General features: G+C 74.1%; 52 protein-coding genes, 1 tRNA gene and 1 pseudogene (2 of these 54 cut by a window edge). 29 read left to right on the top strand and 25 right to left on the bottom strand.

Going from position 1 to position 56,078, the window contains the following annotated elements; all coding sequences use genetic code 11:
- A protein-coding gene (locus ACZ3J7_RS09365) for a DUF5926 family protein (RefSeq protein ID WP_465618477.1) crosses the window boundary here: on the top strand, positions 1-106 show its 3' end. The gene continues 872 nt to the left of window position 1, outside the view; only the last 106 of its 978 coding nucleotides appear in the window; its start codon lies off the left edge, out of view; it ends in the stop codon at positions 104-106.
- A gap of 197 nt (positions 107-303) precedes the next feature.
- Here ACZ3J7_RS09365 and ACZ3J7_RS09360 read toward each other — a convergent pair whose 3' ends face one another.
- The gene (locus ACZ3J7_RS09360) at positions 304-966 is read right to left on the bottom strand and encodes a bifunctional DNA primase/polymerase (RefSeq protein WP_465618475.1); all 663 of its coding nucleotides are present in this window, start codon (positions 964-966) and stop codon (positions 304-306) included.
- Between the two features lie 394 nt (positions 967-1,360).
- On the opposite strand from ACZ3J7_RS09360, the gene ACZ3J7_RS09355 reads away from it, so the two are divergent.
- The 3 genes from ACZ3J7_RS09355 to ACZ3J7_RS09345 all read left to right on the top strand — a co-directional run bounded on the left by ACZ3J7_RS09355 (position 1,361) and on the right by ACZ3J7_RS09345 (position 5,851).
- A complete protein-coding gene (locus ACZ3J7_RS09355; RefSeq protein WP_465618473.1) occupies positions 1,361-2,815 on the top strand; it encodes a PP2C family protein-serine/threonine phosphatase in 1,455 nt (484 codons plus the stop codon).
- Positions 2,816-2,970: 155 nt separating this feature from the next.
- Positions 2,971-4,440, top strand: coding sequence for an aminopeptidase P family protein (locus tag ACZ3J7_RS09350; protein WP_465618737.1), 1,470 nt, complete (start codon positions 2,971-2,973; stop codon positions 4,438-4,440).
- A 394-nt stretch (positions 4,441-4,834) separates the two neighbouring features.
- A complete protein-coding gene (locus ACZ3J7_RS09345; RefSeq protein WP_465618471.1) occupies positions 4,835-5,851 on the top strand; it encodes a helix-turn-helix domain-containing protein in 1,017 nt (338 codons plus the stop codon).
- 95 nt (positions 5,852-5,946) lie between these two features.
- Here the strand turns inward: ACZ3J7_RS09345 and ACZ3J7_RS09340 are convergent, their stop codons facing one another.
- From ACZ3J7_RS09340 to ACZ3J7_RS09315, 6 genes are all read right to left on the bottom strand, one after another.
- Complete coding sequence (locus ACZ3J7_RS09340) at positions 5,947-6,729, bottom strand: MerR family transcriptional regulator (RefSeq protein ID WP_465618469.1); 783 nt, start codon at positions 6,727-6,729, stop codon at positions 5,947-5,949.
- Positions 6,730-6,810: 81 nt separating this feature from the next.
- Positions 6,811-7,245, bottom strand: a complete 435-nt coding sequence (locus ACZ3J7_RS09335) for a PPOX class F420-dependent oxidoreductase (RefSeq protein ID WP_465618467.1) — start codon at positions 7,243-7,245, stop codon at positions 6,811-6,813.
- Between the two features lie 25 nt (positions 7,246-7,270).
- Positions 7,271-7,693, bottom strand: a complete 423-nt coding sequence (locus tag ACZ3J7_RS09330) for a MarR family winged helix-turn-helix transcriptional regulator (protein WP_465618465.1) — start codon at positions 7,691-7,693, stop codon at positions 7,271-7,273.
- Between the two features lie 54 nt (positions 7,694-7,747).
- Positions 7,748-8,785, bottom strand: coding sequence for a hypothetical protein (locus ACZ3J7_RS09325; protein ID WP_465618463.1), 1,038 nt, complete (start codon positions 8,783-8,785; stop codon positions 7,748-7,750).
- Between the two features lie 105 nt (positions 8,786-8,890).
- Positions 8,891-9,214, bottom strand: a complete 324-nt coding sequence (trxA, locus tag ACZ3J7_RS09320) for a thioredoxin (RefSeq protein WP_465618735.1) — start codon at positions 9,212-9,214, stop codon at positions 8,891-8,893.
- Between the two features lie 62 nt (positions 9,215-9,276).
- Positions 9,277-9,693: a MerR family transcriptional regulator gene (locus tag ACZ3J7_RS09315; protein ID WP_465618461.1), complete on the bottom strand. Its 417-nt coding sequence runs from the start codon at positions 9,691-9,693 to the stop codon at positions 9,277-9,279.
- Between the two features lie 119 nt (positions 9,694-9,812).
- On the opposite strand from ACZ3J7_RS09315, the gene ACZ3J7_RS09310 reads away from it, so the two are divergent.
- The 3 genes from ACZ3J7_RS09310 to ACZ3J7_RS09300 all read left to right on the top strand — a co-directional run bounded on the left by ACZ3J7_RS09310 (position 9,813) and on the right by ACZ3J7_RS09300 (position 12,436).
- Positions 9,813-10,613, top strand: a complete 801-nt coding sequence (locus ACZ3J7_RS09310) for a GNAT family N-acetyltransferase (RefSeq protein ID WP_465618459.1) — start codon at positions 9,813-9,815, stop codon at positions 10,611-10,613.
- Between the two features lie 207 nt (positions 10,614-10,820).
- A complete protein-coding gene (locus tag ACZ3J7_RS09305) occupies positions 10,821-11,174 on the top strand; it encodes a YciI family protein (RefSeq protein WP_465618457.1) in 354 nt (117 codons plus the stop codon).
- On the top strand, positions 11,171-12,436 hold the full coding sequence (locus ACZ3J7_RS09300) for an RNA polymerase sigma factor (RefSeq protein ID WP_465618455.1): 1,266 nt from the start codon (positions 11,171-11,173) through the stop codon (positions 12,434-12,436). Before ACZ3J7_RS09305 ends, ACZ3J7_RS09300 begins: the two co-directional genes overlap by 4 nt.
- 186 nt (positions 12,437-12,622) lie before the next feature.
- Here ACZ3J7_RS09300 and ACZ3J7_RS09295 read toward each other — a convergent pair whose 3' ends face one another.
- Positions 12,623-13,813, bottom strand: a complete 1,191-nt coding sequence (locus ACZ3J7_RS09295) for an ROK family transcriptional regulator (RefSeq protein ID WP_465618453.1) — start codon at positions 13,811-13,813, stop codon at positions 12,623-12,625.
- 163 nt (positions 13,814-13,976) lie between these two features.
- Here ACZ3J7_RS09295 and ACZ3J7_RS09290 point away from each other — a divergent pair, with 163 nt between their 5' ends.
- The 9 genes from ACZ3J7_RS09290 to ACZ3J7_RS09250 all read left to right on the top strand — a co-directional run bounded on the left by ACZ3J7_RS09290 (position 13,977) and on the right by ACZ3J7_RS09250 (position 23,597).
- Complete coding sequence (locus ACZ3J7_RS09290; RefSeq protein WP_014136881.1) at positions 13,977-14,204, top strand: hypothetical protein; 228 nt, start codon at positions 13,977-13,979, stop codon at positions 14,202-14,204.
- Positions 14,205-14,338: 134 nt separating this feature from the next.
- Entirely contained in the window at positions 14,339-15,835 is a 1,497-nt protein-coding gene (locus tag ACZ3J7_RS09285; protein WP_465618451.1) for an LCP family protein, read from the top strand.
- Between the two features lie 202 nt (positions 15,836-16,037).
- Positions 16,038-17,762, top strand: coding sequence for a proline--tRNA ligase (locus ACZ3J7_RS09280; RefSeq protein ID WP_465618449.1), 1,725 nt, complete (start codon positions 16,038-16,040; stop codon positions 17,760-17,762).
- A 530-nt stretch (positions 17,763-18,292) separates the two neighbouring features.
- The gene (locus ACZ3J7_RS09275) at positions 18,293-19,543 is read left to right on the top strand and encodes a sensor histidine kinase (protein ID WP_465618447.1); all 1,251 of its coding nucleotides are present in this window, start codon (positions 18,293-18,295) and stop codon (positions 19,541-19,543) included.
- Positions 19,540-19,941: a roadblock/LC7 domain-containing protein gene (locus ACZ3J7_RS09270; RefSeq protein ID WP_030457517.1), complete on the top strand. Its 402-nt coding sequence runs from the start codon at positions 19,540-19,542 to the stop codon at positions 19,939-19,941. The genes ACZ3J7_RS09275 and ACZ3J7_RS09270 overlap by 4 nt, the downstream gene beginning before the upstream one ends.
- Positions 19,938-20,318 (top strand): DUF742 domain-containing protein, encoded by a 381-nt coding sequence (locus ACZ3J7_RS09265; protein WP_465618445.1) that lies wholly within the window; start codon positions 19,938-19,940, stop codon positions 20,316-20,318. The genes ACZ3J7_RS09270 and ACZ3J7_RS09265 overlap by 4 nt, the downstream gene beginning before the upstream one ends.
- On the top strand, positions 20,293-20,904 hold the full coding sequence (locus ACZ3J7_RS09260) for a GTP-binding protein (protein ID WP_465618443.1): 612 nt from the start codon (positions 20,293-20,295) through the stop codon (positions 20,902-20,904). Before ACZ3J7_RS09265 ends, ACZ3J7_RS09260 begins: the two co-directional genes overlap by 26 nt.
- A 15-nt stretch (positions 20,905-20,919) precedes the next feature.
- On the top strand, positions 20,920-22,245 hold the full coding sequence (locus ACZ3J7_RS09255; protein WP_465618441.1) for a cytochrome P450: 1,326 nt from the start codon (positions 20,920-20,922) through the stop codon (positions 22,243-22,245).
- A 119-nt stretch (positions 22,246-22,364) separates the two neighbouring features.
- Positions 22,365-23,597 carry a tryptophan dimethylallyltransferase family protein gene (locus tag ACZ3J7_RS09250; RefSeq protein WP_465618439.1) on the top strand — a complete coding sequence of 411 codons (1,233 nt, stop codon included), beginning with the start codon at positions 22,365-22,367 and terminating at the stop codon, positions 23,595-23,597.
- Positions 23,598-23,825: 228 nt separating this feature from the next.
- Here ACZ3J7_RS09250 and ACZ3J7_RS09245 read toward each other — a convergent pair whose 3' ends face one another.
- The gene (locus ACZ3J7_RS09245; RefSeq protein ID WP_465618437.1) at positions 23,826-25,115 is read right to left on the bottom strand and encodes a flavin-containing monooxygenase; all 1,290 of its coding nucleotides are present in this window, start codon (positions 25,113-25,115) and stop codon (positions 23,826-23,828) included.
- Positions 25,116-25,475: 360 nt separating this feature from the next.
- On the opposite strand from ACZ3J7_RS09245, the gene ACZ3J7_RS09240 reads away from it, so the two are divergent.
- From ACZ3J7_RS09240 to ACZ3J7_RS09230, 3 genes are all read left to right on the top strand, one after another.
- Positions 25,476-28,688, top strand: a complete 3,213-nt coding sequence (locus ACZ3J7_RS09240) for a BTAD domain-containing putative transcriptional regulator (protein ID WP_465618435.1) — start codon at positions 25,476-25,478, stop codon at positions 28,686-28,688.
- Positions 28,689-28,842: 154 nt separating this feature from the next.
- On the top strand, positions 28,843-29,490 hold the full coding sequence (locus ACZ3J7_RS09235; protein ID WP_465618433.1) for a pyridoxamine 5'-phosphate oxidase family protein: 648 nt from the start codon (positions 28,843-28,845) through the stop codon (positions 29,488-29,490).
- Positions 29,491-29,497: 7 nt separating this feature from the next.
- Entirely contained in the window at positions 29,498-30,763 is a 1,266-nt protein-coding gene (locus ACZ3J7_RS09230; RefSeq protein WP_465618431.1) for an MFS transporter, read from the top strand.
- A gap of 304 nt (positions 30,764-31,067) precedes the next feature.
- On the opposite strand, the gene ACZ3J7_RS09225 is transcribed toward ACZ3J7_RS09230, so the two are convergent.
- A tRNA-Gly gene (locus tag ACZ3J7_RS09225) sits at positions 31,068-31,141 on the bottom strand.
- Positions 31,142-31,298: 157 nt separating this feature from the next.
- Between ACZ3J7_RS09225 and ACZ3J7_RS09220 the strand changes: the two genes are divergently transcribed.
- Entirely contained in the window at positions 31,299-31,520 is a 222-nt protein-coding gene (locus ACZ3J7_RS09220) for a hypothetical protein (protein WP_465618429.1), read from the top strand.
- Between the two features lie 71 nt (positions 31,521-31,591).
- On the top strand, positions 31,592-32,167 hold the full coding sequence (gene dcd / locus ACZ3J7_RS09215) for a dCTP deaminase (RefSeq protein ID WP_465618427.1): 576 nt from the start codon (positions 31,592-31,594) through the stop codon (positions 32,165-32,167).
- A 121-nt stretch (positions 32,168-32,288) separates the two neighbouring features.
- On the opposite strand, the gene ACZ3J7_RS09210 is transcribed toward dcd, so the two are convergent.
- The 5 genes and pseudogenes from ACZ3J7_RS09210 to ACZ3J7_RS09190 all read right to left on the bottom strand — a co-directional run bounded on the left by ACZ3J7_RS09210 (position 32,289) and on the right by ACZ3J7_RS09190 (position 39,221).
- Positions 32,289-33,182 (bottom strand): alanyl-tRNA editing protein, encoded by an 894-nt coding sequence (locus ACZ3J7_RS09210; RefSeq protein ID WP_465618425.1) that lies wholly within the window; start codon positions 33,180-33,182, stop codon positions 32,289-32,291.
- A gap of 111 nt (positions 33,183-33,293) precedes the next feature.
- Positions 33,294-34,235: a Yip1 family protein gene (locus ACZ3J7_RS09205; RefSeq protein WP_465618423.1), complete on the bottom strand. Its 942-nt coding sequence runs from the start codon at positions 34,233-34,235 to the stop codon at positions 33,294-33,296.
- Between the two features lie 183 nt (positions 34,236-34,418).
- Positions 34,419-35,492, bottom strand: a pseudogene (gene manB, locus ACZ3J7_RS09200) (mannose-1-phosphate guanylyltransferase); the annotation flags it as partial.
- 245 nt (positions 35,493-35,737) lie between these two features.
- The gene (locus ACZ3J7_RS09195; RefSeq protein ID WP_465618421.1) at positions 35,738-36,757 is read right to left on the bottom strand and encodes a LamG domain-containing protein; all 1,020 of its coding nucleotides are present in this window, start codon (positions 36,755-36,757) and stop codon (positions 35,738-35,740) included.
- 250 nt (positions 36,758-37,007) lie between these two features.
- Entirely contained in the window at positions 37,008-39,221 is a 2,214-nt protein-coding gene (locus ACZ3J7_RS09190) for a (Fe-S)-binding protein (protein WP_465618419.1), read from the bottom strand.
- A gap of 310 nt (positions 39,222-39,531) precedes the next feature.
- Between ACZ3J7_RS09190 and dnaK the strand changes: the two genes are divergently transcribed.
- From dnaK to ACZ3J7_RS09165, 5 genes are all read left to right on the top strand, one after another.
- A complete protein-coding gene (gene dnaK / locus ACZ3J7_RS09185; protein WP_465618417.1) occupies positions 39,532-41,379 on the top strand; it encodes a molecular chaperone DnaK in 1,848 nt (615 codons plus the stop codon).
- A complete protein-coding gene (gene grpE, locus ACZ3J7_RS09180; protein WP_465618415.1) occupies positions 41,376-41,966 on the top strand; it encodes a nucleotide exchange factor GrpE in 591 nt (196 codons plus the stop codon). The genes dnaK and grpE overlap by 4 nt, the downstream gene beginning before the upstream one ends.
- 136 nt (positions 41,967-42,102) lie before the next feature.
- On the top strand, positions 42,103-43,248 hold the full coding sequence (dnaJ, locus tag ACZ3J7_RS09175; RefSeq protein ID WP_465618413.1) for a molecular chaperone DnaJ: 1,146 nt from the start codon (positions 42,103-42,105) through the stop codon (positions 43,246-43,248).
- A gap of 7 nt (positions 43,249-43,255) precedes the next feature.
- The gene (locus tag ACZ3J7_RS09170; protein WP_465618411.1) at positions 43,256-43,780 is read left to right on the top strand and encodes a heat shock protein transcriptional repressor HspR; all 525 of its coding nucleotides are present in this window, start codon (positions 43,256-43,258) and stop codon (positions 43,778-43,780) included.
- 203 nt (positions 43,781-43,983) lie between these two features.
- A complete protein-coding gene (locus ACZ3J7_RS09165) occupies positions 43,984-44,973 on the top strand; it encodes a helix-turn-helix domain-containing protein (RefSeq protein WP_465618409.1) in 990 nt (329 codons plus the stop codon).
- Between the two features lie 18 nt (positions 44,974-44,991).
- Here the strand turns inward: ACZ3J7_RS09165 and ACZ3J7_RS09160 are convergent, their stop codons facing one another.
- Positions 44,992-45,144, bottom strand: a complete 153-nt coding sequence (locus ACZ3J7_RS09160) for a hypothetical protein (protein WP_465618407.1) — start codon at positions 45,142-45,144, stop codon at positions 44,992-44,994.
- A 377-nt stretch (positions 45,145-45,521) separates the two neighbouring features.
- Here ACZ3J7_RS09160 and ACZ3J7_RS09155 point away from each other — a divergent pair, with 377 nt between their 5' ends.
- Positions 45,522-46,142, top strand: a complete 621-nt coding sequence (locus tag ACZ3J7_RS09155) for a hypothetical protein (RefSeq protein ID WP_465618405.1) — start codon at positions 45,522-45,524, stop codon at positions 46,140-46,142.
- An 8-nt stretch (positions 46,143-46,150) separates the two neighbouring features.
- Here the strand turns inward: ACZ3J7_RS09155 and ACZ3J7_RS09150 are convergent, their stop codons facing one another.
- The 9 genes from ACZ3J7_RS09150 to ACZ3J7_RS09110 all read right to left on the bottom strand — a co-directional run bounded on the left by ACZ3J7_RS09150 (position 46,151) and on the right by ACZ3J7_RS09110 (position 54,928).
- Complete coding sequence (locus ACZ3J7_RS09150; protein ID WP_465618403.1) at positions 46,151-47,134, bottom strand: LuxR C-terminal-related transcriptional regulator; 984 nt, start codon at positions 47,132-47,134, stop codon at positions 46,151-46,153.
- Positions 47,131-48,144 (bottom strand): LuxR C-terminal-related transcriptional regulator, encoded by a 1,014-nt coding sequence (locus ACZ3J7_RS09145; RefSeq protein ID WP_465618402.1) that lies wholly within the window; start codon positions 48,142-48,144, stop codon positions 47,131-47,133. The genes ACZ3J7_RS09150 and ACZ3J7_RS09145 overlap by 4 nt, the downstream gene beginning before the upstream one ends.
- Entirely contained in the window at positions 48,141-48,551 is a 411-nt protein-coding gene (locus ACZ3J7_RS09140) for a hypothetical protein (protein WP_465618400.1), read from the bottom strand. Before ACZ3J7_RS09140 ends, ACZ3J7_RS09145 begins: the two co-directional genes overlap by 4 nt.
- Positions 48,548-49,561, bottom strand: a complete 1,014-nt coding sequence (locus tag ACZ3J7_RS09135) for a LuxR C-terminal-related transcriptional regulator (RefSeq protein WP_465618398.1) — start codon at positions 49,559-49,561, stop codon at positions 48,548-48,550. The genes ACZ3J7_RS09140 and ACZ3J7_RS09135 overlap by 4 nt, the downstream gene beginning before the upstream one ends.
- Positions 49,554-49,763: a hypothetical protein gene (locus ACZ3J7_RS09130; RefSeq protein WP_465618396.1), complete on the bottom strand. Its 210-nt coding sequence runs from the start codon at positions 49,761-49,763 to the stop codon at positions 49,554-49,556. Before ACZ3J7_RS09130 ends, ACZ3J7_RS09135 begins: the two co-directional genes overlap by 8 nt.
- Positions 49,756-50,832, bottom strand: a complete 1,077-nt coding sequence (locus ACZ3J7_RS09125) for a LuxR C-terminal-related transcriptional regulator (protein WP_465618394.1) — start codon at positions 50,830-50,832, stop codon at positions 49,756-49,758. Before ACZ3J7_RS09125 ends, ACZ3J7_RS09130 begins: the two co-directional genes overlap by 8 nt.
- Positions 50,825-51,844, bottom strand: a complete 1,020-nt coding sequence (locus ACZ3J7_RS09120) for a LuxR C-terminal-related transcriptional regulator (RefSeq protein ID WP_465618392.1) — start codon at positions 51,842-51,844, stop codon at positions 50,825-50,827. The genes ACZ3J7_RS09125 and ACZ3J7_RS09120 overlap by 8 nt, the downstream gene beginning before the upstream one ends.
- Entirely contained in the window at positions 51,837-53,105 is a 1,269-nt protein-coding gene (locus tag ACZ3J7_RS09115; protein ID WP_465618390.1) for a helix-turn-helix transcriptional regulator, read from the bottom strand. The genes ACZ3J7_RS09120 and ACZ3J7_RS09115 overlap by 8 nt, the downstream gene beginning before the upstream one ends.
- Positions 53,106-53,827: 722 nt before the next feature.
- On the bottom strand, positions 53,828-54,928 hold the full coding sequence (locus ACZ3J7_RS09110; RefSeq protein WP_465618388.1) for an SLAC1 family transporter: 1,101 nt from the start codon (positions 54,926-54,928) through the stop codon (positions 53,828-53,830).
- A 70-nt stretch (positions 54,929-54,998) separates the two neighbouring features.
- Between ACZ3J7_RS09110 and ACZ3J7_RS09105 the strand changes: the two genes are divergently transcribed.
- The gene (locus tag ACZ3J7_RS09105) at positions 54,999-55,937 is read left to right on the top strand and encodes a LysR family transcriptional regulator (RefSeq protein ID WP_465618386.1); all 939 of its coding nucleotides are present in this window, start codon (positions 54,999-55,001) and stop codon (positions 55,935-55,937) included.
- Between the two features lie 101 nt (positions 55,938-56,038).
- Positions 56,039-56,078: the beginning of an ATP-dependent chaperone ClpB gene (clpB, locus tag ACZ3J7_RS09100; protein WP_465618384.1), read on the top strand. The gene runs 2,564 nt beyond the window's last position; 40 of the gene's 2,604 nt are visible here — the first part of the coding sequence; it begins with the start codon at positions 56,039-56,041; the stop codon falls past the right edge of the window.

The following is a 56,078-nucleotide window of genomic DNA, read 5'->3' as shown; positions in this document are numbered from 1 at the left end:
GTTCGCCGCGAAGCTGGCCGAGGTGCTGGCCGCGCCCGCGCCGCTGACCGCGGAGGAGCGCCGGGCCCGAGCCAACCTGGTGAGCCGTCAGATCACCCTGAACTGACCGCGGCCGACCGCCGGGTGACCTGAGTCACACTTCCCACTCCGTCAAAGCCCTTTCCACGCGGACAAATTGGCGCGGAGCCGGATCTTTGTTACTGTTTGAAAGGTCCGACCGCTGGTGCATCCCCCGTCGCCAGCGGTCGGGCTTTTTCGTGCCCGGGCCGTGCCCGGGCCGTGCTCCGGGCCGGGCGCCGCCGCTCAGCGCTGCGGGAGCGCCACCGCGCTGGCCGTGATCAGCCCGCCCAGCAGCGTCCCGACCTCCGGCAGCCAGGGCCGCCCCGGCCCCGGCCGGCGCACCCAGTGCACCGGCCCCGCCGCCGTCCGGGACGGCGGCAGCACCAGGTAGCCGCCCGGCCCGTGGTAGCGCAGCACGCCCGGCACCCAGGGCCGTTCGGCCAGCAGCCCGCCCAGTTCCGGCAGCGTGTACGGCGCGGTCAGCAGCACGAACCGCCCCGGCGTGCCCAGCACCGGGCCGTACGGGACGCCGATCCCCTCCAGGTGCCGCAGCAGCCACGGCCCGGCCGGGCGCGGCAGGCTCACCGCGCCCAGCGCCCGTCCGGTGGCCGCCAGCACCGGGGCGCCCGGGGCGCGCCGCTCCCACCACCAGCGCACCATCCGCGGGTCGGTGGTGGCCGCCTCCAGCGGCGGGTCGTGCGGGTGCCCGCCGGGCAGCGCGCAGGCCCGGTCGGCGCACGAGCAGGGCCCGGCCGCGCCGCGCAGCGCCCGGGCGCCGGGCAGCACCGGCCAGCCGTACCCGACGGCGGCCTCCAGGGCGGCGGCGAGGGCCAGCGAACGGCCGCGGCGGCCCGGCCACCACCGGCCGACGCGCTCGGGCAGCAGCTCTCGGCGGGGTGGGCGCATGGCGGCTCGTTCCTTTCCGCGTTCGCATCGGGGCGCACGGCACGGTCGGTGCGATCGTCTGACCGGTCGGACGTCGTGGTCGGCGTGCTCGGGATGGCGGGCGGTGCGTGTGCGTCTCGGCTACCCGCCGCTGGAACGAGAATCCCGCATACGTCCGGATGGACGCGGCCGGGCGAGCCCCGGTTCCACCGTACGAGTGAGCCCGCGCCGCCCCGGCTGGCGCCCCGGCGGCCTGCGCATACGATCCCTGGCACGTTCGGCCCCCTACTCCTGGACATGCCCCGATCGGCCTGTGTACAAGTGGGGGAAACCTGCCGAGTAGTGAGTAAAGACATCGTTTCGGTCGGTCTCGGTGGTCTTGCGTGACACGTTCCGGATTGTGGGGAGTTGCGACATGACCGACGTCCACCCGTTGACGTCCACCGCGCCGGCGGCCGCGGCGCCCGCCCCGGCCCCGCCGGGGCCCGCCCCGGCCCCGCCGACGGCGCCGGACCCGCTGCCGGACCCGCTGGCCGCGCTGCTGCCGGAGCTCGGCGAGGGGCCCGGGGCCGACCTGCAGGACCGTTTGGCCGGATGGCTGTCCGATTTCACCAGCCTGCAGGAGCACCTGGAGCTGCTGGCCCGCGCCGACGACCTGCCCGGCACCCTGGACGCGCTGCTGGACTCCGGCGCGGCCCTGCTCGGCGCCCGCCGCGGCCTGGTGGTGACGCTCTCCCCGGCCCGCTCCCCCGGCCGGGACCGCTCGCCGGCCCGCCCGGTCGGACTCGGCCTGGACCGGGCGATGCTCGGCGCGCTGGAGACCGTCCCGGTCGAGCACGGCCCGTTCGCCGGACTGCTCGGCCGGCCCGGACCGGAGGGCCGGCTGCTGATCGCCGACCTGGCCGCCGACCCCGCCGTCGGCCCGCGCTTCCGCGAGGTCGCCGAACAGCTCGGCCTCGGCGCCTGCTACGCGCTGCCGCTGACCGGCGCCGACGGGCAGCCGCTCGGCGCCGCCGCCTGGTTCTACGACGAGCCTGGCAGCCCCGACGAGCGCCGCGAGCAACTCGTCCGCCGCTACTGCGAGTTCGCCGCCCCGCTGCTGGACCGCCAGCTGGCCGCCGACCGGGCGGTGCGGGCCGCCGAGACGCTGCGCCGCGCGCTGCTGCCCGACCACCTGCCCGCTCGCCCCGGCCTGAAGGTCGCCGCCCGCTGCGTCCCCGCCGTGCTGGAGCGGGCCGCCGGCAGCGACTGGTACGACGCGATCGCGCTGCCCGACGACACGATGGGCCTGACCGTGGGCAGCGTGCTCGGCGGCGGCCCGAGCGCCGGCCCCGGCGCGGGCGTCGGCGCGGCCGCCGCGATGGGCCGGGTGCGGGCCGCGCTGCGCGCCTACGCGGTGTTGGAGGGCGAGGACCCGGTCTCGGTGCTCGGCGACCTCGAACTGCTGCTGAAGACCACCGAGCCGACCCGTTCCGCCACCGCCGTCTACGCCTGCGTCGACCCGGCCGAGCGCCGGATCGCGCTGGCCGGCGCCGCGAACTGCCCGCCGGTGCTGCTCACCCGCTACGGGGCGAACTTCGTCGAGACCTCGCTCTCCGCCCCGCTGGGCATGCTCAGCTGCTGGGAGGCGCCCGGCGTGGAGCTGACCGCCGAGCGCGGCGACGTGCTGGTGCTGTACACCGAGGGCCTGGCCCGCCGCTTCGCCCCCGCCCTGCACGCCGGGCAGAGCGCGCTGCGCCGGGCCGCCGCCGACGCCCCGCGGGACGTCCGGCTCGACCCCGAGCGGCTCTGCGCCCACCTGCTGGAGCGGGCCGGCGGCGCCGAACCCGGCGTGGACGACCTGGTGCTGCTGGCGGCCCGCTTCGAGTAGGACGGCCGCGGCCGGATACCGGACGCCCTTCCTCCGCTCGAACGCCCCTACGTACCATGGGGGCGACATCCGCCCGCACGCCCCGCGACCCGGGGACGGGCGGGCGGTAGCGCGCGCGAGGAGGCGACGTAGTGACCGAGGACCGCAGCCCGGCGGTGTCCGAGAACCCCGAGGGTTCCGCCGAGGGCGAGAAGGACGAGCAGCCGGTCAAGAGCCGCAAGAACGGCCTGTACGACGGCGTCTCGGACGAGCTCGCCGCGTCCATGCGGACCGGCTGGGCCGACACCGAGCTGCACGGCCTGCAGCCGGACGTCCAGGCCCCGTACGCGGCCGAGCGCCGGGCCCGGCTGTCCGCCGCGTTCCCCGGCGAGCGCCTGGTGGTGCCGGCCGGCAACCTGCGCACCCGCGCCAACGACACCGAGTACGCGTTCCGCGCCGCCAGCGAGTACGTCCACCTGACCGGCAACCGGACCGAGGACGCCGTCCTGGTCGGCGAGCCGGTCGACGGCGGGCACGCGTTCGCGCTGTACCTGCTGCCGCGCTCCGACCGGGAGAACGGCGAGTTCTGGCTGAGCGGCCAGGGCGAGCTGTGGGTCGGCCGCCGGCACTCGCTGGCCGAGTCCGAGCAGCTGTACGGCCTGCCGGTGCGGGACGTCCGCAAGGTCGCCGAGGAGCTGGCCGCGGTCGAGGTCCCGACCCGGATCGTCCGCGGCTACGACGCCGCGCTGGAGGCCGCCCTCGCCGAGCAGCTCGACGCGGAGAGGGACGACGAGCTGACGGTGTTCCTGTCCGGGCTGCGCCGGGTCAAGGACGAGTGGGAGATCGGCGAGCTGCGCGCCGCCTGCGACGCCACCACCAAGGGCTTCACCGACGTGGTGCGCGAGCTGGACCGGGCCGTCGCCTCCTCGGAGCGCTGGATCGAGGGCACCTTCTGGCGCCGCGCCCGGGTCGAGGGCAACGACGTCGGCTACGGCACGATCGCCGCGGCCGGCCCGCACGCCACCACCCTGCACTGGGTCCGCAACGACGGCGACGTCCGCCCCGGCGAGCTGCTGCTGCTGGACGCGGGCGTGGAGACCCACACCCTCTACACCGCCGACGTGACCCGCACCCTGCCGGTCAACGGCACCTTCTCCCCGCTGCAGCGCAAGATCTACGACGCGGTGTACGACGCCCAGGAGGCGGGCATCGCCGCCGTGCGGCCGGGCGCGAGGTTCCGCGACTTCCACGACGCCGCGCAGCGGGTGCTGGCCGCGCGGCTGCTGGAGTGGGGCCTGATCGACGCCTCGGTGTACGACCTGGAGAAGGTCCTGGAGCTCGGCCTGCAGCGCCGCTGGACGCTGCACGGCACCGGCCACATGCTCGGCCTCGACGTGCACGACTGCGCGCACGCCCGCCGGGAGGACTACGTGGACGCGGTGCTGGAGCCGGGCGTGGTGCTGACCGTCGAACCCGGCCTGTACTTCCAGGCCGACGACCTGACCGTGCCCGAGGAGTACCGGGGCATCGGCGTCCGGATCGAGGACGACATCCTGGTCACCGCCGACGGCAACGAGAACCTGTCCGCGGCCCTGCCGCGCCGGGCCGACGAGGTCGAGGCCTGGATGGCCGGGCTCACCGCCTGACCCGCCGCGCTCGCCACGGAGCCCCCGTCCGGTCCGCCGGCGGGGGCTCCGGTGCGCTCAGTGGCGCCGTCCCCAGCCCGAACGGGCCGAGCGGACCGGGATCTTCGTCGCATAACGGGCACGGTTCGACATGGTCATCTGAAGCTCTCCGAACGTGGTGGCGGAAGAAGGGGATCGGGAACGGCCGCACCGGCCCCCTAGAGGTGACGCCCCATCCTCCCGGGTGGTTGTGCCCCGGTTCCAAGGGTTTTCCGCCGCCGTCCGCGCCCGTCCGACCGGCCCGCGCCGCGGTCCGTGCGCATCCGCCCCCCGACCGGCCGCCCCCGGCGCCCCCACCGGCCCGGCCACTACACTCGACGGCGAACCCGCCGACGGCCGCCCCCGGGAGCACCAGATGCCCGAGCCCGTACTCCTCACCATCGGCCGGCGCCCGCCGCCGGTGCACACCGTCGCGGTGTACGCCTTCGCGGGCATGGCCCCGTTCGAACTCGGCGTGGTGGTCGAGGTGTTCGCGCTGGCCCGGCCCGAGCTCGCCGGGCTGCTGGCCGCCCCCTGGTACGACGTCCGGGTGTGCGCCGAGCGGCCCGGGCACCCGCTGGAGGCGGTCGGCGGGTTCTCGCTGACGCCCCGGCACGGGCTGGAGGAACTGGCCGCCGCCGACACCGTCGTGGTGGTCGGGGTGCCGGACCCGTACGGCGACGTCCCGCCCGCCGTGACCGCCGCGCTGCGCACCGCGCACGGCCGCGGCGCCCGGGTGGTGTCGATCTGCTCCGGCGCCTTCGCGCTGGCCGCCGCCGGACTGCTGGACGGCCTGCCCGCGACCACGCACTGGCGGTACGCGGCGGAGCTGAGCCGCCGCCACCCGGAGGTCCGGGTCGACCCGGACGTGCTGTACGTCGACAACGGGCAGGTGCTGACCAGCGCGGGCAGCGCCGCCGGGATCGACCTGTGCCTGCACCTGGTCCGGCAGGACCACGGCGCCAAGGTCGCCAACACCGTCGCCCGCCGCTTCGTCGTCCCGCCGCACCGGGACGGCGGACAGGCCCAGTTCATCCAGGCCGCGGTCCGGCCGGTGGAGGAGCCGGAGGACGGGGTCGCCCGGTCGATGCGCTGGGCGCTGGACCGGCTCGCCCGGCCGCTGACCGTGCCGCTGCTGGCCCGGGCGGCCGGCATGTCCGACCGCTCGTACCTGCGGCACTTCACCGCCCGCAACGGGGTCAGCCCGATGCGCTGGGTGGCGATCCAGCGGATCGCGGCCAGCCTGCCGCTGCTGGAGTCGCCGGAGGGCAGCGTCGAGGAGATCGCCGCCGCGGTGGGCTTCGAGTCGGCCGCGACCTTCCGGCACCACTTCGGCCGCACCATGCGCACCTCCCCGACCGCCTACCGGCGCACCTTCGGCCGGGCGGCCTGAAGCACGCGCGCCGGACGGCCCGGCCCCTGTCAGGGGCCGGGCCGTCCGGCGGGCCGTCGGCCCCGCTCGCCGGTCCCGTTCACCGGCTCCGCCCGTCAGTCCTGCTCGCCGGTGCGCTCCAGCCGGTCCGCGTTGGCGTGGATCGCGTCGCGCAGCCACCCGGCCAGGCCGGGGGCGAGCTTCTCGTACGTCTCGGTGAACCGCGGGTCGGCGACGTACATGTCGCCGAGGCAGCGGTGCATCTCCGGGCCGCAGTCGTAGAAGTTCAGGCCGATGTGCGCGCGGTGCCGCTCGACCGCGGCCGCGGCCCGTTCGCCGTCCGGGGCCGCGCCGGCCGTGAACGCCGCCACCAGGGCGTCGTTGACGGCGTCGGCCTCGGCCTTGATCCGCTCCCAGTCCGCCTTGGTGTAGCGGGCGGTGCGCTGCCGGGACTGCTGCCAGGCGGCGGTCCCGCCCCAGCGCTGCCGGGCCTCGTCCTCCCACTCCTCCTGGTAGTCCGCGCCGAACACCTCGAACTTCTCCTCCGGGGTCAACTGGATCCCCAAGGTCCTCGCCTCCATCGCTCGTTCGACCGCCGCGGCGAGTTCCTCCAGCTTGCGGATCCGGTCGCCGATCAGCTCGCGCTGCCGGCGCAGGTGCTCGCTCGGGCCGACCGTCCGGTCGTCCAGGATCGCCGCGATCTCCTCCAGCGGGAAGCCGAGTTCGCGGTAGAACAGGATCTGCTGCAGCCGGTCCAGCTCGGCCTCGCCGTAGCGCCGGTAGCCGGCCGGGGTGCGGCCGCCGGGCGACAGCAGGCCGATCTCGTCGTAGTGGTGCAGGGTGCGCACCGTGACCCCGGCGAGCTCGGCGAGCCGGCCGACCGTGTAGCCCTCGTCCATCGCGCGTTCCCTCCTCCCCGTCTCGGCGACCAGCCTGGGGGCTCACGCGACGTGAGGGTCAAGCCGGAGCCGGGCGGGGGCTCAGTCGGCGACGCCGCCCTGGGCGACCACCTTGTCGATCCGCAGCCGGACCAGCAGCTCGCCGGGGACGCCGTTGCGGGCCGCGTACTCCTCGGCCCGCTCCTCGCCCATGTAGCGGGCGGCGATCCGGCCCGCCCAGTGCCGGACCTCCCCGAGCTCCTCGCTGGCCGTGGCCACGCCCTCGACCAGCACGAAGGCGAACGGCGGCCGGTCGTCGTCCACGCACAGCGCGGCCCGGCCGTCGCGGAGCAGGGTGCGGCCCTTGACGGTGTCCCGGCCGGTGTTGAAGACCAGGTCGTCGCCGTCCAGCAGGAACCAGACCGGGGCGACGTGCGGGCGGCCGTCGGCGCGGGTGGTGGCGAGTTTTCCGGTGCGGGTGCCGTGGGCGAGGAAGGCGCGCCACTCGGGCTCGGTCATCGTGGGCATGGCCGCCATCCTCGCAACTCCCGCGCCCCCGCGCCTACTCGGACTCGCCGTAGCGGACCAGGTAGGCGGCGAACCGGCCCAGGTCCTCGTCGCCCCACGAGGTGAAGCGGTCGGTGAAGGCCCGCCGCCGCTGCTCGTACGCCTCCGCGAGGAGCTGCTCCCCGGCGTCCGTCAGGTGCAGCAGCTGGCCGCGCTGGTCGTCCGGGTCGGCCTTGCGGCCCAGCAGCCCGAGCCGCTCCAGCGCGCCGACCTGCCGGCTCACGGTGGACTTGTCGAGCATGAAGTGCGCCGCCAGGTCGGCGGCCCGGCAGGAACCGCGCTCCTTGACCAGGTCGAGCATGCTGTACGTGACCAGCGAGAGCTCGGGGTGCAGCTGGGCTGCCTTGTGGCGGGCCCGGCGGGCGAACGCGGTGAGCTCGCGCTGGATGGTCTCCAGCGCGGCGTCGCGGTCGGGCATGGCGGTGGCTCCTTCGTCGTGCGGTGTTGCGGACCACGGTAGGGGCAGCCGGGGTCAGACGCCGACCGCCTCCTCCATCTCCTCCTCCGCGGCCCGCTCGGCGACCAGGGCCCGGGCCCGCTTCCGCTCGGTGCGGGCGGCCAGCACGAGCAGCGCGGCGCCGGCCGCGAACCAGCCGAACAGGGCCGCGACGTGGCCGCCGAGACCGGCCCGGCCGCCGAAGTAGACGTGGTCGCGGGCGCCCTCCAGGAAGCCCGCGCCGTTCCAGAACGCGTGCAGCGCGCCGTAGAAGCCGTTCTGCAGCTCGGGCAGGAAGATGCCGCCGGAGCTGGTGAAGTTGAGCATCACGAACAGCACCATCATGGTGAGCGTGGTCCACCGGCCGAGGAAGGTGTGCAGGGCGGTGCCGATCGCGATGATGCCCGCCGCGTACAGCCAGCTCATCGCCCAGACGCCGAACAGGCCATGGTCGACCAGGTGGAACACCGGACCGGCCAGCGCCGCGCCGAACAGGCTGACCACCAGCGCCACGCCCAGGCCCAGCAGCGCCCGGACCCGCATCGCCAGCGCCGCGCCGGCCGCGCCGAGCACCGCGACCGAACCGTACGAGCCGATGCTCAGCGCCACCAGCAGGAAGAACAGGCCCTGCCCGGTCGGGTCGCCGGACGCCATCGGGGTCAGCTCCTGGACGGCCAGCGGCCTGCCCTGCTGGGCGGCGACCTGGGTGAAGACCTTCTCGGCGGCGCTCACCGAGGTCTCCGAGTTGGCGGTGGCCACCAGCAGGGTCGGCGCGTCGGCGTCCGGCACGTAGGCGGCGGCCAGCTCGCGGTCGAGCAGCCGAGTGCGGGCGGCGTCGGCGTCGGCGGCGGTGGTGACCTCCAGCTTGTCGCCGGCCTTGCCCTGGAGGCCCTGGGCCAGCGCCTGGGCCTGCGGGCCCTGGCCGACCACGGCGACCGGCAGGTGGTGCGGGGCGGGGGCGTGGAAGGCCGAGAGGTAGGCGATCCCCATGCCGAGGCACATCAGCAGCGGGGTGACCAGGTGGGTGAGGACGTGCCGCAGGGCGGGGCGGGACACCGCTGGCAGCGAGGACATCGCAACTCCATGGTTGGCAAGTACAACTAATATTCGGTTGTACTTTACAACGCAGAGATGCTTCGCATCCATCCCCCGCCCCGCCCCGTGACACAGCTCACCCGCCTACAGCAGGTCGTCGATGTCCCGCAGCAGCCGACTCTTCGCCCGCGCCCCCACCATCGACCGCACCGGCTCGCCGCCCTTGAACACCATCAGCGTCGGCATCGACAGCACCCCGTACGCGATCCGGGTCTCCGGGTTCGCGTCCACGTCCAGCGCCACCACCGTCAGCCGCCCCGCCTGCTCCGCCGCCAGCTCCGCCAGCACCGGCGCCAACTGCTTGCACGGCGGGCACCACTCGGCGGTGAACTCCACCAGCACCGGGCCCTCGGCCGCCAGCACCTCGCTCGCGAAGTCCCGGTCCGTCACCGTCCGCACTCCACCCATCGGCTCCTCCTCGCTCTCGTCGACACCCGTCGACACCCGTCGACGCTCGTCACTGCTCGTCGTCACTCGTCGCTGCGGGCCAGCTCGCAGCGCGGCTCGCCGCCCCCGGCCCCCGCCAGCGCGTCGCGCGCCGCCTCGGCCCGGGCCAGCTGCCCCGCCACCACCTCCCGGACCTCGCTCAGCCGGGCCACCATCGCGTCCAGCTCGGCCAGCTTCGCCCGGTACACCTCCAGCGAGGCCGGGCACGAGTCACCCTCCGGATGACCCGCCCGCAGGCACTCCACGAACGGCCGGGTCTCCTCCAGCTCGAACCCGAAGTCCCGCAGCACCCGGATCTGCCGCAGCAGCCGCAGGTCCTCCTCGTCGTACGCCCGGTAGCCGTTGCCGCCGCGCCGCGCGGGCAGCAGCCCGCGCGACTCGTAGTACCGCAGCGCCCGGGTGGTGGTGCCCGCCCGCCGTGCCAGTTCGCCGATCCGCATGCCACGACGCTAGACCTTCACCCCCGCGTCAACGCCAGCCCCGGGTCCCCGCCGGCTCCGGATCCCCGCCGGTCCCGGATCCCCGCCGGCCCCCTTGCGATGATCGTTACGCTCGCCTGATGACCGAACTGACCACGGCCCTGCTCGCGGCCTACGACGAGCACATGCGCGGCCTCGGCGCCCGCGGCGAGGGCGAGACCCACGAGAGCGACGGACCGCTGCTGCGCAAGTACGGCGGCTTCCGCGGCTTCGTCACCTCCCCCCGCCCCGACCTCGGCCTGCGCGGCCGGGAACTCGACGAACTCATCGCCCGCCAGCGCGACTTCTTCGCCGCCCGGGGCGAGTCCGTCGAGTGGAAGACCCGCGGCCACGACCTCCCCGCCGACCTCCCGGACCGGCTCACCGCCGCCGGCTTCGTCGGCGAGGACCCGGAGACCGTCCTGATCGGCCTCGCCGCCGAACTCGCCACCCCCACCCCCGCCCCCGACGACGTCACCATCCGCCGGGTCACCGAGCCCGCCGACATGCGGCGGATCGCCGCGATGGAGACCGAGGTCTGGGACGAGGACTGGTCCTGGCTCGCCGACGACCTCGCCGCCCGCGCGGGCCGGACCGAGGACTTCCTCGTCCTGGCCGCCGAGACCGACGAACCGCACCCCCGGGTGGTCTCCGCCGCCTGGCTCACCCGCACTCCCGGCGGCGAGTTCGGCGGCCTCTGGGGCGGCTCCACCCTCGCCGCCTGGCGCGGCCGCGGCATCTACCGCGCCCTGGTCGCCCACCGCGCCCGCTGGGCCCTCGACCACGGCATCCGCTACCTCCAGGTCGACGCCTCCCCCGACAGCGCCCCCGTCCTCAGCCGCCTCGGCATGCACGCCGTGACCACCACCACCCCGTACGTCTGGACCCCGCCCGCCGCCTGACCCCCGCGCACCGTGCGCGGCAGCGGGGGCGCCGCGCGCGGCGGGCCGGTCCCACGGACGGCCGCCGAGCTGGGAAGACGCGTCGGTGACGAGCCGCCCGGAAAAAATCCCGAAAATCTTCCGGGGGCGTGTAGAGAACCGCTCCCCCGGCTCCGACCACCGGACGCAAGCACGACACCGCACGCACCAGACGAGGAAGTGGTCCACGTGAAGTACCTGCTGATGACCTACGGCAACCAGGAGAAGTGGGACTCGCTGTCGGCCGAGGAGTGGCCCGAGGCGATCGCCCAGCAGGACGCCTTCAACAAGCGCTACCAGGAGAGCGGCGAACTGATCGGCGCGTACGGCCTCGGCGACGCCGCGGCCTGCCGGATGGTGGGGCGCAAGGACGGGCTGCCCGTGGTGAGCGACGGGCCCTACCTGGAGACCAAGGAGTACATGGCCAGCTTCTACCTGCTTGACGTCGACAGCGAGCAGCGGGCCCTGGAGATCGCCGCCGACATGCCGTGGGCCGACCGCGAGCCGGTCGAGCTGTGGCCGATCCTGCACGAGGCGAAGTGACCCTCCCCGCACCCACCGACCAGGACCTGCTGCGCGAACTCGCGCCGCAGGTCCTGGCGGCGCTGCTGCGCCGGCACGCCGGGGCGTTCGACGCCTGCGAGGACGCGGTGCAGGAAGCACTGCTCGCGGCCGCCGAACAGTGGCCCCGGGACGGACGCCCCGACAACCCGCGCGGCTGGCTGGTGACCGTCGCCTCCCGCCGGCTGGTCGACCTGGTCCGGACCGACCGGGCCCGCCGCGAGCGCGAGGAACGGCTGTACCTCGCCACCCCGCAGTCCGAACTCCTCGGCCGCCCCGCCGACGCCGGACCGGACGCCGACCGGGACGACTCGCTCGCCCTGCTCTTCCTCTGCTGCCACCCCGCGCTGACCGCCCCCAGCCGGATCGCGCTGACCCTGCGCGCGGTCGGCGGCCTGAGCACCGCGCAGATCGCGGCGGCCTTCCTGGTGCCCGAAGCGACGATGGCGCAACGGATCAGCCGGGCCAAGCAGACCATCCGCTCCTCCGGCCTGCCGTTCGCCCTGCCCGGCCCGGACGAGGAGGACGGCCGGCTGCGGGAGGTCCTGCAGGTGCTCTACCTGGTCTTCAACGAGGGCTACACCACCACCGCCGGCGACGGCCTGACCGCGACCGACCTCACCGACGAGGCCATCCGGCTGACCCGGCTGCTGCACCGGCTGCTGCCCGCCGACGCCGAGGTGATGGGCCTGCTCGCCCTGATGCTGCTCACCGACGCCCGCCGCCCCGCCCGGACCGGCCCGAACGGCGAACTCGTCCCCCTCCCCGAACAGGACCGCCGCCGGTGGGACGCGACGGCGATCGCCGAGGGCACCGCCCTGGTCGAACGCGCCCTCCCGGCCGGCCGGATCGGGCCCTACCAACTCCAGGCCGCGATCGCCGCCCTGCACGACGAGGCCCCCGACGTCACGGCCACCGACTGGCCGCAGATCCTCGCGCTCTACGACCTGCTGCTCCGGGTCGCCCCCGGCCCGATGCCCGCCCTCAGCCGGATCGTCGCCCTCGCCGAAGTCCGCGGCCCCGAGCCCGCCCTACGCGAACTCGCCACCCTCGAAACCGAGTTGTCCCGCCACCACCGCTACCACGCCGTCCGCGCCGAACTCCTCGCCCGCGCCGGCCGCACCCCCGCCGCCACCCAAGCCTTCCGCCGCGCCGCCACCCTCGCCCCCAGCCTCCCCGAACGCCGCTACCTCACCGAACGCGCCAGGAGCCTCGACAACGCCGACAGCCCGGAACAGGGATAGCGCCCCCACCCGGACCGGCCGACCCGAACGCCAACCTGCACGCTCCCACCCCCGCGCAGCGGGAGACCGCACAGCGGAAAGCCCCGCGCAGCGGGAGACCGCGCAGCGCAAAGCCCCGCGCAGCGGGAGACCGCGTTGGCGGCGTGGCTGGTGGCGGTCTTCGTCCGTGGCTCCGCGCAGCGGGTTTCAGCGGGTGGTGGCGATGGCGGTGGCCGCGTCGATGGCGCCGTAGAGCTCGGAGCGGAGGCCGAGGCGGCTGGCCCGGATGTCGACGGTTTCGGCGACGGCGGGTTGGGCGTAGCGGTCGACGGATTCGCGGATGCCGTGGACGAGGGGTGCGCCGGCCTGGCCGAGTTCGCCGCCGATGATGATGGCGGCGGGGTTGAGGCAGTTGACGAGGTCGGCGAGGACGCGGCCGATGGTGCGGCCGGCTTCGCCGATGACGCGGGCGGCGGCGGGGACGTCGGCGAGCTGGTCGAGCGGCGGAAGGTCGACGGTTTCGCCGGGTCGGGCGCCGGGGGCGAGGACGTGGGCGAGGCGGCGGCGGACCTCGACGATGGAGGCGACGGACTCCAGGCAGCCCCGGTTGCCGCAGCGGCACCAGGTGCCGGTGTCGGGGAGCTGGATGTGGCCGATCTCGCCGGAGATGCCGCTGGCGCCGCGGTAGATGCGTCCGTCGAGCAGGAGTCCGGCGCCGATGCCGGTGGAGGCCTTGACGTAGACGAGGTCGTTGACGGTGTGGCCGGTGCCGTAGGCGCGTTCGCCGCGGGCGCCCATCTCGGCGTCGTTGCCGACGGTGACGGGCCGGTCGAAGAGGCGGCCGAGTTCGGCGGCGGGGTCCATGCCGATCCACTGGGAGAGGGTGGAGGGGGCGCGGACCACGTTGGTGCGGGTGTCGAGGGCGCCGGGGATGCCGGCGGCGATGGCGGTGATCTCGTCGAGGTGGTGGCCGGCGGCGTCGAGGGCCTGCCGGGCGAGGCTCGCGGCGGCGTCGAGGACTTCGCGCGGGTGGTTGTCGACGTCCAGGTGGGCGGTGGCCTCGCCGAGGATGGTGCCGGTGGTGTCGGCGACGGCGGCGGTGACGTGGGTGTGGCCGAAGTCGAAGGCGAGGACGAGGGCGTGGGCGCGGCGCAGGGTGACGGCGGCGGCGCGGCGGCCGCGGCCCGCCGCGGAGGGCGAGGGGGAGGTGGTCTCGCTGACGAGCCCTTCGTCGAGCAGGTCGGTGACGGCGCTGCTGACGGCGGAGCGGGAGAGCCCGGTGAGCCGGCTGATCTCGGCACGGCTGAGCGTGCCGTGTTCGCCGAGGACGGCGAGCAGGGTGGCCCGGGTGCGCAGGCGGCGGGCCGAGGGTGCCGGGGCGGCGACGGGGGCTGTCATGCACGGAACGGTAGCGGACCCGGACCCCATTTTCACCGTTGAACGGATTATTTGACGTCCTGCTCGTCCTCTTGACGGACGAATTGGCCTATACCTATGGTCTAGGGCAGCAGCAGTAGCACCTCATGTGCCGGTACGAGGACGCGCCGGGAGAGGAAGGCCGATGAACGCCACCCAGAGCCGTCATCGCTGGTGCGTCGAGATTCCGCACGCCAACGAGATCCGCTCCGGCCGCCACCTCTTCATCGTGGACGCCGCCGCCGAGGACGACGCCCGCCGCGAGGCGATCGAGCGCGCCGAGTCGGCCGAGGCGCGCCGTCACCGCCGCGATGCCGACCTCGACCTCGCCCAGGTCACCGTGGTCCACCTCGGCCTGCTGCGCTCCCACTGACCCCCCGCCGCACCCGCTCCCCCCGCCTCCCCCGCCGCCGACGGGTGTGACTTCACCGGACCTGGTTTGTATGCTTCGCTCGGTTTCTACACACCTGTAGAAGTCCGGTCGGCGGCAACGGACGAGGGGGCGCCATGTCGGCGCGCAGGGCGAGGAGCGACCGGGGCCACCGGGGCCGGCGGATCGCCCTGTGGACCACCGCGGGCGCGGTCACGCTGGCCGTGCTGGCCGGCGGCCTGGTCTACTACCGGCTGAACGGCAACCTGAGCACCTTCGGCAGCGACGGCGTCAGCAAGGACCGCCCGGCCGCGGCCGGCGCCGACGCCGAGGGTCGCACCCCCGTCAACCTGCTGCTGATCGGCTCCGACTCGCGCTCCGGCTCCAACCGGAGCCTCGGCGGCGGCGACGACGGCGGCGCCCGCTCGGACACCGCGATCCTGCTGCACGTCTACGCCGACCACAAGCACGCCGTCGGGGTGTCCATCCCGCGCGACTCGCTGGTCGAGGTCCCGCCCTGCATGCTGCCGGACAAGAGCTGGACCAAGGACCAGCCCAGCGCCATGTTCAACAGCGCCTTCTCGGTCGGCGACACCGAGCAGGGCAACCCGGCCTGCACCCAGAACACCGTCGAGAAGCTCACCGGCCTGCGGATCGACCACACCATGGTGGTCAACTTCCAGGGCTTCGCCGACATGACCAAGGCCGTCGGCGGCGTCGACGTCTGCCTGCCCGCGGCCGTCCACGAGGGCGACCTGGACCCCAACCTCGGCCGCCGGGGCAGGGAACTGTTCCGGGCCGGCCACCAGACCGTCTCCGGCCAGGCCGCGCTCGACTACGTCCGGATCCGGCACGGCCTCGGCGACGGCTCCGACATCGGCCGCACCAAGCGCCAGCAGGCCTTCCTCGCCTCACTGATCAAGCAGGTCAAGTCGGCCGGCCTGGACCCCACCACGCTGCTGCCGCTGGCCGACGCCGCCACCAAGGCGCTCACCGTGGACGAGGGCCTGGGCTCGGCGAACAAGCTGGTCGACTTCGCCATGACGCTCAAGGACGTCGACCTGCACGACATCAGGTTCCTCACCGTCCCCTGGCGCTACCAGGGCGAACGCGTCGCGATCGTGCACCCCGACGCCGACCAGCTGTGGGCCGCGCTCCGCTCCGACCACACCCTGGACGGCCAGGACGCCTCCGCGAGCCCCGGCGCCGGAGCGAGCCCGTCCGCGTCCGCCACCGCGCCCGCCGCGCCGATGGAGCCCGACGGCGCCGGCATCCGGGTCAGCGTCTACAACGGCACCGAGACCGCCGGACTGACCGGCCGGGCCGCCGAGGCGCTGGAGGGCGCCGGGTTCACCGTCACCGGCCGGGCCAACGCCGCCTCCCGCACCCACCGCACCACCCTGGTCGAGTACGGGACGGGCGAGCGGGCCGCCGCCGAGAAGGTCGCCGCGCTGTTCCCCGGCGCCGTCCTGCAACCCGGCTCCCGCACCGGCATCACGCTCACCCTGGGCGCCGACTACGCGGCCGGCGGCCCCGCCGCGGCTCCGCCGGTTCCCACCGGGCCGCTGCCCAGCAGCGTCAGCCAGGCCCGCGCCGCCGACCAGGACGCCTGCTCCGACCTCACCTACGGCTGAGCACCACCGACTCCCGCCGCCGGCCGGTCCCCCGGTGCGCGCCGGACGACGGCGCGGGCAGCGCCAGGCGTTCACGCCCTGCTCCGTCGCGGGGACGCGCCGACCGCCCCCGGCCTGCGGTTTTTTATTCGGAGCGCCGGAATCGCGGCGGTGGTTAGACTCCGAACTCCTTCACCCGCGGGCCGAGAGGACGGTGTCCCCCATGCGCTGGTCGCAGCTGTACGTACCCACCCTGCGGGAGGACCCGGCCGACGCCGACGCGGCCAGCCACCGGCTGCTGGTCCGGGCCGGCTACGTGCGGCAGTTGGCCGCGGGGCACTACTCGCTGCTGCCGCTGGCGGCCCGGGTGCGGGCCCGGATCGTCGCGGTGGTCCGCGAGGAGCTGGAGCGGATCGGCGCCCAGGAGTTCCTGCTGCCCGCGCTGCACCCCGCGGAGCTGTGGCGGCGCACCGGGCGCTGGGAGTCGATGGGCGAGGAGATGTTCCGCCTGACCGACCGCAAGGGCGCCGAGCAGGCCCTCGGGATGACGCACGAGGAGGTCTTCGCGCACCTCGCCGAGGAGCTCCGCTCGTACCGGCAACTGCCCCAGACCTGGTACCAGTTCCAGACCAAGTTCCGGGACGAGGCGCGCCCCCGCTCGGGTCTGCTGCGGGTGCGCGAGTTCACCATGAAGGACTCGTACAGCTTCGACCTCGACGAGGCCGGGATGGCCCGCTCCTTCGAGGCGCACCGGCTGGCGTACCTGCGGATCTTCGAGCGGCTCGGGCTGCCCGCGTTCGGGGTGCGGGCCTCCAGCGGGGCGATGGGCGGCAGCGGGTCGGTGGAGTTCATGAGCCCCTCCGCGGCCGGCGAGGACCTGGTGGTGCGCTGCCCGGGCTGCGACTACGCGGCGAACACCGAGAAGGCGCTCTCCGCGCTGCCCGCCGTCACCGACCCGGCCGACCCGGCCGACCCGGCCGACTCCGCCGCGCCCTCCGCTCCCGCGGAGTTCGCGACGCCCGGCGCGCGCACCATCGAGGAGCTGGCGGAGCGCCACGGCATCGCGCCGGAGCGGCAGGTGAAGACCCTGGTGCAGGTGGTCGACGGCACGCCGACGCTGGTACTGCTGCGCGGCGACCACGCCCTGGTCGAGCGGAAGCTGCTGGACGCGCTGGGCGCCTCGGCCGCCCGTCCCGCCACCGCCGAGGAGATCGCGGCGGCGCTCGGCACCTCGCCCGGCAGCCTCGGCCCGCTCGGCGCCCACGGCCTGCCCGTGGTCGCGGACGAGGCGCTGCGCGGGCGCACCGGCCTGACCTGCGGCGCCAACCGGGACGGCTTCCACCTGCGCGGCGTGTCGATCGGCCGGGACGTGCCGGTCACCCGCTGGGCGGACGTGCGCGAGGTCGCCGCCGGCGAGCCCTGCGTCGAGTGCGGCGCCGCGCTGGAGGTGCTGCGCACCATCGAGGTCGGCCACATCTTCCAGCTGGGGCGCCGCTACACCGAGGCGCTGGGCGTCGCGGTCGCCGGTCCGGACGGCGATCGGGTGGTGCCGCTGATGGGCAGTTACGGCATCGGCGTGGAGCGGCTGCTGGCCGCCCTGGTGGAGGCGCACCACGACGAGCGGGGCATCCGCTGGCCCGCCGCCGTCGCCCCGTTCGACCTGGTGCTGACGGTGCTGCCCGACCGGGGCGGCGCGGTCGCCGGGGCCGCCGAGCGGCTGTACGGGGAGCTGGGCGCGGCGGGCCTGCGGGTGCTGCTGGACGACCGGGACGAGCGTCCCGGGGTGAAGTTCGCCGACGCCGAACTGATCGGCGTGCCCTGGCGGCTGACCCTCGGTGCGCGCGGGCTGGCCGCCGGCACCGTCGAGCTGACCGCCCGGGCGGACGGCTCGGTCCGGGAGCTGGCGCCGGACGCGGCGGTGCGGGAGCTGCGCGGCTCGGCCGCCTGAACCGACCCGCCACCGGGCCGCTCTGCCGCCGCACCGCCGTGCCGCCGTGTGGATCGGCGGCGGATCCGGTGGAGGTTCCGTGTCGGACGGCGGGGCGGCGGGACCGCGCCCCCCGTCGGCCCTCCGGGGGTGTGTCCGTGCCTTAACAGCAGGTTGCGTGCCGTGACGTTCTCCCCCGCCGGGTGGCCCTAGCAGCCGGCCCGGCCCCGGCTCGACGCTTCGTCAGAAAAAGCCGGGAAGTCGAGCATTGCTCCCCCTTGCCCGACCGCTCCTGTGATAAACGGCCCGGTGGGAGGCGGTGCGCCGGCCGGAGCGGCCGCCCCGGCGGGTGCGCTGACGGATGATCAGCGCTCTGACCTGGGGTTCCAACTACCCCTGTCCACCCCGGAGGAGACGGATCTTCACGTCGATGTGGACGACCGTTCACCTGTTCGCCCGATGATACGATCATCCCGCTTGGGGGAGCGGCGGGTTCACCCTGCGATGACGGGGATTCAGCAGTCGGCCGCCAGTCGCCTGAAGAGAGTCTTATGACGAAATACACAGCGAACCCGTTGCTCTGGGTTCTCTTCCTCGTCCTGGCCGCCGCGGTCCTCGTCGTGGTCCGCCAGCGCAAGGCATCCGCGGCACTCCGCCAGGAGATCAGCGGGCTCCGGGAGCACTACACCGACCTGGAACACCACTATACGCAGTCGGTCGCCTCCGCTCAGGAACAAGCTGACGAAGCGACCAAAACGGTATTGAAGTCCGCCATGCGGACGCTCCAGGGCCTCGCGGCGGAACAGCAGTTGATCCTCTCCCGCCTGCAGGACAAGTACGGCGAGTCGGTGATCCTGCAGGACCTGCTGGAGGTCGACCACACGAACTCCCAGTTCGGCCGCCGCGCCCAGTCCATCGCCGTCCTGTGCGGCGGCTGGCTCGGCCGCCACCGGGACGTCGCCTCGGTGTACGACGTGGTGCGCTCCGCGCAGGGCCGCATCCGCCACTACCGCCGGGTGGAGATCCTCTCCCAGGTGGACTTCGGCGTCTCCAGCCGCGCGGTGGAGCCGGTCGCCCTGGCGCTGGCCGAGCTGCTCGACAACGCGACCTCGTACTCCAGCCCCGACACCGTGGTGGAGATCAACATCCGCACCGTGCCCAAGGGCGTGGTGATCGTGGTGGACGACGCCGGCGTCGGCATGAACGACGAGGAGCGGGCCCGCGCCGAGCGGCTGCTCACCACCGAGCGGGTCACCGGCGTCGGCGGCCTCGGCAACCCGCCGCAGTTCGGCCTCGCCGTGATCGGCGTGCTCGCCGAGCGCTTCGGCTTCGAGGTGTCGGTGGACTCCTCCTCCCCGTACGGCGGCGTGCGCTCCGTGCTGCTGCTGCCGCACGAGCTGCTGACCGGCATGCCCGAGCGGCGCTCCCAGCCGCCCGCGCAGCAGGTCGACCGGCCGCAGGCGCAGGCCCCCGCGGTGGCGCCCCGCCCGGCGGCGCAGCCGGTCCAGCCCGCCGCGGCGGTCCCCCCTCCCCAGCCGGTCGAGTCGTACGGCTCCACCGAGGACGGGCTGCCGATCCGGCGCCGCAAGCGACCGATGGCGATCGTCCCGGCGACCGAGACCGACCCCTACGGCGCGCCCGCGGCGCCCGTCGCCGGCGCGTCCCGCTCCGGGGCGCAGACCGCGGCGATGCTGGGGGCTTTCCAGCGCGGCACCAGGTCGGGTCGCGCGACCCAGCACGACGACGCGCACCAGACGACCAGCACCCGCGGTACAAGCAGTGAAGGGCATGAGTTCTCGTGAACGACGATCTGTCTTGGATGCTCGACAGCGCGCTGGAGATCCCGGGGGCCCTGCACGCGGTCCTGATCTCCGCCGACGGCCTGCTGATGGCCCGCACCAGGGACATCGACAAGGACAACGCGGACCGGGTGGCCGCCGCGATGAGCGGCGTCCAGTCGCTCAGCCGCTCGCTCGGCTTCTTCTGCGACAACCCGACGCAGCGCTGGCAGCAGACCCTGGTGGAGTTCGACGGCGGCTGGGTGTTCCTGATCTCCGCCGGTGACGGCGCCTACCTGGGCGTCTCCGCGCTGCCGGACGTCGACATGCAGGACATCACCTTCCGGATGCAGCAACTCGTGGGTCAGCTCGGCAAGTTCCTCGCCGCGCCACCGCGCGAGGACCTCGGGGTCCGCCGGTGAGGGCCGAGGGGGAGGACTTCGAGTTCGAACCCGTGGACTTAGTCCGCGCCTACATCATCACCAAGGGCCGCGAGCTGCCGGACGAACAGCAGCTGTCGCTGATCACCCTGGTCACCGCCACTCCCGAGGAGGGCCGCCGCCCCGGCCGGCTCACCCCGGAGGAGCAGCGCCTGCTGGACATCTGTTCGGCCGGCTACCTGTCGGTCGCCGAAGTGGCCGGCCACACCCGGCTCCCGCTGGGGGTGGTCCGCATCGTCCTGGCCGCGCTCACCGAGAGCGGCCACCTGATGACCCGTCCGCCGGTCCCGAGGGCCCGGACCGCCGACAAGGACCTTCTGGAGGAGGTGCTCAATGGGCTCCACCGCAAGTTCGGGTGAACGGCGCGGGCTGACCACCGACGACTACGTCGCCGGCGGCGCGACCCAGACCGCCGTGAAGATCCTCGTCGTCGGGCACTTCGCCGTCGGCAAGACCACCTTCATCGGCTCGATCTCCGAGATCGAACCGCTGTCGACCGAAGAGACCATGACCCAGGCGGCCGAGGCCGTCGACGACCTCAAGGGCGTCCGCGGCAAGACCACCACCACGGTCGCCCTGGACTTCGGCCGCCTCACCCTCAGCGAACGCGTGGTGCTGTACCTGTTCGGCACCCCCGGGCAGACCCGCTTCGTCCAGATGTGGGAGGACATGGCCCGCGGCGCCCTCGGCGCGCTGATCCTGGTCGACCCCGAACGGCTCGCCGACTCCTTCCCCGTCATCGACCTGATCGAGCAGTACGGGCTGGACTACGCCATCGCCGTCAACCACTTCGACGGCAACCCGGAGCGCGCCGAACGGGCGCTGCGGGAGGCCCTCGACCTGCTCGACGAAACCCCGGTCGTCACCTGCGACGCGCGCAACGAGAAGTCGTCGGCCGCCGCACTCACCACTCTCGTCCGCTATTTGCTGGACCGCGCCAGCTAGGAGCAACACGCAGCCATGGACACTCACTCCTCCGCCCCGGTGCCCCCGCCCGGGTGCCCGGCCCACGGCGGCCGAGTGCCGCTGTACGGGCCCGAGTTCGCCGCCGACCCGCAGTCGTACTACGACTACCTGCGGCACTACGGTCCGACCGCTCCGGTCGAGATCGCCCCCGGGGTGGAGGCCACCCTGGTGACCGAGTACTCGGCCGCCCTGCAGCTGCTGCAGGACCCGTCCTCCTACCGCCGGGACTCCCGGCGCTGGCGGGACCTCAACGAGGGCCGGGTCCCGATGGACAGCCCGGTCCTGCCGCTGCTGATCTACCGTCCGAACACCCTGTTCACCGACGGCGCCGAGCACCTGCGGCTGCGCCAGACCATCACCGACTGCCTGGCCCGGGTCGACCAGCGCCGGCTGGCCCGCAGCACCCGGCAGGCCTCCGACTTCCTGATCGCCCAGTTCGGCTACCGGGGCTCGGCCGACCTGCTGACCTCCTACGCCAAGCAGCTGCCGCTGTTCGTCTTCAACGAGCTCTTCGGCTGCCCCGCCGACATCGGCGACCGGGTGATGTTCGGCATCGCCGGCATGTTCGACGGCATCAACGCCGAGAAGGCCGCCCAGGTGATGTTCGGCGCGATCGGCGAGCTGATCGCGCTCAAGCGCAGCCGCCCGGGCGAGGACGTCACCTCCTGGCTGCTGCAGCACCACGCCAACCTCACCGACGAGGAGATGACGTACCAGCTGGCCGTGCTGCTGGGCGCCGGCGCCGAGCCGCTGGGCAACCTGATCGGCAACACCCTGCACCGGCTGCTCACCCACGACACCTACGCGCACCAGGGCGGCCTGATCGACGAGGCGATCGACGACACCCTGTGGGAGAACCCGCCGATCACCAACCTCGGCCCGCACTACCCCGCGACCGACGGGGAGCTCGCCGGCCAGAAGGTCCACGCCGGCGACCTCCTGATGGTCAGTTACGCGGCCGCCAACAGCAGCCCGATCCTGGCCGCCGAGCGGCGCGCCAGCAGCCGTGCCCACCTGGCCTGGAGCGCCGGACCGCACGCCTGCCCGGCCAAGGACCCGGCCCGGCAGATCGCCATGACCGCGCTGGAGAACCTGTTCAACCAGCTGCCGGACATCGAACTGGCCGTCCCCGAGGAGACGTTGAGCTGGCGACCCGGCCCGTTCAACCGCGCCCTGGTCTCGCTGCCCACCCGGTTCACCCCGGACGAGACGGTGCGGCGCCCGCAGGCCGCCGAGACCGCCGCCAAGCCGGCCCAGGCCGCCCAGAAGCCCGAGAAGATAGGGCGGTGGAGCCAGTTCCTCAACTGGCTCGCCAAGTGACTTAAGCAACATTTATGTGTTCATGATTACGGCTTGGACCCTCAAAAACCCGGGTAATCAGCGCAAATGCCGACGCCATATGCCATGGCGCCGATGATCCCGGAGAACAGGAGGGTGTCATGGACCACATATCCAAGGACGCCGCCGAGACTCGCAGCCCACTCATTCCCGGGCCGACCGTCCCCGGTCGGCGTCCAGACGACACCGACGTCCCCCGGCCCCTCGGCCGGGGGACGTCGGTGTTGCCACCCAGACCCGCCGGACGCACCGTCGGCGGCCACACGGCACGTCAACTGCTCGCCCTGTCCGAGCTGGTGGGTCTGGACGGGGGCGACTCGGCGAGTTACGCCCGCGCCCTGACCGACGCGCTCGGGCCGGTGGTGCACCGACCGCTCGACCTGCCGCCCGCCGTGCCGACCTTCCTCTCCGACGACCACAGCCCGGTCGAGTTCTCGCTCTCCATGTCCCCCGGCGCCGCCCCCGCGCTGCGGGTCCTGCTCGAACCGGCCAGCGGCTTCGGCACCCTCGCCGAGAGCGGCCGGCTCGGCCTGCGCGCCCTGCACGCGCTCGCCCGGCGCTGGGACGTCGCCACCGACCAACTCGACCTGGTCCGCGACCTCTTCCTCCCCGACGACCCGCACGGCAGCTTCGCCCTCTGGATCGCCCTGGAACTCACCCCCGGCGGCGCCCCCCGGATGAAGGTCTACCTCAACGCCGCCGCCGCCGGCCCCGACCGGGCCGAGGCCACCGTCCGCGAGGCACTGCGCCGGCTCGGCCACCACCGGGCGTACGACAGCCTCCCGCCCGCCGACCGGCTGGTCTTCCTCGCCCTCGACCTCGGCGCCTGGGACACCCCCCGGCTGAAGGTCTACACCGCCCACCACGGGCTGCGGGCCTCCACCGTCGGCACCCTCAACCGGATGGCCGACGGCCCCCCGCCCGCCGAGACCGAGGCCTTCCTGCACACCGCCGCCGGACTGCCCGCCGGCCAGGACGGCGTCTTCGACCGCCGCCCCGTCCTCAGCTGCCACTCCTTCACCGACCCGGCGGCCGAACGCCCCAGCGGCTTCACCCTGCACGTCCCGGTCCGCGACTACGCCCGCGACGACCGCGAAGTGCTCGGCCGCGCCGAGACCCTGCTGACCCGGTACGGGATCGCCCCCGATGTCCTCGGCGACGCCCTCGGCGCCCTCACCCCGCGCCGGCCCGAGGACGGCGTCGGCCTGATCGCCTACCTGGCCCTGGTCCACCAGGAGGAACGCCTCCCCCGGCTGACCGCCTACCTCTCCTCGGAGGCCTACCGCGTCCGCGTGCCCAACCAACGACCGACCGGACCGCGCCCCGTCCGCTGAACGGCGCCACCCGATCCGTACGTTCCGTGCGCCCGGTACGCCCTGCACGTTCCGTACGCCCCACGTGCCGCATCCCCGGTCGGCCGCAGCTGCCGGCGGACACCCGTGAACCCCTGACTCACGAGCGTCCCCGGAACCCTCCGCTGCGGCCCCCCGGTTCCGCGTCCCCCTGCTCGCCCGCTGTCGCCGTCGCTGCCCGCCGTCGCGCTGCCCGCTGCCCGCTGCCCGCTAGAGCTCCGCCAGTCGGCGCTGGTAGGGCGTCACGTCCACGTGCACCGAGGCGCCCGCCGACAGGCCGTAGCGGCGCTCGATCCCGGCCAGGAACTCGTCGACCTCCTTGTGCATCACGTCGACGGCCGGCAGCACCGACTCGCCCTTGGCCAGCCGCACCACCCAGCGCGCCTGCGCCTCCACCAGCCGGGTGATCGACCCCACCGGACGGATCAGGCCCAGGAAGAACAGGCCCGGCCGGTCCGGGTCCACCATCCGCTGGTACAGCCGCACCGGCCCCCGCCCGCCCGCCGGGTGGTCCTCCGCCAGGAACGGCATCCGCCAGCCGAACCCGGTGCAGAACACGATGGCGTCCGCCTCCTCCGCGCTCCCGTCGGTGAACCGGACGGTCGACCCGGACAGCGACTCGATGCCCGGCCGCGGCCGGACCGCCCCCTGCCGGATCCGCGGCAGGATCTCGTCCGAGACCGTCACCGGCGACTGGAAGATCCGGTACGGCGGCTCCGGCAGGCCGTAGTCGGTCAGCGGGCCGCGCGCCACCCGCAGCGCCTCCTCGATGAACTCCTGCTGCTCCGCCAGCGACTTCTCGGTGAACCACGGCGCCACCGCGATCGCGTCCACCGAGACGCCGAACAGCTGCTTGGGCACCACGTGCTGGCCGTTGCGCACCGAGAGCACCGTGCGCTCCGCGTGCCGCGACACGTCCGACGCGATGTCCACCGCCGACGCCCCCAGACCCACCACGACCACCCGGCGCCCGGCGAACTCCGCGCCGTCCACGTAGTCCATCGAGTGCAGCACCCGGCCCGTGAACGACTCCGCGCCCGCCGGCAGCGGATCCGGCAACAGCGCCACGTCGTGGTGCCCCGCCGCCACCACCACCTGGTCGAAGGTCCGGACCGACTCCACCCCGTCCGCGTCCCGGCTCACCACCGTCCATATGCCGTCGCCGCCCTGACGCACCGACACCACCTCGGTGCGGAACTCGATGTGCGGCAGCAGGCCGGCCCACTCCGCGAACTCCCCGAGGTACACAGCCATGTCACGGTGGCTCGGGTACATCCCGTGCTCCTCGTCCATCGGGAACGCCTCGAAGCAGGTCAGCTCCCGCGCACTGTTCAGGTGCAGCGCCCGGTACGCCGGCCCCGGCTCCCCCGCCGCCGACCGACGCCAAATCCCGCCCACCCCGGGGGACTTCTCCAGACAGACGAAGTCCAGCCCGCCCTCGCGCAGCGCGTACGCCGCCGCCAGGCCCGACAGGCCCGCACCGATCACACAGACAGCCACCGCTTACCTCCACGTCTCGTCCGGATCCAACCGGCCTTTTCTCCAACGATCTTGACTCCCCCACACAAGCCCTCCTCACACCGGCCCCCGCGAGCGCACACCGATCACCTGCACATCCGACTGTCCGCTCTTGTGGCCAACAGGTCTCCGTACTGCCCGATTCACCGACTGTCCTTTTGCCAGCTGATCCGCTCGTCCGCCTGTCCGCCTGGCCGTCTGTACGGTTGTCTGGTTGGCCGTTTGGCCGTTTGGCCGTTTGGCTGCTCATGCGGCTGTATGGCCATGTGTTCATGCGGTCGCGTGTTCATGTGTTCGTGTGGCTGTTCGTTCATCGGGTTGTCTGGCGATCGGGGAGGCGGCATGGCGGAGCACGGGACGGTCGAACCGCCCGCCTTCGGACCGCTGCTGCGCGCGCTGCGCACCCGCGCCGGGAGCAGCCAGCAGGCCGTCGCCGCCCGCGCCGGGCTCAGCGCCCGGGCGCTGCGCGACCTCGAACACGGGCGGGTCCGGCGGCCCCGCGAGCGCACCGTCCAGCGGCTCGCCGACGCCCTCGGCCTGGACGCCGACGAAGCCGGCGCGCTGCGCGCCGCCGCCACCCGCGCCGAAGCCGACGGGCCGCCCGAGAGCGGGACCACCACCCTGCTGGTGCTCGGTCCGCTCGCCCTGCGCCGCGGCCGCGACACCGTCCCGGTCGGCAGCCCCACCCTGCGCCGCCTGCTCGGCCTGCTCGCCCTCGCCCACCCCGCCGCCGCCACCCGGCAGGAGATCACCGACACCCTGTGGCCGTCCGGGCCGCCCGACTCGCAGCAGAGCCTGATCCACACCTACGTCAGCCAACTGCGCCGCCTCCTCGACCCCGACGGCCCGGCCCCCGCCGTCGTCCGCACCCCCACCGGCTACCGGCTCGACCTGCCCCGCCACCGGATCGACCTCGGCCGCTTCGACGAACTGCTCACCCGGACCACCTCCCTGCGGCACGCCCCCGACCCGGACACCGCGCACCAGGACCTCACCCGCGCCCTGCGCTGGTGGCGCGGACCCGTCCTCGCCGACGCCGACGCCGTCCTGCGCCGCCACCCCGCCGCGGTCGCCGCCAACGAGCGGCGGATCCGCGCCGCCCTGCTGCACGCCGACACCGCGCTGCTGCTGCGCCGCCCCGAGCACGCCGTCCCGCTGCTGCGCGAACTCGCCCACGCCGAGCCCCTGCACGAGGGTCTGCACGCCCGGCTGGTCCTCGTCCTCGCCGCGAGCGGCCGCCAGGACGCCGCCCTCGACACCTACACCCGCCTGCGCGTCCGCCTCGACGAGGAACTCGGCGTCACCCCGGGCCCCGAGCTCCAGGACGCCCACCTCCGCGTCCTGCGCGGCCACCCGCCCACCACCACCGCACCGCCCCCGCCGCCCGCACCCTCACCCGTCCCCGCCCAACTCCCGCCCTCCCCTAGGCAGTTCGTCGGGCGCCTGCGCCAACTGCGCGCACTGGACGCCCTGCTCCCGGCCGACCCCGCCGGAGGGTCCCCGCTGGTCGCGGTGGTCGGACCGCCCGGTGTCGGCAAGAGCGCCCTCGTCGCGCACTGGGCGCACGGGCAGCGCGACCGCTTCACCGACGGGCAGCTGCACGCCGACCTGCGCGGCCACTCCGACCGGCCCCCGGCCCGCCCCGACACCGTCCTGGCCCGCTTCCTGCGCGCCCTCGGCGCCCCGCCCGACCGGCTGCCCGCCGACCTCGACGAGGCCGCCGCGCTCTACCGCACCCTGCTCGCCGGCCGCCGCCTGCTGATCGTCCTCGACGACGCCCGCGACGCCGCCCAGGTCCGCCCGCTGCTCCCCGGCGCGCCCGGCTGCGCCGTCCTGGTCACCGGCCGCGGCCGACTCACCGGTCTGCTGGCCAGCGACGGCGCCCGTCGTCTCACCCTCGACCCGCTCGACCCGGCGGAGGGCACCCTGCTGCTCGGCGCCGTCCTCGGCACCCGCCGGATCGCCGCCGAACCCGCCGCCGCCCGCCGCCTCGTCCACGCCTGCGGCGGCCTCCCGCTCGCCCTCCGGATCGCCGCCGCCGACCTGACGACCCGCGACACCACCCTCGCCGACTACGCCCCCGCCCGGCCCGACGCCGCCCTGCTCGCCCGCCTCGACCTCCCCGACGACCCGCAGGCCGGCCTCCGCGCCGCCTTCGACCGCTCCTACCGCGCCCTCCCCGCCCCCGCCCGCCACCTGTTCCGCCTCCTCGGCCGCGCCCCCGCCACCGGCCTCACCGCCGAAACCGCCGCCGCCCTCACCGCCACCACCCCCGCCGAGACCACCACCCTGCTCGCCCGCCTCACCGACGCCCACCTTCTCCGGGAGCAGCCCCCCGGCCACTACCGGCTGCCCGGCCTGCTCCACCCGTACGCCGCGGGGCTGCCGGCCGGGGAGAGCGCGGCCGTGACGGTTGAGGACGGTCGGCCGATTGGCGTCAATCAGTTGCCTGACGCCAAGCAGGCGAGCGACCTCGCTCGCGAACCCGATCACAGTCAACTGATTGACCTCGTTCGAACGACCGATCGCGAGGAGCTCCCCCTCCTCACCCCCGTCGCCGTCGCCACCGCCGCCGTCCGGGTCTGCGGCAGCGAACCGCCCGCCCCCGCCCGGCAGCCCGGCCCGCACCCCGACGACGTCACCGTCCTGGGCCTGATCTGCTGGAAGCTCGGCCGACTGCCCGAGGCCGCCGTCCACTTCACGCACGCCGCCCGGCTGCTCGGCGACGGCGGTTCCGGCAGCCGTCCCGGCGGCGGCCCCGACAGCCGTCCCGGCGGCGACTCCGGCGGCCCCGGTGGCCCCGGCGGCGGTCCCGACGAGGCGGTCGACCGGGAGGCGATCGCCCGGACCAACCTGGCCGTCGTCCAGCGGGCGCTGGGGCGGCCCGGGGAGGCGATCCGGCTGCTCGGCGAGACGCTGCCGGTGCACCGCCGGCACCGCAACCGGTTCAGCGAGGCGGTCGCCCTGACCTGCCTCTCCGCCGCCCACACCGACCTCGGCGACCACGCCACCGGGCAGCTGCTCGCCCACACCGCGCTCACCGCCGCCCGTGCCGTGCGCCACCGGGCCCTCCAGGCGAACGCCCAACTCGCCCTCGCGGCCGCCCTCTTCCACGCCCGGCGGACCGCCGAGGCGGCTGCGGCGCACCGCGAGGCGCTGGCCCTGGCCGAGGCGTCCGGCGACCGGCACCCGCAGGCCGCCGCCCTGGCCGGGCTGGCCGCCGCGCTGCTCGACACCGACCCGCGGGCCGCGCTGCGCGCCGCCGAACGGGCGCTGGCGCTCGCCCGCGAGGCCGAGTTCCGGGTGTTGGAGGGCGAGGCGCTCACCGTCCTCACCCGGATCCGGACCCGGCTCGGCGAGCCGCACACCGCACTGTCTCTCGGCCGCGACGCCCTCGCCCGGCAGCGCGAGACCGGCCACCGCCCCGGCGAGGCCCGGGCCCACCTCGCCCTGGCCCTGGCCGCCGCCGCCCTCGGCTCCGACGCCGAGGCCGTCCGGCACCGCCGGGAGGCCCTGCTGATCACCCGGGCCGCGGGCGGCAGCACCGCGTACTGACCCGGAAGTTCCGTCGGACTTCCCCTTCGCCCCGAAACCGCAGCTCAGCGCTGCCCCGAGGCCCGTCCCCGGCTCTGGTTCCGCTCCAGCCTGCCGTACAGCCCGGCTCCCTACGGTGGTCGCACCTCCCCGCACCGGACCCCGAGGTGACACCTTGAGCCGCTACGACCGACTCGCGTACACGCCCGCCGTCCGCCGCCTCCAGCAGGAGATGGGCAGCGCCACCGCGGCCGACCGCCGCCTGCGCGCGCCCGGCGGCGACCGGCCCGAACCGCTCACCGACACCGAGGCCGCCTTCGTCCGCGGCCTGGACGGCTTCCTGTTCGCGACGGTCAACGAGGGCGGCTGGCCGTACATCCAGTTCCGCGGCGGCCCGCCCGGCTTCGTGCACGTCCTGGACCCGCACACCCTCGGCTACCTCGACGTCCGCGGCAACCGGCAGTACCTGACCACCGGCAACCTGCGCGGCGGTGACGGCCGGGTCGCCCTGTTCTTCCTCGACCACGCCCGGCAGGCCCGCCTCAAGGTCTTCGGCCGCGCCACCGCCGTCCCCGCCGATCAGGACCCCGCCCTCGCCGAACGCCTCAGCACCCCGCGCACCGAGGGCCGGGTCGAGCAGCTGGTCACCGTCCGCGTCGAGGCGCACGCCTGGAACTGCCCTAACCACATCACCCCGCGCTTCACCGAGCGCGAACTCACCGACGCCCTGACCCCGGTCCGCGACCGCCTCGCCCGGCTGGAACGGGAGAACGCCCTGCTGCGCGCCGAACTCGCCGCCCGCACCGACCCCTCGAAGGACTGACCCCGCCGTGTCCGCCCACCTGACCGACCGGTCCGCGCCCGCGGCCGCCTCCTCCCGCTCCCCCGAACCCGCCATCTGGTCCCGCAACTTCCGCCGCTACTTCACCGCCCGCAGCGCCGGCCTGCTGAGTTGGGCGATGCTGCCGGTCGCCGTCTCGGCCGGGCTGCTCTCCGCCGGGCACGGCCTGGACACCGCGGGCTACGCGATGGCCTTCCTGGTCGCCCCGTTCGCCGGCCTGGTGCTGTTCGGCGGCGTCCTCGCCGACCGGTTCACCGCCCGCCGGATGATGATCGTCGCCGACCTGGCCAACCTCACCGCGCACGTCCTGCTCGCCGCCCTGTTCTGGCACGGCGTCGACCACCTCTGGCAGCTGTACGCCCTGCTCGCGGTGGCCGGTACCGCCAACGCCCTGTTCCAGCCGGGCGCCTCCTCGACCGTCCCGCTGATCGCCCGCGACGTCCAGGGCGCCAACGGCGTGCTGCGCACCTCCGAGGCGATCACCGGCCTCGGCGGCCCGGCGCTGGCCGGCGTCCTGGTCGGCTTCGGCTCCACCGGCTGGGTGATGGCCCTCTCCGCGCTCGCCTACGCCACCAGCGCCGCCTGCCTGTTCGCGCTCCGCCTCGGCCCCGTCCCCGCCCCGCCCGCCGGACACTCGCTCTGGCACAACCTGGCCGTCGGCTGGCACGAGTTCCGCTCCCGCAGCTGGTTGTGGAGCGTCATCCTGATCTGGATGGTGTACGCCGTCCTCGCCTGGGGCCCGCAACTCTCCCTCGCCGCGGGCATCATCGTCCCGACCCACGGCCCCACCGCGTTCGGCCTAGTCAACTGCGCCCTGGGCGCGGGCACCGTGGCCGGCGGCCTGCTCGCCATCCGCTACAAGCCCCGCCGTCCGCTCGCCGCCGGCGCGGTCGCCATGTTCGCGTACCCCCTCTACCCCCTCGCCATCCTGCTGCACGCCCCGGTCTGGCTGCTCGCCGCCGCCCAGGTGCTGGTCGGCACCGGCATCGGCGTCTGGGGTGTCATGTGGTCCACCGCCGTCCAGACCCAGGTCCCCGGCGAGGTCCTCAACCGCGTCCACGCCTACGAGGTGGCCGGCTCCGTCGGCCTCTACCCCCTCGGCTCCGCCCTCGCCGGCCCCGCCACCCAGGCCTTCGGCACCACCCAGGTCCTCGCCGCCGGCACCCTGGTGGCCCTCCTCACCCCCCTCGCCCTCCTCCTCACCCGCCCCGTCCGCACCCTCCCCCGCGTCCCCGACCGCCCGTCCGCGGGGTGAGCAGCCCCGGGCGGTCGGTCGGCGCCGCCGGGGACGGGGTGCCGGTGCGAGGCCGGTGGAGATCATCCGGCCGAGGACGTCGCCGCCCGTCCGCTCGGCGGACACACCGCACTGTCGTGCGGCCGGGCGCCCCCGACCGGGCGCCGAGGAGCAACTCGGCCCCGCCCGTTGGACGTCGGCGAGCCACCACTCTCCGGCCGTGCGGGGAGCGTGAGGTTCCCGCACCGAGTCCGGGCCCTGGGGCAGCCGGGGAGCCCGTGAGGGCAACGAAGAAGCCCCAGGTCGCTGACCTGGGGCTTTCTGCTGGAGCGGGTGACGAGAATCGAACTCGCGCTCTAAGCTTGGGAAGCTCATGTTCTACCATTAAACTACACCCGCAGCTGACGAACTGTCAGTGACGGCCCGATCAAGGACCACTGTACCCCATGGCCCGGGGTGGTGGTCGCAGGGTTTCCGGTGGCGGCGTGCCTGGGGGCGGGGTGTCCGGTAGATCCCCTAATGTGACGCTGTCGGCGGAAGTTCGGGAAGGGGACCGATGGATCAGCGCACCGTGGTTCGTTGTGCCGAGGGGCACGTGTTCAGTACGGCGGCGTTTCCGATGCAGCAGTTGCAGGCCGGGCGGTTGGGGCCGGGGCGGTTGTTGCGGTGTCCGCGGTGCGGGCGGTTGCGGAGTTCGGTGCCGGCGGACGTGTCGGAGCTGACGGCGGACGAACTGGCGCGCGGGTTGCGGTCGGTGGCGGTGGAGTCGCTGTCGTAGCCGGTGCCGGGCGTGGTCCACGGGGCGGGCGGCTTTTGGGCGTCCGCCCCGTGGCACGTACTCTCGGGGGCGTGCTGCTCTCCGACAACGACATCCGTGCCGAGATCGACAAGGGGCGGGTCGTGATCGACCCGTTCGAGCCGTCGATGGTCCAGCCGTCGAGTATCGACGTCCGACTGGACCGGTTCTTCCGGGTCTTCGAGAACCACCGCTACCCGCACATCGACCCCTCCGAGGAGCAGCCCGACCTGACCCGGCTGGTGGAGCCGGAGGGGGACGAGGCGTTCATCCTGCATCCGGGCGAGTTCGTGCTGGCGTCCACCTACGAGGTGATCACGCTGCCGGACGACGTGGCCTCGCGGCTGGAGGGCAAGTCGAGCCTGGGCCGGCTCGGGTTGCTGACGCACTCGACGGCCGGGTTCATCGACCCGGGGTTCAGCGGGCACGTGACGCTGGAGCTGTCGAACGTGGCGACGCTGCCGATCAAGCTGTACCCGGGGATGAAGATCGGGCAGCTGTGCCTGTTCCGGCTGTCCTCGCCGTCCGAGCACCCGTACGGCTCGGAGCGCTACGGTTCGCGCTACCAGGGCCAGCGCGGCCCGACGGCGTCCCGCTCGTTCCTGAACTTCCACCGCACCCAGGTCTGACACCGGCCGCGGGTGCGGACGAGGGCCGGTCCCGGCGTACGGGGCCGGCCCTCGGCGCGTGCGGAGGCGCGTACGGAGGAGCGTGCGCAGGGGCGTGCGGAGACGCCCGCGGCGGTGGGGGTCAGGCGCGGACGGGGGTGGTGACGGCGACGAGCTCGGTGCCGTCCGCGGTGAGGGTGAGGGCGGTGGTCAGGCCGGTGAGCTCGCCGAGGTGGTGCAGGTGGGTGCCGCCGCAGGCGATCGCGGCGGGGCCCTCGGGGAGGTCGGCGTGCCAGCGGCGGCGGGCGGTGAGCTCGGGGCCGGGGGTGTCGATGCCGACGGGGCACCCGGCGGCGACCCAGGCGGCGAGGCGGGCGTTGACGTCCGCGGTGAGGGCCGGGAGCGCGTCGGCCAGGGCGGGGAGGGTGTCGGTGGCCTCGACGGTGAAGCCCTTCTTCTTCAGCGACTTGCCGATCCGGTAGGTGTCGGTGCTGGCGGCGGTGTCCATCACCGAGCTGTCCATGGCGAGGCTGTCGAAGTCGGGGTGGCCGAGGGCGTCGGCGCGGCCCGGGTCCTTGCGCCAGCGGGGCGCGAGCGCGGCGTTCAGGGCGAGCGCGAGCAGGTGGCAGCCGGTGTGCGCGGCGGAGAGCCGGGCCCGGCGGTCGGCGTCGACGGCGAGTTCGGCGGTGCGTCCGACGGCCTCGGGCCCGAGCGCGCCGGCCGGCAGGACGTGCAGCACCAGCCAGGCCCAGTCCTCGTCGCCGCGCCGGACCGGGATGTCGGCGCCGGCCGCGAACTCGCCGTCGGGCCCGTGCGCGCCGGTCAGGCAGTCGACGACGGGGTGCGCGGTGCCGTCGACGGTGAGGGTGCCGTGGTCGGCGGGCTGGTCGGGCCAGGTGTGGTCGACGGGGTGGAACGGGGTCGCCGAGGTGACCACCGCGGTGCGGCCGTCGGGCAGCGTGCGCACCGCGAGGACCGGCGACCGACCGGTCACCGCCCCGGCCGGAAAGCTGACGTGGGTGGTGGGCAGGCTCATGCGCGGGCTCCGGACGACGAGGGTGTGAGGGTGGGCCGAACACCCCACCCTACAAACCCGTCCCGGCCCACCGGTTCCGCCCTGGACGCCTGCGGCGGACGCCCGCGGCGGTCAGCCCAGGACGGGCAGCTTGATCAGCACCAGCAGCGCCAGCAGCTGCACCGCCGCCGCGCCGGCCGCCTTGCCCCAGGGCAGGTCGTGGATCCGGCGCACCATGGTGGTCAGCAGCACCGCGCAGCCCACCCAGGTCGCCCAGCCGACCACCTGCACGACGGGGTTGGCGACCGGCAGGAAGAGTGCGAGCAGCAGCCTCGGCGCGTCGGTGGTCCAGCTGATCAGCGCGGCCAGGCCGACGGTGGACTGCCAGGGGCCGTCGCCGCCGGACTGCCGGGCCAGCGCGTAGGTGACCGCGGAGAGCACCGCGCCGGCCAGCGTGAAGCCGACCGCGGCGCCGCCGATCGCCCAGAGCGCGACCGCGAAGGTGGAGTTCACCACCTGGTCGTAGGTGGAGTCGAGGGCGAACACCGCCAGCACGCCGTACAGCAGCGACACGCACAGCGCGGGCAGCCAGACCTGGTGGTCGCGCATCCGGTCGAAGGTGGCGCCGGGGCTGCGGTACATCCCCACCAGCAGCTGCCGCCAGGGCAGCCGGGGCCCGCCGGCGTGCGGCGCGGCCTGGCCGCCGGCCCGGTAGACGGCCACTTTGTCGGCGGGGGCCCCGGGCGGGTAGCCGTCCGGGTGGTAGCCCTGCTCGTACCCGCCGCCCGGGTACCCGTCGTCCGGGTACCCGCCCTCGTACCCGGCGCCGCCCTCGTAGCCGCCGCCCTCGTAGCCGTACGGGGCGTGCCCGTACTGCTCGCCGGCCGCGAAGGCCCTGGTGTGGCCGGGCTGGTCGCCGGGGCCGGGCGGTGCGGGGTGCGGGGCGGTGAAGTACTCGGGGGCGCCGGTGGGCGGCCCGGGGTAGGGGTCGCCCGGGTACGGGTCGCCCTGGGGCGCGGACCAGTGCTGCCGGGGGTCGGCGCCGGGTCCGTCGTCGTGTCGATTGCCAGCCACGACTCGACGGTACCCGGACGGCTGACCCTCCGTCGGGTGATCATGGCCGCCGGGGCCGGATTGCAGCCGTCCTGTGACGGTGCGCCCGGGCCCGGCGGGCGGCGCGGGTCAGCCGGTGACGGGGGCGCCGGGGGCGTGCACGGCGGCGGCGTTGCTGAGGCCGGCCTCGCAGCCGCCGGGGCCGGCGGAGAGCCGGACGGCGCCGACCGGGAGGCGAGTGCCGCAGGCGATCCGCAGGCCGGCCGGGAGCTCGTTCTCGGCCTCCAGGACGGCGCCGTCGCCGATCACCACGCCGTCCAGCGAGCAGTGCTCGCCGATCTCGGCGTAGGCGCCGACGATGGAGTCCTTGACGTAGGCGCCGGAGGCGATCCGGGCGCCCGGCAGCACCACGCTGCCCTCGACGATGGCGCCGGCGGCGATCGTCGCGCCCTCGGAGACCACGGTGCCGGAGCCGAGCACGGCGGCCGGGTCGACGTCCGAGCCGGGCAGCAGCAGCGCCTCGCCGGTGGGGCCGGGCACGGCCGGGGAGTCGACCTTGCCGAGCACCAGGTCGGCCGAGCCGCGGACGAAGGCGCCGGGGGTGCCCAGGTCCAGCCAGTACGAGGTGTCGACGACGCCGCGCAGCAGCGCGCCGGTGGTGAGCAGCTCGGGGAAGGTCTCGCGCTCGACGGAGACCTCGCGGCCGGTCGGGATCCGGTCGATCACCGAGCGGGTGAAGACGTAGCAGCCGGCGTTGATCTGGTCGGTGACGATCTGCTCGGGCGTCTCGGGTTTCTCCAGGAAGGCGAGCACCCGGCCGTCCGGGTCGGTCGGGACGAGGCCGAAGGCGCGCGGATCGGCCACCCGGGTGAGGTGCAGGGTGACGTCGGCGCCGGAGGCGCGGTGTCCGTCGCGCAGGGCGGCGATGTCCAGGCCGGAGAGGATGTCGCCGTTGAAGACCAGCACCGGCTCGTCCGGGCCGCAGGTGAGGCCGGTGGCGGCGTTGCGGATGGCGCCGCCGGTGCCCAGCGGCTCCTCCTCGGTGAGGTAGACCAGTTCGATGCCGTAGGGGCTGCCGTCCTGGAAGTGGTCGACGAAGACGTCGGCCAGGTAGGAGGTGGCGAGCACCACCCGGGTGACGCCGGCGGCGGCGGCCCGGGCGAGCTGGTGGGCGATGAAGGGGACGCCCGCCACGGGGAGCATGGGTTTCGGCGTGTGGGTGGTCAGCGGACGGAGGCGGGTGCCCTTGCCGCCGACCAGCATGATCGCCTGGGTCATGTAGCTGTCTCCCGTGGTCGAATTCCGGCGGCCCGGCACGACGTGGGTCCGGTGCGCTCGCTCGGTGTACTGGCCGGGGCGGCGTGCCATGGCCTCCGACGGGACCGGTCCTTGCCTCGGTCCCGCCGCATACTCTATTTGCTCGAACAGCGTCTGAGTGCCGCTGCCCCGGTCGATCGGGTGTACGGATCAGCACGTCGGGCTACTGGTCGGCCCCCGTCCGGCCCCCTCCGGCCCCGTCCGGCCTACGGCAGCAGCCAGGAGCGGGCGGCGGGCGTGCCCGCCGAGGTGCCGCCGGAGCCGTGCAGGCGGCCCACGGCGGCGGCCGGCAGCGCCTGGTTCCAGACCTGGACGTCGGCGATCGCGCCGTCCCAGAAGTCGGTCCACTGGGACTTGTAGCGGACCCGGCCGATCTGCAGGCCCCCGGTGGTCTGCCAGATGCCGGTGACCGGGGTGGACTGCTGGAGCGTCCCGTCCACGTACAGCAGGATCCGCTTCGCGGACGCGTCGTAGACGCCGGTGAGCAGCGTCCACCGGCCGGTGGTGGCGGGGGCGGTGCTGAACGCCTGGTAGGTGGTGCCGTCCTGGTCGCCGGCGGCGGTCTGCACCTTGAAGACCCACTGGTTGTGGGTGCCCCAGTAGTCGCGGCCCAGGTAGAAGGAGTAGTAGCTGTCGCCGCCCTGGGTGACGACGGCCCGGCCGCCGGTCGGCGCGTTGTTGCGGACCACCGCGGACACCGTGAAGGAGTGGCCGGTGTCGACCACGGGGGCCTGGCTGTCGGCCCAGCCGATGCTGTTGCCGAACAGCTGCACGGTGGGCCCGCTGTGGCCGTCGGTCGGGCCGATCGCCGTCCCGCCGCCGAGCACCATCCCGTTCAGCGCGGCGGGCGCCCCGGCCGCCGCGCCGCCGCTCGCCTTGCCGCTCGCCTTCCCGGTCGGCTTCCCGCCGGACGCGGAGGCCGACGCGGAGGTCGAGGCGGAGGCGGACGGGGACGCGGAGCCGGACGGGGTGTCGGACGGTGCCGGGGTCAGGTCGGCGCCGTCGGCGGGCGCGGCGCCGCCGTCGGGCCGGACGGTGACGGCGGCCGGTCCGGGCCCGGCCTCGGGGGCGGTGGACGGGCGGGTGAGCAGCAGGGCGCCGGCCACCAGGCCGCCGACCACGGCGACCGCGACGGCGCCGCCGCCGATCCGGACCAGCCGCTTGCGGCGCTGCTCCCGCTCCCGGGCCTCGGCGAGGGCGGCCCAGTCGGGCGTCGCGCTGCTCACCGGCGGTAGGTGGGCGGGCCCGCCGGGCCCCGGTACTCCCCCGTCAGGACTCATGCGGCCGATGCTAGGACATCGCCTGCGGCCGGTACACGGGCGGGCGGGGGCCGGGACAGGGCTGTGACGTGCGGCCTCGGCGGGGCGGACGCGCGGCCCCGGCGGGCGGGCGCGGGACGGCCTCGGCGGGCGGACGCGCCGGACCCCGGCGGCCCGTGGGGGCGGCCGGGGTCCGGGTGGTGCGGGCGGCGCGGGGTCAGGCGTCGACCGGCTCCGCCTCGGCGGCGGGGGCGGCCTTGACCGACTCCAGCAGCAGCTGGGCCACGTCGACGACCTTCAGGTGCTCCTTGGCCGCGCCCTCGTTCTTCTTGCCGTTGACCGAGTCGGAGAGCATGACCAGGCAGAACGGGCAGGCGGTGGAGACGATGTCCGGGTTGAGGGAGAGCGCCTCGTCGACCCGCTCGGTGTTGATCCGCTTGCCGATCCGCTCCTCCATCCACATCCGGGCGCCGCCGGCGCCGCAGCAGAAGCCGCGCTCCTTGTGGCGGTGCATCTCCTCGTTGCGCAGGCCGGGCACCTTGCCGATGATCTCGCGCGGCGGGGTGTAGACCTTGTTGTGCCGGCCGAGGTAGCACGGGTCGTGGTAGGTGATCAGGCCCTCCACCGGGTTCACCGGCAGCAGCTTGCCCTCGTCGATCAGGTGCTGGAGCAGCTGGGTGTGGTGGATGACCTCGAAGTGGCCGCCGAGCTGCGGGTACTCGTTGGCGATGGTGTTGAAGCAGTGCGGGCAGGTGGCGACGATCCGCTTGGTGGGGGCGTCCTCCAGGGCGGCGTTCAGGGTCTCGACGTTCTGCGCGCCGAGCATCTGGAACAGGAACTCGTTGCCCAGGCGGCGCGGGGAGTCACCGGTGCAGGTCTCCTCCTTGCCGAGGATCGCGAACTTGACGCCCGCGGTGTGCAGGAGTTCGGCGAAGGCCTTGGTGGTCTTCTTGGCCCGGTCCTCCAGCGCGCCGGCGCAGCCGACCCAGTAGAGGTACTCGACCTCGGCGGGGTCGATGTCCTCGCCGATCACCGGCACCTCGATGCCGGTCTCCTTCTTGAGCTCCTTGACCCAGTCGAGCCGGGCCTTGGTGGCCAGGCCCCACGGGTTGCCCTTGTTCTCCAGGTTCTTCAGCATCGTCCCGGCCTCGGTCGGGAAGCTGCTCTCGATCATCACCTGGTAGCGGCGCATGTCGACGATGTGGTCGATGTGCTCGATGTCGACCGGGCACTGCTCGACGCAGGCGCCGCAGGTGGTGCAGGACCACAGGACGTCCGGGTCGATGACGCCGTTCTCCTCGGCGGTGCCGATCAGCGGGCGCTCGGCCTCGGCGAGGGCGGCGGCGGGGACGCCGGCCAGCTGCTCGGCGGTGGCCTTCTCCTCGCCCTCCATGGACTTGCCGCCGCCGGCCAGCAGGTAGGGGGCCTTGGCGAAGGCGTGCTCGCGCAGGCTCATGATCAGCAGCTTGGGCGACAGCGGCTTGCCGGTGTTCCAGGCGGGGCACTGCGACTGGCAGCGGCCGCACTCGGTGCAGGTGGAGAAGTCGAGGATGCCCTTCCAGGAGAAGTGCTCGACCTGGGAGACGCCGAAGACGGCGTCGTCCGCCGGGTCCTCGAAGTCGATCGGGGCGCCGCCGCTGGTCATCGGGCGCAGCGCGCCGAGCGCGGTGGCGCCGTCGTCCTCGCGCTTGAAGTAGATGTTGAAGAACGCCAGGAAGCGGTGCCAGGCGACGCCCATCGAGGGGTTGACGCCGATGGTGATCGCCCAGGCGAAGGAGATGCAGATCTTCAGCATCGCGAACAGGTAGACCAGGTTGACCAGGGTGCCGTGCGCGGTGCCGTGGAAGGCGGCGGCGATCGGGTACGAGACCAGGTAGGCCGGGTCGTAGGAGTCGACGCCTTCGAGGGCGCCCTCCAGGCCGCGGAGCATCATGATGCACAGGCCGATGCCGAGGATCGTGTACTCGACGTAGAAGGCCTGCCAGGCGATCGAGCCGGCGAACCGGGACTTGCGGCCGGCCCGGGAGGGCAGGCTGAGCAGGCGGATCACCATCAGGGTGAGGATGCCCAGGGTGGTGAGGGTGCCGATCAGCTCGACGAAGACGTTCCAGGGCAGCCAGTGGCCGATCACCGGGAGGACGAACTCGGCGTCGAAGAGCTGGCCGAAGGCGTTCACCAGGGTGAGGACCAGGGAGAAGAAGCCGACCGCGACGAACCAGTGGGCGACGCCGACGACGCCCCAGCGGTTCATCCGGGTGTGGCCGAGGAACTCCTTGGCCACGGTGGCGACCCGCTGTGCGGGCTGCCCGAAGCGGGTGGCGTCGGCGGAGCCGGTGCGCACCACCTTGTAGATGTACAGCGCCGCACGGGCGGCGAGCGCGGTGCCGATCACGAAGGTGACCAGCGAGATGACGATCGCTGCTAGCTGCATCGGCTCTCCGTCTCCAGCGGCTTGGTCCGGTTGTCCCGGTCTTCCCGGTCTTCCCCGGAGTGTACTCGTCGGTAACTTAAAGGGTCGACGCGCCGGACATTACCGCGCGTTAACACCCCACCAGAAGATGTTCAAGGTATGGCGGCAGTCACTAAGCCCAGACTCACCCGCCCGGAGCAGCCCCCCGCCCCGCCGGCGACATAAGCGCTCAGTAAAGTTGAGCGACGCGGACTCAAAGCCGTTGACGTCTTGGGATCGGTCGTGCATCCTTGAGTCCGTACTGCTCAACTTCTCCTCGGAGGTATTCACGATGGCACGCGCGGTCGGCATCGACCTCGGTACGACGAACTCCGTCGTCAGTGTTCTTGAGGGCGGTGAGCCCACGGTCATCACCAACGCCGAGGGCGCTCGGACCACGCCGTCCGTCGTCGCCTTCGCCAAGAACGGCGAGGTGCTCGTCGGCGAGGTGGCCAAGCGCCAGGCGGTCACCAACGTCGACCGCACCATCCGCTCGGTCAAGCGCCACATGGGCACCGACTGGAAGATCGGCATCGACGGCAAGGACTTCACGCCGCAGCAGATCTCCGCCTTCGTCCTGCAGAAGCTCAAGCGGGACGCCGAGGCCTACCTGGGCGAGACGGTCACCGACGCCGTCATCACCGTCCCGGCGTACTTCAACGACTCCGAGCGCCAGGCCACCAAGGAGGCCGGCGAGATCGCGGGCCTGAACGTCCTGCGCATCGTCAACGAGCCGACCGCGGCCGCCCTGGCCTACGGCCTGGACAAGGACGACCAGACCATCCTGGTCTTCGACCTCGGCGGCGGCACCTTCGACGTGTCGCTGCTGGAGATCGGCGACGGCGTGGTCGAGGTCAAGGCCACCAACGGCGACAACCACCTCGGCGGCGACGACTGGGACCAGCGGGTCGTCGACCACCTGGTGAAGGTCTTCCAGTCCGGCCACGGCGTCGACCTGTCCAAGGACAAGATGGCCGTCCAGCGTCTGCGCGAGGCCGCCGAGAAGGCCAAGATCGAGCTGTCCTCCTCCTCGGAGACCTCGATCAACCTGCCCTACATCACGGCCTCCGCCGAGGGCCCGCTGCACCTGGACGAGAAGCTCACCCGCTCCCAGTTCCAGCAGCTCACCGCCGACCTGCTGGACCGCTGCAAGGTCCCGTTCCACAACGTGATCAAGGACGCCGGCATCCAGCTGTCCGAGATCGACCACGTGGTCCTGGTCGGCGGCTCCACCCGCATGCCGGCCGTCGCCGAGCTGGTCAAGGAGCTGACCGGCGGCAAGGACGCCAACAAGGGCGTCAACCCGGACGAGGTCGTCGCGATCGGCGCCTCCCTGCAGGCCGGCGTGCTCAAGGGCGAGGTCAAGGACGTCCTGCTGCTCGACGTCACCCCGCTGTCCCTCGGCATCGAGACCAAGGGCGGCATCATGACCAAGCTGATCGAGCGCAACACCACGATCCCGACCAAGCGCTCGGAGATCTTCACCACCGCCGAGGACAACCAGCCCTCCGTGCAGATCCAGGTCTACCAGGGCGAGCGCGAGATCGCGGCGTACAACAAGAAGCTCGGCATGTTCGAGCTGACCGGCCTGCCGCCGGCCCCGCGCGGCCTGCCGCAGATCGAGGTCACCTTCGACATCGACGCCAACGGCATCATGCACGTGGCCGCGAAGGACCTCGGCACCGGCAAGGAGCAGAAGATGACCGTCACCGGCGGCTCCTCGCTGCCGAAGGACGAGGTCAACCGCATGCGCGAGGAGGCCGAGCGCTACGCGGAGGAGGACACCAAGCGCCGCGAGGCCGTGGAGACCCGCAACCAGGGCGAGCAGCTCGTCTACTCGACCGAGAAGTTCATCGCGGACAACGCCGACAAGCTCCCGGCCGACGTCAAGACCGAGGTCGAGACCGCCATCGGCGAGCTCAAGGAGACCCTCAAGGGCGAGGACATCGCGGCAATCCGCACCGCCACCGAGAAGGTCTCCACCACCGCCCAGAAGCTCGGCGCGGCGCTGTACGCGCAGGCCGACGGCGCGGGCGCGGCGGCCGGCGCGGCCGGTGCCGGCGAAGCGGGCGCCAAGGACGACGACGTGGTCGACGCCGAGATCGTCGACGACGAGAAGCCCAAGGGTGGTGCGGCATGACGGAGAAGCCGCAGGGCGAGCAGCCCGGCGACGACTCCGCCGCCGAGGAGGCCGTGCTCAAGGCAGCCGAAGAGGCCGTCGCGGGTGCGGGTGCCGACGAACTGGCCGCCGCCAAGCGCGAGGCCAGTGAGCGCACCGCCGACCTGCAGCGGCTCCAGGCCGAGTACCAGAACTACCGCAAGCGGGTCGAGCGCGACCGCTCCACCGTCCGTGAGATCGCCGTCTCCAACATCCTGGAGTCGCTGGTCCCGGTGCTGGACGACATCGGCCGGGCCCGCGAGCACGGCGAGGTGACCGGCGGCTTCAAGTCGGTCGCCGAGTCGCTGGAGACGGTCGTCGCCAAGCTCGGGCTGCAGCAGTTCGGCAAGGAGGGCGAGCCCTTCGACCCGACCATCCACGAGGCGCTGATGCACAGCTACTCGTCGGACGTCACGGAGGACACCTGCGTGCAGATCCTCCAGCCGGGGTACCGGATCGGCGAGCGGATCATCCGCCCGGCGATGGTCGCGGTCGCGGAGCCCCAGCCGGGCACCCAGACCACCGGCGAGCCGGACGGCGACAAGGCCGACGGTTCGTCCGACAGCTGAGTGGAGTCCCCGTGCGCTGCGGAGTCGTACGTCGTCCAGTACGGCGGCCGGCTCCGCAGCGCCGTATCACGGCACCGCACCGCGGTGCCGGCAGGCAACAGAACTTCGGTTTTCCGGGAGGTGGCGGTCAAAGGCCATGAGCGCTAAGGACTACGTGGAGAAGGACTACTACAAGGTCCTCGGCGTGCCCAAGGACGCCACCGCCGCAGAGATCAAGAAGACCTACCGCAAGCTGGCCCGGGAGTTCCACCCGGACGCGAACAAGGGCGACGCCAAGGCGGAGGAGCGCTTCAAGGACATCTCCGAGGCGTACGACGTGCTCTCGGACGAGAAGCGCCGCAAGGAGTACGACGAGGCCCGTTCGCTGTTCGCGGGCGGCGGCTTCCGGCCCGGCGGGGCGGGGGCGGCCGGCGGCTTCGACTTCGGCGACCTGTTCAACGGCGGCGCGCCGGGCGGCGGCGGGATCGGCGACGTGTTCGGCGGCCTGTTCAACCGCGGCGGCCGGCAGACCGCGCAGCCGCGCCGGGGCGCGGACGTCGAGACCGAGGTCACGCTGAACTTCGAGGAGGCCGTGGACGGCGCCACCGTTCCGCTGCGGATGACCTCCCAGGCCCCCTGCCGCGCCTGCGCCGGGACGGGCGCGAAGGCCGGCACCACGCCGCGGGTCTGTCCGACCTGCGTCGGCGCCGGCACCGTCAGCCGCGGCCAGGGCGCCTTCGCGCTCTCCGAGCCCTGCCGGGACTGCAAGGGCCGCGGCATGATCGTCGACGACCCGTGCGCCGTCTGCCACGGCAGCGGCCGGGCCTCCTCGGCCCGCACCATGCAGGTCCGCATCCCGGCCGGGGTGCAGGACGGCCAGCGGATCCGGCTCAAGGGCAAGGGCGCCCAGGGCGAGCGCGGCGGCCAGCCCGGCGACCTGTACGTCAGCGTGCACGTCGAGCCGCACCCGGTGTTCGGGCGCAAGGGCGACAACCTCACGGTGACCGTGCCGGTGAGCTTCCCCGAAGCCGCGCTCGGCGGGACCATCGAGGTGCCGACCCTGAACGGCCCGGCGGTGAAGCTCAAGCTGCCGCCCGGCAGCGCCAACGGCCTCACCATGCGGGCCCGCGGCAAGGGCGCCACCCGCAAGGACGGCACCCGCGGCGACCTGCTGGTCACCGTGGAGGTCGCGGTGCCCAAGCACGTCGACGGCGACGCGCTGACCGCCCTGGAGCAGTACCGCGAGGCCACCGCCTCGGACGACCCGCGAGCCGCCCTGTTCAAGGCGGCGGAGGGAGCGTGAGATCCCGATGAGCCCACACCCCGACAGCAGTCCCGACGGCACCGGCCGGATCGGCCCCGGTCCCGGCCTCGGCGAGGGCCTGCCCGGTGCCGGCCGCCCGCGCGCCGCCGCCCCGCCGTACGTCCTCACCGAGGACACCCCGGTCTACGTCATCTCGGTCGCCGCCGAACTCTCCGGCCTGCACCCGCAGACCCTCCGCCAGTACGACCGCCTCGGCCTGGTCAGCCCCGACCGCACGGCCGGCCGCGGCCGCCGCTACTCCTCCCGGGACATCCAGCAGCTGCGCGAGGTGCAGCGGCTCTCCCAGGACGAGGGCATCAACCTGGCCGGCATCAAGCGCATCATCGAACTGGAGAACCAGGTCGCCGCCCTGCAGTCCCGGGTCGCCGAGCTCGTCGACGCCCTGGAGGGCGCCGCCGCCACCCTCCAGCAGCGCGAGGCCGCCGTGCACGCCTCCTACCGCCGAGACCTGGTCCCGTACCAGCAGGTCCAGCAGTCCAGCGCGCTGGTGGTGTGGCGGCCCAAGCGCTGATCCAGCGACACCGAACCGCCGTCACCCCTACCATTCGGGGGGTGACGGCGGTTCTCGGTTCCGTGAGAAAGTACAGCCGACCCCGCCAGGCGTCGTCCCGCGAGCGGAAAATGCCGCCCCCTCCGGGGTACCGGAACACTTACGATCGCTGAACCCGGTCACACCGCCCACGAGACGTCCGCACCAGCCCCAGGGAGCCGCACATGCGAGGATCTGCAGGGATCAGGGCCGTCGGCAACCTCAGTTTCCTCTCGAACGACGCACGTGCCCTTTTCCGGTCCGCGCTCCACGGAAACGGGCGGCTCTCGACCGTCGATTTCGACGAGACCTCGCAGCCGGCCCTGGACGAACTGCTGACCATCGGCCTGCTCGTGCCCGAGATCGACGACCCGAACGTCGTGGTGGCGGTCGACCCGCAGCAGCTGTCCGAGGGCCTGAGCGACACCTGGCAGCGGCAGGCCCTCGACCTGCTCACCCGCGCCGCCGCGCTCCGGGCCGACCTGCAGGACCTCGCCACCGCGTTCCACTCGCCCGACCAGGGCGGGGGGAGCATCGAGTACGTGCGCGGCAAGGTCCTGATCAACCAGCGGGTGCAGCAGACCGTCGCCAGCGCCAAGGAGGAGATCCTGGCGGCCCAGCCCGGCGGCCCCCGTCCCTCCGAGGCGCTGTCCGGGATCATCGAGCGCGATCTGGAGACCCTGGAGCGGGGCATCGTGCTCCGGACGATCTACCACCCGAGCACCCGCTACCACGCGCCGACCCGGGACTACGTTTCCACCATCAACCAGGCCGGCGGCCGTTTCCGCACCTCCGACGAGCCCTACACCAGGCTGATTGTGATAGACCGGCGGATCGCGGTGCTCCCGGTGGCGGAGGATCTCAATCTGGCCGCGTTCATTCACGATCAAGCGATCGTGAACTATTTGGTGACCGAGGTATTTGACCGGATATGGGGGAGGGCCCTCGACTTCGACGGCACCCGGGTGGTGCCCCATGAAGTGGTATCCGGGATGCGGCAGGCGATCATCGACCTGATGCTGGCGGGCGTGAACCACCGGGTGATCGCCCGGCGATTGGGCATTAGCGAACGCACGCTGGCCCGGCACATCGCGGAGATGCGCGAGGAGTACGGCGTGGAGTCGCTGTTCCAGCTCGGCTACGCGCTGGCCCGCCAGGCCAAGGAGCCCGACTGACCCCGGCGGGGGCCGACCTCAGTTCCAGATCGTGTCGAGTCGGGACATCACCGGCGCGCTCTGCGCGCGATCGGGCGCCTTGACGTTCCAGATGGTGTCGGCGGAGGCACTGGCCCCACCGAACGCCAACAAGGCACCGATCCCGAAGGAGATCAGAACGATCCTGGCCACTCGGCGCATGCGAGACATACCGCCCCTCTCATCCTCTCGGTCTGTGACTTCGCCCGTTTCGGCGATCCTCAAATCACACAGCGTGGCCCATAATGCCGTAACCGCCGCACGGATAGCCAGAGGACGTCCCCTTCAGGTGCGTCATCTCTCTGCCAGGCATCGAGATGCCACGGTCCTTCTGTGGACGACGACGTAACCGAACAGGGACGATCAGTGAACTCTCCAGCAGAGTGCGCGGCGAAAGTACGGGGGCGCTCATGTGCGGCATGTTCATGCGGAAACAGCCAACCAGCTAGTCGAATGCCGAGCAGCATTCCGAAGGATCACCACCACTTCGCGGGGGCGGAACACCCCGCGGCACCCATCCCGGAGTCATCATGTCTGAGCAGTACTCCCAACCCCCCACGCAGCACCGAGCCGAGGGGCGCCGGGCACGGGTCTTCCTGGCAGCGCCGCTGATGCGGCTGACCGGGCCGGCGGACAGTGTGGTGACCCTGGCGAGCCGGACCCGGCTGACCACGCTGCGGAGCACCCTGCTGGACAGCGGGGCGGCGGTGTACAGCGCGCACCACAGCGACGCGTGGACGATCGCCGGGCGGGCGCCGGAGCAGCGGGTGCCGTCGGACTTCCGGGCGATGCAGAGCGCGGACCTGGTCTTCGCGTACGTCGGCGCGCCGCTGTCGGCCGGGGTCAGCCTGGAACTCGGCTGGGCCTCCGCGCTGCGCAAGCCGATCGTGCTGCTGGTGGACGAGGCGATCACGCACAACCCGCTGATCGCCACCATCGAGCAGGTCTCCCCGGTGCTGCCGCTGGTCTTCGACGACACCTGGTCGCAGGAGGCGCTGCACCACACCGTGGAGACCGCGCTGGACTGGGCCGGGATGGCGCTGTCGCTGCGCGGCGGCTTCTGGACCGCGCCCGGCGAGCAGTTCCCGCGCCCGCGCCGCGAGGCCACCGGCCCGTACGGCTTCTGGTCCCCCGAGATCGCCACCGGCTGACCGACCGGTCAGGAACCCTGCTCCCCGGCTCCCCGCATCTGCCAGCCCAGTTGGAACAGGGTCTCCGCGTCGTGGAGTTCGCGCAGCCGCGAGATGTGCGCGGCGACGGTCCGTTCGCCGAGGCCCAGCCGGGCGGCGACGGTCTTCTGGGTCAGGCCCTGGGCGAGCAGCCGGCCCACCTGCTCGTGCACCGGGACGACGCTCTCGCCCCCCGGCTCGTGTCCGGCGGAGCGCCACTGGACCCGATCGGCCCGCTCCCAGTCCCGCTCGAAGGCGGCGACCAGGAACGAGACCACCGCCGGGTCCTCGATGAACGCGGCACTGGAGTTGTCGGCCGACGCCGGGACGACGGCGATCCGGCGGTCGAAGATCAGCATCCTGCTGAACGGTTCGCTCAGGGTGCGGAACCGGCCACCCCAGCCGGTCACCCTCTCCGCCCAGCGCACCGTGGTGGCGTCCAGCAGCGCGGTCGGCTCGTAGACGGTGCGGATGGTCGCGCCGCGCTCCAGGAAGCGCCGGGTGCGCTCCAGCCCCTCCTCCAGCAGGTCCGCCGGCCCGGCCCCGTCCGGGTGCAGCGACAGCTCCTCCTCGCACGCCTCGCTCGCCAACTGCCGCACCCGGAGCCGGATCTGCTCGCTCCGGTCGACGTGCTGCACCACGCTGGAGCGGTCGGCCCGGCGCGGGGTCGCGTCGTAGGCGTGGGTGAGGTCCTCCAGCAGCGTCGGCATCTCCTCGGCGCGCAGCAGCATCCGGGTGCCCTCGGCGCGCAGCTCGGCGCTGATCCGGTCGCTGACCGCGCGCGGGTTCACCGCCGTGAGCGCCTGGTCGGCGGGGTCGTGCAGCAGCAGGCCGAGCTCCATCAGCCGCAGCACCCCGGTCGGGTCCTGCTCCACCGCCTCGCGGAACGACACCCGGCCGCCCTGGTCCAGGATCTGCTGGTACAGCCGCCGCTCCGACTCGTTCGGCAGGGCGGCTCCGCTCGACTCGCTCACAGGTCCCACTCCTTCTCACCCGCCCGCCCCGGGCGTCGCCCCGGCGGTGCGGTGGGTCGTCCGGCCACCCCGCGCAGCTGCCAGCCGAGCTGGAACAGCGTCTCCGCATCGTAGAGCTCACGCAGCCGGGCGAGGTGACTGGCCACCGTCCGCTCGGAGAGCCCCAGCCGGGAGGCGATCGCCCGCTGGGTCAGCCCGGCGGCGAGCAGCCCGGTCAGCTCCGGCGGCACGCCGCTCTCCCGCGGCCGGCCCGCCAGCGCCTGCCAGTCGACCCGCTCCGCCCGGGCCCAGTCGCGCTCGAACAGGTCGACCAGGGTGGCCAGCACCGCCGGGTCCTGGACGAAGACGGCCGCCCGCTCGTCGTCGGAGGCGATCACCACCGCCACCCTGCGGTCGAAGATCACCATCCGCTGGAACGGCTCGTCCAGCACCCGGAAGCGCTCGCCGGCGTCCGCCAGGTTCGCCACGTACTCCACGGTGGGCGGGTCGGCGGCGGCACCCGGCTGGTAGAGGGTGCGCAGCTCGATGCCCCGGGCCAGGAACTCCAGCGAACGCTCCAGGGCCTGCCCCATCTGCCCCACCGGACGGGCGCCGCCGGGCTGCGCGGCCAGGGTCTCGTCCCGCATCTCGGACTCGATCTGCATGATCCGGTGCCGGATCTGCTGCCCGCCGACCAGCCGCGTCACCGTCCGGTCGGGCTCGTTCCGGCGCGGTGCCGCGTCGTAGGCCTGCACCAGGTCCTCCAGCCGGGACGCCGTCCGCTCGGCCTGGAGCAGCTTCCGGGCGGCCGCCTCGCGCAGGCCCGCGCTGACCCGCTCGGTGACCGAGCGCGGGTTGACCGCGGTGACCGTGCCGTCCTGGTGGACGTGCACCAGCAGGCCGAGCCGGATCAGGCCGAGCGTGGCCCTGGCGTCCTGCTGCATCGCCTCGCCGAACGCCACCGAGCCGGCCTGGGCGAGGACTTCGCGGTACAGGGCGCGTTCAGCGGTGTTCGGCAGCCGGCCGGTCACCGGGCTCCTTCCCGGACCGGCCGGCCGGGCCGGCGGAGCGACGCCGCGCCGTGGTGCCCGCGCGGCCGGGCGGTGCGGGCGGCGCCGGTGCGGCGGTCGGGGGCCGGCGGGCGGGTGAGGGGCTCGTCCTGGACGCGGAGGCGCTCGCCCGCGCGGGTCGCGGAGGCCGCGTACGGGTCGGTCGGCCGGTGGTTCGGCGCACCGGGCCGGCAGCGGGTGCGCGGGGAGGCGCCCGCGGCCGTCAGCGACCGGTCGGGTCGCGACCGCACCAGCGGGCCCGGTTCGATCAGCCGCGGCGTCGCGTCCGGGTCCTGCCGCACCGCCTCGCGCGGCGGCACCCGGCCGGCCCGGGCCGGCACCGCGCGGTGGGGCCGGCGGTCGGCGTCGCTCGGCAGGCGGGCGCTCACCGGCTGGACTCCCGCATCAGCCAGCCGAGTTGGAAGAGGGTGGCCGCGTCGTAGCGTTCGCGCAGGCGGGCGATGTGCTCGGCGACGGTGCGCTCGGAGAGCGAGAGGCGGGTGGCGATCGCCCGCTGGGTGAGGCCGGCGGCGAGGAGGCGGCCGATCTGTTCGGCGGTCGGGGGGACGCCGGCGCCGGCAAGGTCGTGCCAGGGGACGCGTTCGGCGCGCTCCCAGTCGCGGAGGAAGAGACGGACCAGGTGGTCGACCACGACGGGGTCCTCGACGAACGCGGCGGTGCGGTTGTCGGCGGAGGCGGAGAGGATCGCCACCCGGCGGTCGAAGATCAGCATCCGGGTGAAGTCCTCGTCCAGGGAGCGCAGCCGCATGCCCCAGCCGGTGGCCCGGACCGCGTAGTCGACCACCGCCGGGTCGGACTTGACCACGGGCTGGTAGAGGATGTCCATCCGGGCGCCGCCCGCCAGGGCCTTCTCGGTGCGGGCGCTCTTCTCCAGGTAGACCCCGGGGCGGCGGCCGGGCTGGGCGGCCAGCACCTCCTCGCGGAAGTCCGCCTCGATCTGCAGCAGGCGGTGCCGGATCCGGTCCACGTCCAGCAGGTGGGTGATCTGCCGCCGGCCGTCCCCGGGGCGGGGGGCGCTGTCGTACGCGTCGGCGAGGGCGTCGAGCCCGGCGGGGACGTGCTCGGCCGCCTCGAACAGCCGGGTGCCGGCCTCGCGCAGTCCCCGGCTGAGCCGGCAGCTGACGGTGCGCGGGTTGACGGCGGTGAGCTGCTCGCTCTCGTCGTGCTGGACCAGCAGGCCGAGCGCGAGCAGCCGGGCGGTGGCGGCGGCGTCCTGCGCGGTGGCCTCCCGCACCGAGACCTGGCCGCCGGCCCGCAGCACGGACAGGTACAGCGCCTTCTCGGCGGCGCTCGGCGCGGGGTCCGGCAGCGGGCCCGCCGCGCCGAGCGGCGCGGTGCCCGGCGCGGTGCCCGGTGCGTCGGCCGTCGGTTCAGCCATGGCGGCCGCCGTTCCGGGCGGGGGCGCCGGGCGGTGGGGGGACGGCGGCCAGTCGGTCGACCACGGCGGGATCCTCGGAGCTGGGGAAGGGGAGGGGGAGGGCGGCGCCGGCGGTGGGGACGGCCGTCGCTTCGCCCTCGAAGATGATCACCCGGGCGAAGGCCCCGTCAAGGACCCGGCGGAACGCTGCCCGTTCAACCATGCCGTCCCCCGTCCCGCATCAGCCAGCCCAGTTGGAACAGCGTGTCGGCGTCGTAGCGCTCGCGCAGCCGGGCGATGTGGCCGGCGACGGTGCGCTCGCCGAGGCCGAGGCGGGAGGCGATCGCCCGTTGGGTCAGCCCGGCGGAGAGCAGTTCGCCGACCCGGGCGAGGACCTCGGGGAGCTCGCGGCCCACCTCGTCGAACCAGGGGACCCGGACGGCGCGCTCCCAGTCGCGGAGGAAGAGCCGGGCCAGGTGGTCGACCACCGCGCGGTCCTCGATGAAGGCGGCGCCGCTGCGGTTGTCCATGGTGGTCGAGATGACCGCGATCCGGCGGTCGAAGATCATCATCCGGGCGAACGGCTCGTCCAGCACTCGCAGCCGCATGCCCCAGTCGGTGGCCGCCGCCGCGTAGGCGACGGTGTGCGGGCTGTGCCGGGTGACCGGCTGGTAGAGCACGTCGGCCGTGGCGCCGCGGGCCAGGGCGGCCCGGATCCGGACGTTCTCGGTGAGGAACTCCGGCTCGCGCGGTCCGGGCTGGGCGGCCAGCGCCTCGTCCCAGTGGTCGGACTCGATCGCCAGCAGCCGCTGCTGGATCGGCAGTTGACCGAACACGTGGGCGATCCGGGTGCGCTGCTGGGCGGCCTCGTACGCGTCGGCCAGCTCCTCCAGGCCGGTGCCCGAGTGCTCGGCCCGGGCGAGCAGGTCGCCAGCGCTCGCGCGCAGTGCGGCGACCAGCCGGGTGGTGGCGATCCGCGGGTTCACCGCCACCACCCACTCCTGGTCGACGTACTGGCTCAGCAGGCCGAGCTCCAGCAGCCGGGCGGTGGCGGCGGCGTCCTGCTCCACCAGCTCGCGCAGCGCGACCCGGCCCGCCCGCAGCACGGACAGGTACAGCGCCTTCTCGGCGGCGGTGGGCGCGGCGTTCGAGGGCGCGGCATTCGGGGGCGCGCTGGAAGAGGGCGCGGTGGAAGAGCGCGCGGCGCTCGGGGGCGCGGCGGGAGGGAACGGGGCGGGGGCGGGCACGGCGCCCCGGGGGCCGGGGGCCGGTGGGGCCGGGGCGTCAGGCATCGTCCTTGCCCCTCCGCATCAGCCAGCCGAGTTGGAACAGCGTCTCGGCGCCGTACAGGTCGCGCAGCCGGGAGATGTGCGCGGCGACGGTCCGCTCGGACAGGCCGAGCCGGGCGGCGATCGCCCGTTGGGTCAGGCCCCGGGCGAGCAGCCGGCCGACCCGGTCGGCGGTGGCCTGGGCCGGGGCGCTGGCCGACAGGCGCTCCCAGCAGACCCGTTCGGCCCGCTCCCAGTCGCGCTCGAAGGCGGCGACGATCATCGCCACCGTCGCCGGGTCGGAGAGCACCGCGGCCCGGTGGGGGTCGTCGGTGGCCGGCACCACGACGGTGGCGCGGTCGAAGACCAGGGCCCGCTGGAAGGGCTCGTCGAGCAGCCGGACCTCGCCGCCGGCCGCGGTGACGGTGTCGGCGTAGCGGATCACGGCGGGTTCGGCGAGGGCGACCGGCTGGTGGAGGGTGCGGATCCGGCAGCCTCGGCGCAGCACCGGCAGCTCCCGGCTCAGCGACAGCTCCAGGGCGGCGGGCCGCGCGGTCCCGGGCTGCGCGGCCAGCACCTCCTCCCGGCAGGCGGCGCCGAGTTGGGCGATCCGCTGGCGGATGTGCTCGCGGCCGGTGACGTGCTCGTCGACGTGGGCGGGCGCGGCCTGGCGGGGCACGCTGTCGTAGGCGGCGATCAGCGGGTCGAGGTCGGCGGCCAGGCGTTCGGCCCGGTTGAGCAGGCGGGCTGCCTCGGCGTTCATCCGGGTGCCGAGGGTGTCGGCGACGAACCGGGGGTCGACGGCCAGGTAGTCGCCGTCGTGGCCGTCCGCCACCAGCAGCCCGGTGCTCAGCAGCCCCGCGAGGGCGGGCCGCCGGGGCTGCGGAACGGAACCGGCCGCGATCCGGCCGCCCGCCTCCAGGACCTCCAGGTAGAGGCGCCAGGCGGGCTCGTCGATCGGCCCGGCCCCCGCCTCGGGCAGGGACACGGCCGCGGGCAGGGACGCGGGTGCGGGGGTGGTGGTCGGTTCAGCCACGTCCGCCGCCGCCTCTCATCAGCCAGCCGAGCTGGAACAGGGTGCCGGCGCCGTACAGGTCGCGCAGCCGGGAGATGTGCCCGGCGACGGTCCGCTCGGACAGGCCGAGGCGGGAGGCGACGGCGCGCTGGGTCAGGCCCTGGGCGAGCAGCCGGCCGACCCGGTCGGTGAGGGCGCGGGTGAGGGTGCGGGTGTCCAGGCCGTGCCAGTGGACCTGGTCGGCGCGGGCCCAGTCGCGTTCGAAGCCGGCCACCAGGTAGGAGATCGCGGCCGGGTCCTCGACGAACGCGGCGCGGCTGTGGTCCTCGGCGGCGGGGATCACCGCGATCCGCCGGTCGATCACGATCAGTCGGCGGAACGGCTCGTCCAGGACCCGCAGTTGGGCGCCGTGCTCGGTCATCGAGGTGGCGTGCCGGACGGCGCTGTCCGCGGTCAGCGCGACCGGCTGGTAGAGCGCGCGCAGGGTGGCGCCCCGGCTGAGCGTCCGCCGGTCCTGGGTGTTCGCGAGTTCGAGGACGGCGGGCGGGCGCAGGCCGGGTTGGGCGCTGAGCAGTTCGAGGCGGCAGTCGGAGACCAGTTGGGCGATCCGCAGCCGGATGTCCTCCTGGCCGTCGACGTAGACGGCCGGCCTGGTCCGGTCGGCGGGCCGGGGCACCGCGTCGTAGGCGCGGGCGAGCGGCGCGAGCGCGCCGGGCAGCCGGCCGGCGTCGAGCAGCAGGCGGGTCGCGCGGGAGCGCAGGTCGGCGCCGAGGCGTTCGGCGACGGCGCGCGGGCTGATCGCGACGTAGCAGCCGTCGATCCGGTTGGGCATCACCAGTCCGATCGCCACCAGCTGTTCCAGCAGGGCTCGTTGGCGTTCGGGGCTGAGCTCGGTGCCGAGCGGGGCGGGCGCGTCGAGCGGGATCCGGCCGCCGGCGGCGAGGACGGCCAGGTAGACCCGGTTGGCGTCCTCCTCGGGCAGGCCGGCCTCCGGATCGGACGCCGGGCCGTCGGGCCTGGTCGACGGTGCGCCGCCCGGCGGGATGGCGTCCGGCTGGGGCGAAGTGTTTTGCGTGGGGCCGGTGTTGGGCGACGCCGATGGCGAAGTGCGCTTCTGGGCGGGCGCGTTGTCACCGCCGGAGTACCAAGTGTCTTGCCGTACGGGGACGGTGTCGTGCGGCGCGGCGCCCTGGTCCGCGGGCCGGCCGTTCGGGTGGGGCGCGCTCCCGTCCGGTCGGGACGTCGCGGGGCCCGGGTCGGACTTCGGGTGGTCCGCTGCCACGTCGAGCACTCCCTGCCGTGTTCCTCCGTTTGCGGATGATGATTCCAGCAGGGCCGTCGGACTCGACGGCGGGAGTCACCATCCGCGCTACGGGCGCGTCCTCCGGGGCGGGTGCCAGGCACCCGGATCCCGGAGGACCCGCTCGTGTTACGCCAGCGTCATGGCGCTTCGGCGAGGCGGAGCAGCAACGCCTCACCGATCCGGTCACGGCAGCCACCACCACACGTGGCGTGCCGGCCGGTGCTCTTCCCCCCGTTGCGCAGATACGAACGCACCTGTCGCCCCCACGCGAAGAGCAAGTCGCCGACTCGGGCTGCGGCTGCCCCGGACGACCTGGCGTGACTACACCCTCACAGTGCGGCGAACTCCGAACAAGTGCTCTCCGGGTGCAGGTTCCCGCAAGTGCAGGAACCTGCAGCAAACACTCCGGCGCGGCACCCGGAATGCCGCTTTCCCCGGTATTGCCCCCCTCTACCGAACACACATTCGGAAGGGGGCGGCGGGGCGCCCGGCCGGTGGCGTCGCGGCGGCCCGGAATGTCACTCCCCGGGAACGGAATTCAGCAATCCTTTGCCGGATCCACCGATCCGGAATCGCCCGCGCCGAATACCGGCCGCACCGGCGCCGCCCTCCCCCGGGCCGCTCCGCACCGTCCGGCCGAGCGCCCCGCCCCCGCCCCGCACCCGCTCCGCACCGGCGGTGACCTGGTCCGGAGCCCGGGCTCAGAGCAGTCGGCCCGCCCGCAGGCCGGCCGCGGTCCGGGCCAGCGCCACCGACCAGGCGGCGAGCAGCAGCAGGTAGAGCGCGACGGCCAGGGCGGTGAATCCGCCGAATCCGGTGTGCCGGGCCAGCGCGGTGGCGCCGGTGACGAGGGTGCCGACCGGGAAGGTGAATGCCCACCAGGTCATCGCGAACGGCATTTCGGCGCGCAGCGCCCGCAGGGTGGCGGCGAGCGCCACCGCGAGCCACAGCAGCGCGAATCCCATCACCGCGACGCCGTACACCTCGGCCAGGCCGCGGGCGGCCGCCGGGGCGCCGGGTCCGGCCCCGGGCAGGGCCAGCGGCAGCGCGTCGGCGAACTGGTGCACGGCGGTGGTGGACTGGCCCAGCGGGCCGAGCACCAGGAACAGCGACGGGGTCAGCACCAGCGCGGGCGGCCCGCCGTGCAGCAGCCCGCCGAGCACCACCGGCAGCAGCGCCAGGGTGGCCAGCAGGCTGGCGCCGAACATCGCCACGCACCCGTACAGCAGCGCCTGGCGGGCCGCCCCCTCGGGCAGGTGCGGCACCAGCGCGGGGCCGAGCGCGGCGGAGACCATCGGCGCGACCACCGGCAGCAGCCAGGTCGGGTTGGCCTCCAGCACGGACAGCCGGTGCCGGGTGACCATCAGGTAGGGCAGCCCGGCGGCCACCGCCAGCGCGTACGCCGTGCCGACCGTCCAGAGCAGCACGTCCAGCGCCAGCGCGGGCCGCTCGCCGAGCACCGGGCCGCCGACGGTCAGCGCGCCGTGGCCGACGGCCAGCAGGGCCATCGGCGGGCAGCCGTAGAAGACGGCGGCGGACGGGTCCTCCAGCAGGGTGCGCCGGGCCCGCTCGCGGTGCCGGGTCAGGTGGACGGCGCGGCCGGCCAGCAGGACGGCCAGCATCAGCAGCGAGAGCGTCCAGACCCCCTCGGCGAAGACCGTCCGGCCGGGCACCCCGACCGGCAGCGCGGCGGCGGCGTTGCCGGTGATCGCGGTGCCCATCACGGCGGCGTACCAGTTCGGACCCAGCCGGGAGAGGTCGGGGGAGCGCAGCCGGACGCGCGGCGCGAGGAGGGTTGCCATGGCTCCACCCTCCGCCGCTTCCGGGGGCGGGGGTAGCGACCCCTCCGCTATGAGGGCATAGCCTGGGCCTATGGCCCTCTCCCCGCACGTCCCGGAGCTCGGCGCCCTGGAGCTGCTGCTCGCCGTGGCCCGGCTGGGCAGCGTCGGCCGGGCCGCCGCCGAGCTGGGCGTCAGCCAACCCGCCGCCAGCGCCCGGATCAAGGGCATGGAGCGGCAGATCGGGGTGCCGCTGCTGGAGCGCTCGCCGCGCGGCTCCCGGCCCACCGAGGCGGGGCGGCTGGTGGTCGAGTGGGCCCGGCAGGTGGTCGAGGCCGCGCAGGCGCTGGACGCCGGGATCGACGCGCTGCGCGGCCGCCGGGACGCCCGGCTGCGGGTGGTGGCCAGCCTGACCGTCGCCGAGTACCTGATGCCGGGCTGGCTGCTCGCCCTGAACGAGGCCAGCCCGGGCACCGCCGTCACCCTGCGCACCGCCAACTCGCACGACGTCGCCGCCCAGGTACTGGCCGGCGAGGCCGACCTGGGCTTCGTCGAGGGCACCTCCACCCCGCCCGGCCTGTCCGGCGCGGTGGTGGCCGCCGACCGGCTGGTGGTGGTGGTCTCCCCCGGGCACCGCTGGGCCCGCCGCCGCGCCCCGGTCACCGGCGCCGAGCTGGCCGCCACCCCGCTGGTGCTGCGCGAGGTCGGCTCCGGCACCCGGGAGGTGCTGGAGGAGGCGCTCGCCCCGTACGGCGGCCCGGCCGCGCCCCGGCTGGAGCTGGCCTCCTCGACGGCGCTGAAGGCCGCCGCGATGACCGGCGCGGACCCGGTCTGCCTGAGCGAGCTGGCGGTGACCGAGGAACTGGCCACCCGCCGGCTGGTCGCCGTCCCGCTGGAGGGCCTGGAGCTGCAGCGCCCGCTGCGCGCGGTCTGGCCGGCCGGCCAGCGCCCGGCCGGACCGGCCCGCGAACTGCTCGGCCTGACCCGGGCGCCCGCCCGTCCCGGTCCCGGCTCCGGCCCTCGGAGGGACTGAGCGCGAAGCCTTCGTTAAACTTGAGCGGAATAGACTCAACTTCGTGCATGCTGTAGTCAGCAGACCCGTACCAGTCCCGAGTCGAGAGGGGTATGCCCGCAGTGGACGCCAGTAAGTTCACCAGCAAGACGCAGGAGGCCC

The organism is Kitasatospora sp. NPDC015121, assembly GCF_055562955.1.
This window is presented reverse-complemented; position numbering and strand designations above follow the sequence as displayed.

Coding starts and splice junctions, on each gene's coding strand:
- ACZ3J7_RS09260 (WP_465618443.1), top strand. CDS start 20,293: ATGGGCTCCACCGCAAGTTCGGGTGAACGGCGCGGGCTGACCACCGAC.
- ACZ3J7_RS09335 (WP_465618467.1), bottom strand. CDS start 7,245: ATGGCGGCCATGCCCACGATGACCGAGCCCGAGTGGCGCGCCTTCCTC.
- grpE (WP_465618415.1), top strand. CDS start 41,376: ATGACGGAGAAGCCGCAGGGCGAGCAGCCCGGCGACGACTCCGCCGCC.
- ACZ3J7_RS09330 (WP_465618465.1), bottom strand. CDS start 7,693: ATGCCCGACCGCGACGCCGCGCTGGAGACCATCCAGCGCGAGCTCACC.
- ACZ3J7_RS09280 (WP_465618449.1), top strand. CDS start 16,038: ATGCGCTGGTCGCAGCTGTACGTACCCACCCTGCGGGAGGACCCGGCC.
- ACZ3J7_RS09105 (WP_465618386.1), top strand. CDS start 54,999: ATGGCCCTCTCCCCGCACGTCCCGGAGCTCGGCGCCCTGGAGCTGCTG.
- ACZ3J7_RS09130 (WP_465618396.1), bottom strand. CDS start 49,763: ATGGTTGAACGGGCAGCGTTCCGCCGGGTCCTTGACGGGGCCTTCGCC.
- ACZ3J7_RS09210 (WP_465618425.1), bottom strand. CDS start 33,182: ATGAGCCTGCCCACCACCCACGTCAGCTTTCCGGCCGGGGCGGTGACC.
- ACZ3J7_RS09310 (WP_465618459.1), top strand. CDS start 9,813: ATGACCGAACTGACCACGGCCCTGCTCGCGGCCTACGACGAGCACATG.
- ACZ3J7_RS09220 (WP_465618429.1), top strand. CDS start 31,299: ATGGATCAGCGCACCGTGGTTCGTTGTGCCGAGGGGCACGTGTTCAGT.
- dnaJ (WP_465618413.1), top strand. CDS start 42,103: ATGAGCGCTAAGGACTACGTGGAGAAGGACTACTACAAGGTCCTCGGC.
- ACZ3J7_RS09255 (WP_465618441.1), top strand. CDS start 20,920: ATGGACACTCACTCCTCCGCCCCGGTGCCCCCGCCCGGGTGCCCGGCC.
- ACZ3J7_RS09345 (WP_465618471.1), top strand. CDS start 4,835: ATGCCCGAGCCCGTACTCCTCACCATCGGCCGGCGCCCGCCGCCGGTG.
- ACZ3J7_RS09250 (WP_465618439.1), top strand. CDS start 22,365: ATGGACCACATATCCAAGGACGCCGCCGAGACTCGCAGCCCACTCATT.
- ACZ3J7_RS09240 (WP_465618435.1), top strand. CDS start 25,476: ATGGCGGAGCACGGGACGGTCGAACCGCCCGCCTTCGGACCGCTGCTG.
- ACZ3J7_RS09315 (WP_465618461.1), bottom strand. CDS start 9,693: ATGCGGATCGGCGAACTGGCACGGCGGGCGGGCACCACCACCCGGGCG.
- ACZ3J7_RS09355 (WP_465618473.1), top strand. CDS start 1,361: ATGACCGACGTCCACCCGTTGACGTCCACCGCGCCGGCGGCCGCGGCG.
- dnaK (WP_465618417.1), top strand. CDS start 39,532: ATGGCACGCGCGGTCGGCATCGACCTCGGTACGACGAACTCCGTCGTC.
- ACZ3J7_RS09110 (WP_465618388.1), bottom strand. CDS start 54,928: ATGGCAACCCTCCTCGCGCCGCGCGTCCGGCTGCGCTCCCCCGACCTC.
- ACZ3J7_RS09165 (WP_465618409.1), top strand. CDS start 43,984: ATGCGAGGATCTGCAGGGATCAGGGCCGTCGGCAACCTCAGTTTCCTC.
- ACZ3J7_RS09295 (WP_465618453.1), bottom strand. CDS start 13,813: ATGACAGCCCCCGTCGCCGCCCCGGCACCCTCGGCCCGCCGCCTGCGC.
- ACZ3J7_RS09135 (WP_465618398.1), bottom strand. CDS start 49,561: ATGGCTGAACCGACGGCCGACGCACCGGGCACCGCGCCGGGCACCGCG.
- ACZ3J7_RS09170 (WP_465618411.1), top strand. CDS start 43,256: ATGAGCCCACACCCCGACAGCAGTCCCGACGGCACCGGCCGGATCGGC.
- ACZ3J7_RS09275 (WP_465618447.1), top strand. CDS start 18,293: ATGACGAAATACACAGCGAACCCGTTGCTCTGGGTTCTCTTCCTCGTC.
- ACZ3J7_RS09155 (WP_465618405.1), top strand. CDS start 45,522: ATGTCTGAGCAGTACTCCCAACCCCCCACGCAGCACCGAGCCGAGGGG.
- ACZ3J7_RS09340 (WP_465618469.1), bottom strand. CDS start 6,729: ATGGACGAGGGCTACACGGTCGGCCGGCTCGCCGAGCTCGCCGGGGTC.
- ACZ3J7_RS09125 (WP_465618394.1), bottom strand. CDS start 50,832: ATGCCTGACGCCCCGGCCCCACCGGCCCCCGGCCCCCGGGGCGCCGTG.
- trxA (WP_465618735.1), bottom strand. CDS start 9,214: ATGGGTGGAGTGCGGACGGTGACGGACCGGGACTTCGCGAGCGAGGTG.
- ACZ3J7_RS09285 (WP_465618451.1), top strand. CDS start 14,339: ATGTCGGCGCGCAGGGCGAGGAGCGACCGGGGCCACCGGGGCCGGCGG.
- ACZ3J7_RS09290 (WP_014136881.1), top strand. CDS start 13,977: ATGAACGCCACCCAGAGCCGTCATCGCTGGTGCGTCGAGATTCCGCAC.
- ACZ3J7_RS09325 (WP_465618463.1), bottom strand. CDS start 8,785: ATGTCCTCGCTGCCAGCGGTGTCCCGCCCCGCCCTGCGGCACGTCCTC.
- ACZ3J7_RS09360 (WP_465618475.1), bottom strand. CDS start 966: ATGCGCCCACCCCGCCGAGAGCTGCTGCCCGAGCGCGTCGGCCGGTGG.
- ACZ3J7_RS09190 (WP_465618419.1), bottom strand. CDS start 39,221: ATGCAGCTAGCAGCGATCGTCATCTCGCTGGTCACCTTCGTGATCGGC.